Genomic DNA, 57,671 nt, shown 5'->3' with positions numbered 1-57,671 from the left:
AAACACAGCCGCGAAGCGACGCTGGAGCGGCTCAGAAACCTGCCGCACGGCTCGTGGAGCTACAGCCTCGATCTCGATGGCTACGACGAACCGGTCCATCTCGCGGCAAAGCTCAGCATCGGGTCTGACGGCGTCGTCGTCGACTTCGACGGCACGTCCGGCATGAGCAAGTTCGGCATCAACGTTCCCCTTGTCTATGCCAAGGCCTATGCTTGCTACGGCATCAAATGCGTCGTCGCGCCTGACATTCCCAACAATGCGGCCTCCCTCGCGCCGTTCGAAGTCACCGCTCCCGAGGGCTGCATTCTCAACGCCAAACGCCCGGCCCCGGTCGCCGTCCGTCACGTCCTCGGTCACTTCGTGCCCGATCTGGTGCTCGGCGCCCTGCATCAGGCGCTGCCCGGCCAGGTGCCGGCGGAAGGCGCCAGCGCGCTCTGGAATCTGCACATGAGCGTCCGCCCGCTTGCCGGCAACGACGCCAGGGGTGCCGAAATCCTGATGTTCAATTCGGGCGGTTCCGGCGCGCGCACATCGCTCGACGGCCTGAACGCGACAGCCTTCCCGAGCGGCGTGCACACCATGCCGATCGAGGCGACGGAAAACGTCGGCCCGGTCATCGTCTGGCGTAAGGAGCTGCGCGAAGGTTCGGGCGGCGCCGGCGCGCAGCGCGGCGGTCTCGGCCAGATGATCGAGATCGAAGCGGCCGAAGGCTTCAGCTTCCGCTTCTCGGCGATGTTCGACCGCATCGGCCATCCCGCGCGCGGCCGCGACGGCGGGCTTGAAGGTGCTGCCGGCGGCGTGGCGCTCGACGACGGCACCGTCTTGAAGGGCAAGGGACTGCAGTTCGTTCCGGAGGGACGTCGCCTGGTTCTCTCGCTGCCCGGCGGCGGAGGCTATGGGGAGCCGGGCCTTCGCCCGGCCGAGGCCGTCGAGCACGATCTGAAGCACGGTTACATCACTCCGGAACAGGCCGGGCTCTATGCCAAGACGGGAGACAAGGCATGAACATGATCAAGTTTGAAAGCACGCGGGTCGCCTCTATCAAGTCGTCGCCCTCCATGGCCGTATCGATGGCCGCCAAGGCGATGAGAGCCAAGGGCGAGAACGTCATCGACCTCTCGCTCGGCGAGCCCGACTTCGAAACACCGGATCATGTCGTCGAGGCTGCCGTTGAAGCGATGCGCAAGGGCCTGACGCGGTACACGGCCCCGAACGGCCTGCCCGAGCTTCGCCAGGCGATCGTCGCAAAATTCAAAAGAGAGAACGGCCTCGATTATGCTGAGGACGAGATCTCCATCGGCAACGGCGCCAAGCAGATCCTGTTCAACGCCTTCCTCGGAACGCTGGAACCCGGCGACGAAGTCATCGTGCCCGCGCCCTACTGGGTCTCCTACACGGATATCGTCATCCTGCATGGCGGCACTCCGAAGATCGTCCAGTGCGGCGTCGAGGACGCGTTCAAGATCACGCCGGAGCGGCTGGAAGCGGCGATTACGCCGCGCACGCGCTGGTTCCTGTTCAATTCGCCGTCCAATCCGACCGGTGCAATCTATACGGCCGACGAACTCAAGGCGCTCGGCGAGGTGCTGGCGCGCCATCCGCGCGTCGCCATCATGTCCGACGAGATCTACGAGCATATCGTCTGCGCCGACGTGCCCTTCACCTCGTTTGCGATCGCCTGCCCCGACCTGAAGGACCGCACGCTTCTCATCAACGGCGTGTCCAAGGCCTATGCCATGACCGGCTGGCGCCTCGGCTACGCGGCCGGGCCGAAGGAGCTGACGAAGGTGCTGAACAAGCTTCAGTCGCAGAGCACCACCTGCCCCTCGTCGATCACGCAGTATGCCGCAGCGGCGGCGCTCAACGGCCCGCAGGACTTCGTCACGACAGCAGTTGCGGAGTACAGGGCGCGCGGCGAGCTCGTCGCCCGCGGCTTCTTGGCCATTCCGGGCCTGGAGGTTCGCGCACCCGAAGGCGCCTTCTACCTGTTTCCGAAATGCACCGGCTATATCGGCAGGACCGCGCCTGACGGCAGCCGGATTGCCAACGACACGGAACTCGCCTCCTATCTCCTGAAAGAGGGCAAGGTGGCGACCGTTCCGGGTGCTGCCTTCGGCGTCGAGCCCTATATCCGTCTTTCCTTCGCCACCTCGCGCGACAATCTTTCCATTGCGATCGAGCGCACGGCCGACGCACTCGCCAAACTGCGATAGGAGGACGTTATTCCATGACCGACTACAACCGCACACTTTTGACCGGCGCCGCAGGTGCGCTCGGAACACAGCTTCGTCAATCCGGAACCAGGCTCGGAAAGATCGTCCGTCTTTCCGCGCGTTCGCCGATCAAGGACCTCGCGTCTCACGAAGAGGATTTTCCTGCCGACCTTACCGATTTCGAAGCGGTGTCGCGCGCGGTCGAAGGCTGCGATGCGATCATCCACATGGGCGGACAGGGGCTCGAGGCGGCGTGGAAGACCATCCTCGACGCCAATATCGCCGGCAGCTACAACATCTATGAAGCGGCCCGCCGGCACGGCGTGAAACGCATCGTCTATGCGAGCTCGGTTCACGCGATCGGCTTCTACGAGCGAAACGAGACCATCGACGGCAACGTGCCGACACGCCCCGACAGCCTCTACGGCGTATCGAAGACCTTCGTCGAAAACCTCGCGCGTTATTACTTCGACAAGTTCGGAATTGAGACGGTCAGCCTGCGCATCGGTTCGTCCTTCCCGGAGCCGACCGACCGGCGCCACCTCATCACCTGGCTTTCCTACCGCGACTGCCGCCAGCTCGTCGAAAAAAGCCTGTCGGCGGAGCGCGTCGGCTTCATGGTTGCCTACGGCATGTCGAACAACAGCCAGGCCTTCTGGGACAACCGCACCGCAGCTTCGCTCGGCTATCGCCCGCAAGACAGCGCCGACGACTACGCCGAAAAGGTCTTTGCCAAGACGAAGCAGGGCAATCCGAACGATCCCGCCGTCCGATTCCAGGGTGGAAGCTTCGCCGCGGCCGGTCACTATGAAGACGAGAAGAAGTGAGACGCCGCCATGCCAGCTTCCAAATCGTCGTATGACGTGATCATCGTGGGCGGTGCCGTCGTCGGTAGTTCGACGGCGTATTTCCTCGCCACCAATCCGGAATTCAAAGGGTCGGTTCTCGTCATCGAGAAGGACTGGACCTACCGGCGAGCGGCGACCGCTCTTTCGTCCAGTTCCATCCGCCATCAATTCTCGAATGCGATCAACGTCAAGGTTTCGCAGTTCGGGACCGAGTTCATTCGAAATTTTAAGGAAAATGTCCGGGTCGACGACGACACGCCGGAGATCGGCTTCCATGAGGTCGGATATCTTTTTCTCGCCGGCGACGAACGAGGCGAACAGGTCCTGCGCCGCAATCATGAGACCCAGGTCGCCTGCGGTGCCGAGGTGACGCTGCTCGATCCGGAGGGTCTCGGCCGTCGCTTCCCCTGGCTGAACCTCGAAGGTCTTGTGCTCGGCAGCACGGGCGAGCGCGGCGAGGGGTGGTTCGACAGCGTCGGGCTGCTGCAGGGTTTCCGCAAGAAAGCCCGTTCCCTCGGCGTCGAATATATCGAGGACGAGGTCGTGGCGGTGAACCGCGAGGGCGACCGCATTGTCTCCGTGATCACCAGAAGCGGCCAGACAATCGGCTGCGGCACGATGGTGAACACGTCAGGTACCAACGGCAGGAACGTTGCGCGGATGGCCGGGCTCGACATTCCCATCGAGCCGCGTCGGCGGTCGCTCTTCGTCGTTGATTGCCGGACGCCGTTGGAAGGCAAGGTCGGCCTGACCATCGATCCGACTGGTGTGTTCTTCCGGCCCGAAGGCAAGTTCTACCTCGTGGCCACCTATCCCAAGCACGATCCGGAGGTCGATCCCAATGATTTCGATGTCATGCATGCCGAATTCGACGACGAAATCTGGCCGACGCTTGCCAACCGGGTCCCCGCATTCGAGGCGATCAAGGTCGTCAATTCCTGGGCCGGGCACTATGATTACTGCGTGCTGGACCACAATGTGGTGCTGGGTCCCCACACCGAGGTCGGCAATTTCCTCTTTGCCAACGGCTTCAGCGGTCATGGGTTGCAGCAGTCGCCTGCCATGGGCCGGGGTCTGAGCGAACTCATTACCTACGGGTCCTTCAAGACCCTGGACTTGTCGCCCTTCGGATACGAGCGGGTGGCCGCAAACCGCCCGTTCCTGGAAGACGCGGTGATCTAACAACAAGGCGGGGAATCCCATGAACAGCGAAATGACCAAACGAAGCGGCGGCCAGGTGCTGGTCGATGCGCTGCGCATCCATGGTGTGGACCGCGTCTTCGGCGTGCCGGGGGAAAGCTATCTTGCGGTGCTCGACGCGTTTCACGACGCCGAAAAGGCGATCGAGTTCGTCATCTGCCGCCAGGAGGGCGGTGCTGCCTACATGGCGGAAGCCTACGGCAAGCTGACGGGCAAGCCGGGGATCTGCTTCGTCACCCGCGGGCCGGGAGCGACCAACGCCTCGGTCGGCATCCATACCGCCTTCCAGGACTCGACGCCGATGATCCTGTTCATCGGCCAGGTGGCGCGCGATCAGATGGAACGGGAAGCCTTCCAGGAGATCGACTATCGCCGGATGTTCGGGCAGATGGCCAAGTGGGTCGTCGAGATCGAAGACGCGGCGCGCATCCCTGAACTGATCAGCCAGGCCTTCCACCGCGCCGTCAACGGCCGGCCGGGTCCTGTGGTGATCGCCCTGCCGGAAGACATGCTGACGGATATGGTCGAAGTTGCCGACACCCCCGCCTATAGACGCGTCGAGATCTATGCCGGCGAACCGCAGCTGGAAGAATTGCAGTCGCTTCTTGCGAAGGCGAAGCGTCCGCTCGCCATTGTCGGCGGTGGCGGCTGGACACAACAGGCCGTCGACGACCTGAAGACCTTTGCGGAGGCTTTCGACCTTCCCGTCGCAGCCTCGTTCCGCTGTCAGGACATGTTCGACAATACTCACCGCAATTATGCCGGCGATCTCGGCCTCGCCGCCGGTCCGAAGCTTATCCGGCATGTCAAGGATTGCGATCTCCTGATCTCGATCGGCGCGCGGCTCGGCGAGATGACGACCGGCGCCTATACCCTGATCGACATCCCGGTTCCGAAGCAGACCCTGGTGCACATTCATTCGGGGGCAGAGGAACTCGGCCGCGTCTATCACGCGGCTCTCGCCATCAATGCCAGCCCCGCCGGCTTCCTGTCGCAGGCCGCAAAGCTCAAGCCCGCATCGGCGCCGGCCTGGACGGAATGGACGAGATCCGCTCATGCGGATTATTTGGAAAACTTGAAGCATCCGCAGACGCCCGGCGACGTCCAGATGGGCGACGTCATGGAGTGGCTGCGCAAGCATCTGAAGTCCGATGCGATCCTGACCATGGGTGCCGGCAACTATACGGCATGGGCCCATCGCTTTTACCAGTACCGGACGTTCCGTTCCCAGCTCGGGCCCACCAACGGTTCGATGGGTTACGGCGTTCCAGCCGCGGTCGCCGCCAAGATCACCGCACCGGAACGCACCGTCGTTGCCTTTGCCGGTGACGGATGTTTCCTGATGAATGGCCAGGAGCTGGCGACTGCGATGCAGTACGATGCACGCGTCATTTTCCTCGTCATCAACAACGGCATGTACGGAACGATCCGCATGCACCAGGAGCGCAACTATCCGGGCCGCGTCTCCGGCACCCGGTTGACGAATCCCGATTTTGCTGCGCTCGCCAGGTCCTATGGGCTGCATGGAGAGACGGTCGAAAAGACCGAAGATTTCATGGGGGCGTTCGAACGAAGCGAGGCGTCGGGCAAGCCGGGGCTGATCGAAGTGCGGATCGATCCGGAAGCGCTGACGGTCAAGCAGACGCTTTCGCAGATCCGCGATCAGGCGATCGCTCAAGGCAGATGAGTTGGCAGGCCGTTTGATGCAACTATGGCCCGCATTGCCGTGCGGGCTCTTTCACTGCGAGGCGCCGCAGAATGATTTCGGCAGCCTCGAAGCTGACCGTGCCCTATTCCACCGTCTCGCTGCTTGCCGGCTCGTCGAGCAATGCGCGGTAGCGGTTCAGGCTCTCTTCCAGATGCGCCGCGATGGCGTTCTTCGCTCCTTTGGCGTCGCCCTGGGTGATCGCTGAGAGGATCGCCGCGTGCTCCTTGTTGATCTTCTTCAGATACCCCTGATAGGCGCGTGACGACTGACGGTGCTTGAGGACGAGTTCGAAGTTGATGCTCTCCATCACCGCTTCCAGAAAACTAGGAAAATGCGGGTTTCGCGTCGCCCGCGCGATCGCCAGATGGAAGTCGAAATCGGCACGCGCCTCGACTTCGGCGTCATCCGTCTCGAGCGTTTCGAGGTGGTCGTAGGCGCGGGCGATGCCGGCGAGCGCCTCAGGCGTGCGCCGTGTCGCGGCAAGGGCTGCGGCTTGCATTTCGACGCCCAGCCGCAGTTCGAGGATCTGCATGGCGGAGCGGATGTCTTCGACCCGGCTGATCTCGAAATTCAGGGTCTTGGCGTCCTTTTCGCTGACGAAAACGCCGGCCCCCTGGCGGGCGGTGACCCTGCCGCCGACCTTCAGCGACGTCAGCGCCTCGCGCACCACCGTTCGCGACACGCCGAACTCCTCGCAAAGCTGGGCGCTCGATGGTATTTTTTCTCCCGGCGCATATAATCCGGAGTCGATGCGCTCGCTGAGCTTGGCAACGACGATTTCTGCTAGGTTTCCGCGTTGCGTGATGATCGACAACTTATGCTCCGATTCTATGTTCCGGGCTAATTTAGCACATATCACATATCATGCCACCTGCCTGAGCCCGGGTTTTAACTTAACAGATCCCGGATGACTTCCAGAGGATGGGGGATCGTCCTGCGGTCTATTTCCTTGACCTGCGACCGGCAGGAATAGCCGGTCGCCATGACGACGGTCCCGTCCTCGCCGGCGGCGATCTGTTCTGCCCAGTTCATCGCATAGAGCTTTTCTGAGATTTCCCGGTTGCGGGCTTCGTGGCCGAACGTTCCCGCCATACCGCAACAGCCCGCATCAGCCACCTGCAGCTCGATGCCGAGGGTGCGGAAGACCGCTTTCCACTGCGCAACAGCCGAGGGCATGTTGGTGCGTTCGGTACAGTGCGGCAGAAGCCGGACCGTCGCGCCGACCTGCCGCCGGATCGCCTCCGCCAGGTTCTTGCCGTTTGCGGCGAGCCATTCCTGCGGCAGCAGCACGGATGCGTGGGATGGCCCTTTCGGCAGGGTCTTGTACTCGCTGCGATAGGCAAGCGTCATGGACGGGTCCAGCCCGACCAGCGGCACGCCGGTTTTCGCCAGACGATCCAGCGAGCGTGAGGTCGCGACGGCCGCCTTTTCGAAGCGGTCGAGATAACCGTGGACATGCAGCGCTTTTCCGTTGGTGAGCGGCGGCGCGATGAACGGCGCAAGGCCGAGCTTGCGGGCGACCTCGACGGCGGCGGCGACCACTTTGGGATCGAAATGCGCAGTGAAGGCATCGGGAATGAAGACGACGGCGCGGGCGCGCTCCTCGGCAGACATCGCCATGATCTGCTCCGCGTCGGCGACGGGGATACCGAGGCCGGCCAGCAATGCCGGCGGCATCTTCGGCAGCGCTGTCAGGCCGACAAGCTTCATCGCCGAGCGGCCGGCAGCCGTTCCGGCAAGCAGATTGTAGAGGGGCCGAATCCGCGCCATCAGCGGCAGCGTCGCCTCGATGCCGGCGACCAGCGGATCTTTCAGCGGCCTGAGGTAGCGGCCGTAATAGAGGTTCAGGAACTTCGACCGGAACGCGGGAACGCTGACCTTGACAGGACATTGGCCGGCGCAGGCCTTGCAGGCAAGGCACGTATCCATGGCCGCCCGCACTTCATGGGAGAAGTCGGAGCGGTTGGCCGGGTTCAGCGAGTTGAATGCGCGCCTGGCAAGCCCGATCGCCTTGTTCGAATTGCGGAGCCGAACCGCTTCCTCACGGGGATCGACACCCTGCTCGACGAGGAGCCGCAGCCATTCCCGCATCAGGGCGGCGCGCCCCTTCGGCGAGTAGACCCGGTTGCGGGTCGCCTTGTAGGACGGGCACATTGGGCTGGTCTCGTCGAAATCGAAACAGGCGCCGTTGCCGTTGCAATAGGCCGCATTGTCGAAGGCCGCGCGGATCTCGTTGCCGATGATGCGGTCGACGCTTCCCCGCAAAGGAACCTCGTCGATCTTCATCAGCGCGCCGTCGTCCGGTGTGGCGATCTTGCCCGGATTGAGGCGGTTCTCCGGATCGAACGCCTTCTTGATCTGCTGGAGGCTGGGATAGAGATCGCCGAAGAATTCCGGCACATATTCCGACCGCACACCCTTGCCGTGCTCGCCCCAGAGAACGCCGCCATGCTTGCGGGTAAGCGCCACCACCGCATCGGTGATTTCCCGGATGAGCGGCACATGGTCGTCGCGCGTCAGGTCGAGGGCCGGTCTCACATGAAGCACGCCCGCATCGACGTGGCCGAACATGCCGTAAGAGACGCCCGCGGCGTCGAGGAGAGCGCGGAATTCGCTTATATAGGCGGCAAGATTATCGGGAGGAACGGCGGTGTCCTCGACGAAGGCCACCGGCCGCACCGGGCCTTCGACATTTCCGAGAAGACCGACGGCGCGCTTGCGCATCGTCCATATCGCTTCGACCTCAGCACTTTCCCGGGCGATCGTAAGGCCGGTATTGCGAACGACATCGGCGCCAGCAAGCGCCGATGTCACCGCCACAAGCCTCTGCTCGAGTTCGACCGGGTCGTCGGCCAGCACCTCGGCAATATTGATGCCGTTGGCCGGGCCGCGCTGGTCATCTGGGAAAAACCGGGCGATGCCGTTCCACACGATGTCGCCCTTGGCAAGGCCGAGCACCCTCTCGTCGATCGTCTCCACCGACGCGACGTTCAGCGCGGTCAGCGCCCTTGCGTCTTCGAGGGCCGTGTTGAAGTCGTCGTAGCGGATATTGACCAGCGCCGAATATTTCGGAATCGGCAGAAGATTGAGCTCGATCTCGGCGATCATCGCCAGCGTGCCTTCCGAGCCGCACATGATCGCGTTGAGATCGAAGCGTCCGTCGTCGCGGCGGATATGCGCGAGATCGTAACCCGTCATGTAGCGGTTGAGGCGCGGAAAGATTTCCTCGATGCGCGCACGCTCGTCACGCGCGATCCTGTCGACCGTCCGATGGATCTCCCCGACGCGATCGCCGCGAGACTTGATCTTGGCAAGAGACACGTCGTCGAGGGCGCGCGACCACCAGTCCGTCGCATCGGTCAGGACGATCCGGAGGCCGAGCACATGGTTGCTCGTCTTGCCGTAGAGGCAGGAGCCCTGGCCGCAGGCATCGGTCGAGACCATGCCGCCGATCGTCGCCCGGTTGGAGGTCGAAAGCTCCGGCGCGAAGAACAGGCCATGGTCCTTGAGGGCGCGATTGAGCTGGTCCTTGACGACGCCGGCTTCGACGCGGGCGATCCGCCGCACCGGATCGATCTCCAGGATCCGGTTCATATGCCGTGAGCAGTCGACGACGAGGCCGTCCGTCAGCGACTGACCATTGGTGCCGGTGCCGCCGCCGCGCGCGACGACGCGCAGGCCGCGGAACGCGTCTTCGGAGAGGACCCGCATCACGGTCTGCATATCGTCGATATCTCTGGGAAAGAGAATCCCTGCCGGCTCCATCTGGTAGATCGAGTTGTCCGTCGAAAGAACGGTACGCGAGGCGGCGCTGGTTTCGATGTCGCCGGCAAAGCCCGCCTCCGGCAGCCGCTCGAAGAAGCCGGCTCCGGGAAGGAGTAAAGATTCTTTGGTCTTGATACGAGGGATCATTTTTTATCGCTGCCGAAATCGCCCAAGCCTTGCAAAACTTGGCATATAAGTGATAACATACAAATGTGTTGACGCAACTGAATTAGAGGTGAGACGTGAAGGATCAAACAGCAGTAATCGTCGGCGGGGCCTCCGGCCTCGGATTGACCGCAGCCAAGCTTATGGTCTCTCGCGGAGCCAGCAAGATCGGCCTGATCGACCGCAATGCGGAACTGCTGGCTTCGTCTGCGGAAACGCTTCGCTCGCTCGGTGCCGATGTGGCGACATCGGTCGCCGACATTGCCCGGGCGGAGACGGCGCACAAGGGTTTCAATGAGATCGTCGCGAAGCTCGGCCGGGTCCATGCGCTCGTCAACAGCGCGGCCATCTATCCCCGCCGGCCGATTCTCGAGATTACCGACGAGGAATGGGATCTCGAGAACGCCATTAACGTCAAGGGAACCTACCACATGATGGTGGCGGCGGTTCTCCATATGCGCCAGCACGTCAATGCTCCTGAAGTCACCGGACGAATCGTCAATGTGACGTCTGTCGACGCCTTCAAGGCCCATCCCCAGAACGCCCATTATGCCGCGACCAAGGCCGCGGTCGTCAGCCTCACCAAATCTTTCGCGGCAGAATGCGCGAAAGACCAGATCCTCGTCAACTCCGTCGCGCCCGCGGGCTTTGCCACCGACCGCGCCAAGGAACTCGGTTTCCTGCCCGAGCTTGCCAAGGCAAGCGCTCTCGGACGGGCGGCAGAACCGGTCGAAATGGCGGAATGGATCGTCATGATGGCCTCCAGCCGCAACACTTACGCGACTGGCGAAAACGTCGTCATCAGCGGGGGCTATATCTATGTTTGACACTTATCGCGTCGCGGTGGTGACCGGCGCCACCAGCGGTATCGGCAAGGCGACGGTGCTGGAGCTCAGGCGGCGGGGGCTGACGGTCTATGCCGTCGGCCGCAGCGAGGCGCCGCTTCAGGAACTCGCCGCCACCGATGGTGTGATTCCGATCAAGGCCGATGTGCGCGATACGGATACGATCGTCAGGGCGCTTGCAGGCATCGAGGTCGACATCCTCGTCAACAATGCCGGCATCCTGTCGACGCGCGCGCTGTTCCATGAGATCGATCCGGCCGAGATCGATGCAATGATCGACGTCAATTTGAAAGCGCCGATGCATCTGACCCGCGCATTGCTGCCGGGCATGGTGGAACGCAAACGCGGCCATCTTCTCTATGTCGGTTCGAGCGGCGGCCAGGCGCCCTACCCGAACATGGGCGCCTACGGCCCTTCGAAGGCCGGCCTCAGCCTGTTCTGCGACAATCTTCGATGCGACCTGCTCGGAAGCTCGGTCAGGGTCACCGAAGTCGTTCCGGGCCGGGTTCAGACCGATCTCTACCGGACGGCGATGGCCGGAAACCAGGCGCGCGCGCTGCTCTATGACGGCTACCGTCCGATCCAGCCCGAGAACATCGCCTCGATCGTCATCAACGCCATCGAGCTTCCCGTCTTCGTCGACGTCGCTCGCATCGAAGTCTTCCCGACCGACCAGGCGACCGGCGGCGGGACCATGGTGAAGTTTCAAGACGAGGCAAATGAACCCCGTGCGTGAGTGCACCAAGCTGAGGAACCTCGCCGGGATCTACCCCGTGTCGACAACAGGTTCAGGCCCGGACGTCGAGCAGGCCCATCATGCCGAGATCCTCATGTTCGAGGATATGGCAATGATACATGCGTTGCCCCGGCATATCCTGGCGGATGAGGAAGCGTACCGTCTGGCCGGAGACGACGTTGACGGTGTCCTTCCAGGACCGGTAGGGTGCTTTTGCAATCTTGCCGTCCCTCTCGTATTCGAGAATCTGGAACTGCGTCCCATGCACATGGAACGGATGGTCCATGCCCGCCTCGTTGACGATTTCCCAACGCTCGACGTCGCCGGTTTTCATCACCTCGTCGATACGATTCATGTCGAAGCTGGCGCCGTTGATCTGGAACGCCATGCTCATGCCGCTCATCGATTCGGTCAGCACGAAGCGGCGGGTTTTGAGCGGCGTCGGCAGCGGCGCGATCTCGCGCAACTTCGCCGGCAGTGCCGGCATGGCAGATGCCGCACTGTCGGAGACATTGACCGTGAGCAAGGTCATGCCGGCCTCCTCGGGCTTTCCCGGCCCCATCCAGCCGCGGTCATAGTCGAGCGTGGTGAGTTTGGCCGGTCCCGGCTGATCGAAGGCGACGACGAGTTCGATCCGCTCGGCGGGCGCAAGCAGGAACTCGTCGCGTAAGACCGGCGCCTCGAGCAGGCCGCCATCGGTGCCGATCATCACCATCGAGGCATTCTCGAAGTTCAGGCGCAAGAAACGTGCATTGGTTGCGTTGAACAGCCGCAGGCGACGCTTCTCGCCCTTGGCCACGGGCAGCACCGGGTTCTTCTGTCCGTTGACCAGCAGATGGTCGCCGACGCGGCCGTTCATATGGTCCATCATGCCGTTTTCCGGGATCGAGCCATCGGCAGCAAGGCGGAGATCGGTCAACATCAGGATCGTATCCCCGTATTCGGCGGGGATCGGGTCGTTCTTAGGCTTGACCAGGAAGATACCGGCAAGGCCGCGATAGACCTGCTCGGCGGTATGCCCATGCGGATGCGGATGGAACCAGTAGGGCGCGGCACTACCCTGCGGCAGATCGAAAGCATATCGCTGCGACGCCCCTGCGGCCACGGGAACCATGGGGTTGCCGTCCTGATCGGCCGGCACCGGCATGCCATGCCAGTGAACGGTTGTCGGCTGGTCGGGAATGCCGTTCCGGAAGTCGATCTCGATCCGGTCGCCTTCACGGGCCTCGATGACCGGATTGCCGCCATTATAGAGAAGGACCGGCGTGTCGAGCCCCTCGGCAAAGCGGAGGGTTGCCGGTTCGGCGGCAAGACTGGTGCGGAACAGGCTGGCCTTGCCCGACTGGTTGGCCAGCCGCGGCAATTCGCGCAGCGGCTGCCCTTCGGGGAGCGCAGGCATGCCTTCCGCCCTCGGACTGCCGGCGTCGCCCATGTCCATGCCGCCCATGTCCATGCCGCCCATGTTCATGCCGGCCATGTCCATGTTTCCGGCGCTGTTGCTCTTCTCGATCGCGACGAGAGCCGTCACGGAACTTGTGACTGCAAGGCCCGCAATGCCGGTTAGAAAGGTGCGTCTATGCATCGAGTGATTTCCTTTTTGATCGCGCAGCAACGATCGGCCGGCGGGGCCGTTCACAGTTGCCTTGCTTTCCGTGGGGTGATTGCCGAAGCGTAATCCGACGGTGCGGTCAGCTTGCTGAGGGATAGCCGGCCTGTGCAAGCGCCTGACGGACATCCGCTGGATTGGCGCTGGTCTCGACCTTGATCATGCGTGTCACAGGATCGGCATCGACCTTGGCGTCGGCATCGACCGATTGGATCACCTTCGAGACGGACCGCGCGCAGCCGCCGCAGGTCATGTTTTCGATTTTGAATTCCATAAGAAATCTCCTTTGTTTGGTCTCATGGCGCTCAAGGTGAGGCTTCCAACCATGGGAAGGTCAAGGGGGCTTGAAACGGAAAATTTTGCTATTGACCTTCCCATGGTTGGAAGCTCCATCTTTCGCTCGAATGTAAGTTTCGAAATAGAAAGGAGGCGGCTGTGAATGCTCCGCTTCGAAAAACAGATCCATCCACGTTCATATCGCTTTCCATTGAGGGCATGACCTGCGCCTCCTGCGTGGGCACCGTCGAGCGCGCCCTGAGGGCTGTGCCCGGCGTCGACGCCGTATCGGTCAACATCGCTACCGAGAAGGCGAGCATCAGCACCCATGCACCCCTTGACCGCAACGTGTTGGTGAAGGCCGTCGAGGACGTGGGCTATTCGGTCGGCGCTGCTCCCTCTGTCGCCGTCGAACTAACAGTCGAAGGCATGACCTGCGCATCCTGTGTCGGCGATGTCGAACGCGCGCTGAAGGCCGTTCCCGGTGTCAGTGAAGCCACCGTCAATCTTGCCGCCGAACGGGCGACGATCAAGGGATCGGCCGATGCTGCCACCCTGATTGCCGCCATCCAGGGCGTCGGCTACGAGGCCAAGCCGATCGACGCGGACCGGACGGACGAAGATGCAGCCCGTGCCGAGAAAAAGGATGCGGAGCGGCGCGAGCTTACCCGCGATTTCATCATCGCCGCCGTGCTCACGCTGCCGGTCTTCATCACCGAGATGGGCTCGCACCTGATCCCTGCCATCCATGGGCTGATCCAGGCCACGATCGGCATGCAGTGGAGCTGGTATCTCCAGTTCGCGCTGACCTCGATCGTCCTCTTCGGCCCCGGCATGCGCTTTTTCGAGAAGGGGCTGCCGGCGATGTGGCGGCGGGCTCCTGACATGAACAGCCTCGTCGCCATTGGTTCTCTCGCCGCCTATCTCTATTCGCTCGTCGCCACCTTCGCACCTTCGTTGCTGCCGCCCGGCACGATCAACGTCTATTATGAGGCGGCCGCAGTCATCATCACGCTGATCCTGCTCGGCCGCCTGCTCGAGGCCCGCGCCAAGGGGCGCACCTCCGAGGCCATCAAGCGCCTGGCCGGGCTTCAGGTGCGCAGCGCTCGGGTGTTGCGCGACGGCACGATCGTCGAACTGCCGATCGGCTCGGTCCTTGCCGGCGATATCGTCGAGGTTCGTCCCGGTGAACGCGTTTCCGTCGATGGCGAGGTGGTCGAGGGCGCGAGTTACGTCGATGAATCGATGATCACCGGCGAGCCGGTTCCGGTCGCCAAGGCCGCGGGCAGCGCCGTGGTCGGCGGCACCGTCAACCAGAAGGGCGCCTTCTCGTTCCGGGCCACCGCGGTGGGCGGCGACACGGTTCTGTCGCAGATCATCCGCATGGTCGAAGAGGCGCAGGCCTCCAAGATGCCGATCCAGGCCATCGTCGACAAGGTGACCATGTGGTTCGTGCCCGTTGTCATCCTCGTCGCCGCGCTGACCTTCGCGATCTGGTATGTGTTCGGCCCCTCGCCGCAACTGACCTATGCCCTGATCAACGCCGTGGCGGTGCTGGTCATCGCCTGCCCCTGCGCCATGGGGTTGGCGACACCGACCTCTATCATGGTCGGCACCGGCCGAGGTGCGGAACTGGGCGTCCTGTTCCGCAAGGGCGAGGCGCTGCAATTGCTCAGGGACGCCGATATCGTCGCGCTCGACAAGACCGGCACGCTGACCGAAGGCAAGCCCATGCTGACCGATCTCGAACCGGCGGAGGGCTTCGACCGCGCACAGATCCTGGGTCTGATTGCCGCCGTCGAGGCCAGATCCGAACATCCGATCGCACGGGCGATCGTCGGTGCCGCCGCGGCCGAAGGGATCGCGCCGCCCGTCGTGTCGGATTTTCAATCGGTGACGGGCTTCGGGGTGAAGGCCAGAGTCGAAGGCAAGCGCATCGAGGTCGGCGCCGACCGCTACATGGCCGAACTTGGTCTTGATGTGGCCGGTTTCGCGGCTGTCGCCGAACGCCTCGGTGATGAGGGCAAGTCGCCTCTCTATACCGCGATCGACGGCAAGCTGGCAGCAGTCGTTGCGGTGGCCGATCCGATCAAGGACACCACGCCTGCAGCGATCAAGGCCTTGCACGGGCTTGGCCTCAAGGTCGCGATGATCACCGGCGACAATGCCCGCACCGCCCGCGCCGTCGCAGCCCGGCTCGGCATCGACGAGATTGTCGCCGAAGTATTGCCGGACGGCAAGGTCGACGCCGTCCGCCGCCTCAAGAGACAATATGGCAGACTTGCCTTTGTCGGTGACGGCATCAATGATGCCCCAGCGCTCGCGGAAGCGGATGTCGGGCTTGCCATCGGCACCGGCACGGATGTCGCCATCGAAGCGGCCGACGTGGTGCTGATGTCTGGCAGTCTGCAGGGCGTGCCGAACGCGATCGCGCTGTCCAAGGCGACGATCGGCAACATCAGGCAGAACCTGTTCTGGGCCTTTGCCTACAATACCGCCCTGATCCCGGTCGCCGCCGGCATCCTGTATCCGGCTTTCGGCATCCTGCTCTCGCCGGTCTTGGCCGCAGGCGCCATGGCGCTGTCGAGCGTCTTCGTGCTCGGCAATGCGCTGAGGCTTCGCAGGTTCAAGGCCACCCACTGACACGATCAGGCAGAGCCGGTCCTTCCGGGATCGGCCTCCCCATATAAGGAAAGACCAATGAATATCGGACAAGCCGCCAAAGCATCGGGCGTTTCGGCCAAGATGATCCGCTACTATGAACAGACCGGCCTGATTTCGGCCGCCGATCGCAAGGCTTCGGGATATCGCGACTATTCGGAAGACGATGTACATATGCTGCGTTTCATCCGCAGCGCGCGCGATGTCGGCTTCCAGGTGGCCGAAATCCAAAAGCTTCTGGACCTCTGGACGAACCGGGAGCGTCAAAGCACCGATGTCAAGAAGATCGCGCTTGATCATATCGCCCTGCTTCGGCTCAAGATCCAGGAATTGCAACAGATGGCTCAGACCCTAGAGACCCTGGTGTCCAAATGTGCGGGGGATCAGCGGCCGAGCTGCCCCATTCTTGAGGGCTTGGAGAACCGTGGCGCGGCCGAGCCCATCGCCAGCCGAAAACGGAATTCGAGAATTCTGCTGCCTCACAAGGCGAAGCACACAACAAAAGGCTAAACTTCGGCGGCCGCCAGCAGTTCCTTGCACGCTGGAGCCACGCTATGAGAAGCCGTGATTTACTTGTCCTGTTCCACGGAGCAGCTTACTGCGCAACGCGGGCGGCGTATGCATCGATATTCGGAGCATGCCCTGTCGGCGAAGGTCGAGTGTAGCCGCACATCCCTTCGAACGGTGCAATGTAAGCCGCACCTATGGGCGTTTCCAAAGTCACACTTTTTGCTTGGAGAATTGGTCGAACTCTCGGTAAGACGCCCTTTTTGAAAGAGGGCAACATGCGAAAATTATTATTGATTCTCTTCAGCTCAGTCATCGTCGCGGGAACAGCGCACGCTCAAGCGAGAGTCCAGGCCACCCACAGCAACCATTTGATCGAGAGCTATCGCGCCTATATCGGCAAGGCTGATCTTTACAATTCAAATGGGGCCAGACTTACCCAGCCGTGGCAGATCATCCGACAAGACAGGGCGAATTTCCATCAGTACCATGTGCGCGATCCTGGCGATCAATCGGACTCGTTCTTTGCCGATGCGGCAAATCGCCAAGCTCTGGAACAAATGCTTCGGAACGGAACGATGACGCGCGAGGCCGCCAATATGATCATACATGGCAATGTATGGGTTGAAGTTGACATCTACGGTGATCAGGGAACCGGTCGATGGATCGACGTTACCGTATCTGATTGATATTTCCTGCAGCGTGTAGCCGCGTCGACGCATGGCCGTATTTTGCAGCAGCCTGCTGCAAAATACGGATCGTTGCCTTGAGGCCTTGAGGCCTGGTATCGAGGCTGCGCTTGCTGATTAGAATGCCGTGCGTCCTTTTGAACGCACAAAGGACGCCTTAACACTTTCAATCCCCGCATCTGGCTCGACAAGAGCCAAAAGTTCGGCATCGAGGGCCACGGTTTCATACGCGTCGATCTTGGTTGCCCGCGGGCAACCGTCGGCGAACCCATCTGGCGTATCACCTGCTGGATGCGGCGGCGGCTGTAAGCGAGATAAGCAACCGAACTCTTTCACGCCGTTGCGATGTTGTGTGTATCGCCCGACTGCGACGAACCAACCGATCCGAAACGGATGGTGGGTCTGTTCATGGACGGTTTGCGCTATCGCGCCAGCCGGGAACCTGGCGGTCAACCCGGACAGCCGCGGGCCGAAGCGATCCCCCGCGTCCTACGGTTCGCGTATTGCGTTATCGAGGCCGCGCAGCAACGGATACAGGAAATAGGAGATCACCGTGCGGTTGCCGACCTTGATTTCCGTGGACACGGTCATGCCGGGAAGCAGCCGCACCGGCACATCCGATGCATTCAGCCGGGTATCGGCAAGCAGGATCCGCGCCTTGAAGAAAGGGGCGGCCGGCTGGTTGGGGGTGGCGGTCTGCTCCTGCTGGCCGGTGAGGAACGTATCCTCGCTGATGGTTCTCACCTTGCCCGTCGCGGTGCCATATTTCTGGAAGGGGTAGGCATCGAGCTTGACACGCGCTTCCTTGCCGACGGCCACCCGGCCGATATCGCGCGTATTGATCGAGACTTCCGCCTCCAGCGGCACGTTGATGGGCACCAGCGTGACCACTGGCTCCGCCTCGCGCACCACCGAGCCGACCGAGCGTTGCGCCAGATCGAGCACGACGGCATCGGCAGGTGCGGTCAGCGCCACCATGTTGCGGCGCAGCTCCATCTTTTTCAGCTCCTCGTCGGCCATGTCGCGCTGGCCGCGCAGCTCAACCAGCTGCTCCATCGCCGCCCGGCGGAAATCCTCGATGAAGGCTTGGCGGTCGGCTTGCAGCTTCGCATAGGCGTGGGCGGCCTCGTCGGCTCGGCCGCGGACGGCGGTCAGGTCGGACTCGACGTCGAGGCGGGCGTCGCGGGAACCGAGCAGCGTGATCAGCGAGCCGCTCTGTCTGTCATAAAGCCGCTCCCGCGCTGCCTCGATCCGCGAGAGCCCATCGCGCCTGTCGTTGAGCACCGCCTCCTGGTTCTTGCTCGCCGCAAGAGCGGCAGACTGGCCGGCGATCTGCTGCTCGAAATTCTGCAGTTGCGCCGTGTAGAACGCCCGCCGCTGGGTGAAGAGCTGCGCCTGCAGCAACTGGTCGGGCGTATCTCCCGCCATCTTCGTATAGTCGGCGCCGGCAAGCTCGGCCTCGATGCGCTTCACCTGGGCGTCGAGGGCAGAAAATTTCGCCTGCTGCTGGTCGACATCGGCCTGGCTGAAGGTGGCGTCGAGGGTGGCCAGCGTCTGGCCGGCATGCACTACCTCGCCGGCCTTCACCTCGATCGTGCGGATGATCGAGGTTTCGAGCGGCTGGACGACGATGGTGGGCTGGGTGGTGACGAGCTTGCCGGGCGCAATCACCACTTCGTCGATCGACGAGACCGAGGCCCAGGTGATCGCCGCGGCAAGCAGCGCCGTCACGCAATAGAGCGTCATGCGGGCAACGCGCGGCGGAGCGCGTTCTTCCAGCTCGACGGCGTCGGACTGGAATTCCGCGATCGCCGGCGGCAGCGGCGGGCGGGCGGCAAGTTCTCTGCCCTTGTCCGGGCGCTTGTCGGATGGCCCCTTGTCCGAGGGGACTGGCAGGTTCTCACCGGATTTTCTGACATGCGCGTTCATGCGACCTGCCTCATTTGCTGGGCCCAGAGGTGGCGGTAGGTCATGCAGCGCGACACGAGCTGATCGTGCCGGCCGATATCGGCGACCTTGCCGCGATCGACGACGAGAATGGCGTCGGCATCGACAAGCGTCGAAAGCCGGTGCGAGACGATGACGACGGTACGGCCGGCGGCGATGCGGCTCAGATTGTCGCGGATGATCGCCTCGCTGTCAGGGTCGAGCGCGCTCGTCGCCTCGTCGAAGATCAACAGCTTCGGATCGGTGATCAGCGCCCGGGCAATTGCCAGTCGCTGCTTCTGGCCGCCGGAAAGGTTGGCGGCATTTTCCTCCAGCATGGTGTCGAAGCCGCGCGGCAGCCGCTCGATGAACTCCTCGGCGCCGGCGATCCGGGCGACTTCCATGATCTCCTCGATGCTGGCATCAGGTTTTGCGGCAGCGATATTGTCGCGAACCGAGCCGCGAAACAGGAAATTGTCCTGCAGCACGACGCCGATGCTGGTTCTCAGATGCACGAGGTCGATCTCGCGGCTGTCATAGCCATCCATGCGCACCAGCCCTTCCTGGCTCTGGTAGAGTCCCTGGATGAGCCGGGTGATCGTCGTCTTGCCCGAGCCGCTCTTGCCGACCACGCCGAAGACGCAGCCTGCCGGAATGGCGAAGGAGACGTTGTCGAGTGCCGGGGCGCTATCCGGGCCGTAGCGGAAAGTGACCCTGTCGAACTCGATGCGTCCGTGCAGATGCGGCCTGACACCACGGCCGCGGCCTGCCTGTTCCGGCCGCTGGTTCATGATCTCGCCGAGCATGCGCACCGAGAGCGCCACTTCCTGATATTCGTGCACCATCGTGACGATCTGCACCAGCGGTCCGGAGACGCGGCCGGCGAGCATGTTGAAGGCAACAAGCGCGCCGATCGTCATCGCGCCGCTGAACACGTCGAGCGCGCCGAGGCCGATGATCGCAACGCTCATCAGCTTCTCCAGCAGCCCCGTCATCGACTGGGCGATCGTCGAGATCTTCTCGACCCGGAAGCGCACGGAGATCGACTGCGCCGAATAATCGTCCCATACCTTGCGCTGGCGCGGCTCCAGCGCCAGCGATTTGACCGTGCGCATGCCGTGCACGGTTTCCACCAGCAGCGCCTGCCGGTCGCCTTCGGCCTGGTAGAGCGCCTGGAGGCGGCGCTGGAACGGCCCGACGAGCAGCATCACGACGAGCCCGACGAGAGCTGCAAAACCGAGCACCACGAGCGTCAGCTTCAGGCTGTAAAGAAGCAGGATCGGCACGAAGACCAGCAGTGAGACGCCGTCCAGCAGCGTCAGGAAGAGCCGGCCGGTCAGGAATTCGCGGATGCGCCCCGTCTGCTGCATGTGCTTGACGAGAACCCCGGCGGAGGCATGCTCGAAGAGCGCGATCGGCAGGTTGAGCAGATGGCCGAAAGTGCGTGTCGCGACCCGGATGTCGATCCTGTTGGTCGCGTAGAGCAGCAGATAGCGGCGCAGGAAAGTGAATGTCGCGTCGAAAACGAGCGCGATCGCGATGCCCACCGTCAGAACCGTCAGCGTCGCATAGCTCTGGTGGACGAGCACCTTGTCGATGACCAGCTGAAAGAAGATCGGCGTCGTCAGCCCGAGGCCGTAGAGAACGAAGGCGGCGAGGGCCACATCCCGGAAGAAGCTTCGCTGCTTGATGATCTCAGGCACGAACCACCGGAAGCCGAACGGCCGGTCCTCGTCCGACATGCGATAGTTGCGCTTGAGGAGAACCACCGATCCCGGCCAGGCCTTGGAGAATTGCTCCTCGCTGAGGAGCATGACTTCGGGGCGCGTGGCCAGCGGGTCGAGAATGCGGATCCTCTCTTCCTCCCCGCTCCCCTGCATTCCGGCGATGACGACCCAGTTGCCGTTGGCGAGTTCGCCCAGCACGGGGAATGCTTCGCCCAACTGGGACAGGGACCGCCAATCCAGGTTGAGGTGCCTGGCCCGCAGGCCGGCATCCTTGGCCATCCGCAGCAATCGCCGCACGGCGACGGGATCGTTGCCGACCGCGTAATCGTGCTGCAATCGCTCAGGCGAAAGATCGACGCCGTGATGACGCGCGACGAACGCAAGACAGTGCAGGTTGGTATGCAGAAAACCACTCATGGCCCACCCGAAACGATACGAGACCGAGGCTTGGATTCACAGAGTTGGAGCGTTCCTTGTGCGTCCGAATGGACGCACAACGCTCCACACCCTGTTTATCAGTTGAAGTTCGGCGAGGCGTTCGAAGCGCCCGCCTGCGCCGACTGGATATCGGTTGCGGCTGCGGCCGACATGTCGCCGATGCGGCGAACCGCACCCGCCTCGACCAACCCCCCAAGCGCCTTCTGCATGAGATCGACCGCATTGGCGAAAGCATCGACGGGCATGATGATACGCTGGCGGAAGATCGGCTTCGGATTGTTGTTGGCGTCACGATCGGTGGCCGAAAGCGACATCAGGTCGATGCGCACGATCGTTCCGGTAACGGTGATTTCACTGATACCGTCTGCATAAAGTTCGTCGCTCATTGTTCTCTCCTCCGGTTGATAATCAAACGTCTTCACATCAGGGTGTCTTACGTCCGTGAGGACGCCCTTGAATGGACAGGGATATGTCCGTGCTGCCATGCCGGAAACGGATCGCGAAGGCCGACGGCGCTCTGCGGATCGAAACCCGTCTCCTCCCCGGTCAGGCAATCGTCGAGCGCAAAGCGGATCGCTTTCTCGTCGAAGCCGGAACCGATGAAGACGAGCTCCTGGCGGCGGTCGCCCCAGATATTGTCCCAATGCCGGTCAATGAGCTGGCGGAACTGCGGAAAGTGCGGCCATTGCACCCGCGGCACCGAGGCCCACCAGTACCCCCTGGTCTCGATGCGGCACTGGGTGCCGGCAATCGACAGAAGGCCGATCTCATCCGGCCGCGTCGCCAGCCAGAAATGACCTTTAGCGCGAATGAGGCCTGCCCATTTCCGGTCGAGGAAATCCCTGAGCCTCAGGGGATCGAAGGGCCGGCGGTTGCGATAGACGAAGCTAGTTATGCCGTATTCCTCGGTCTCCGGCACATGATCGCCCCAGCCGAAGAGTTCCTTGTGCCAGAGCGGATGGCGGGCGGCCTTCGCCTCGCTGAAGAGGCCGGTATCCAGGATCGCCCCAAGCGGCACCTGGCCGAAGACCGCCTCGACGACCTGGGCACTCGGATTGAGCGCTGCGACGACCCGGCGAACCTCGGCGAGGTCGGCGCAAGGCACGTCTCCCGCCTTGTTGATGATGATGACATCGGAAAATTCGATCTGCTCGACGAGCAGCTCCACGAGCTTGCGCTCATCGTCGCCGTCCCGCCTTTCGCCGCGATCGGCGAGAAACTCGGCGCTCTGGTAATCGGCGAGAAGATTGACCGCATCGACGACGCAAACCATCGTATCGAGACGCGCCACGTCGCAGAGGGCGGCCCCGCGCTCGTCGCGGAACGAAAAGGTGGCTGCAACAGGCAGCGGTTCGGCAATGCCGGTGCCCTCGATCAGCAGATAGTCGAAGCGGCCGGCGGCTGCCAGGCGACGCACTTCGCTCAGGAGATCGTCGCGCAGGGTGCAGCAGATGCACCCGTTGGTGAGCTCTACCAGCGTCTCGTCGGTGCGCGAGAGGCCCGCTTCCCCTTCGCGCACGAGATCCGCATCGATGTTGACCTCGCTCATATCGTTGACGATGACGGCAACCCGGCGGCCCTCCCGATTGCTCAGCACATGATTGAGCACAGTCGTCTTGCCGGCGCCGAGAAACCCGGCGAGAACCGTAACCGGCAATCTGTTGTCTGCACGCATCATCAAGACTCCTACTCTTTACAGCATGCCTAGCCTTAGATCCTCGCGCCCTTTACGCCGCGAGCTGCGGTTTGAACGTCACATCCACATAGTAGTTCGTGCTGTTATAGCTGGCTGTCGGGAACAGCCCGCCGGCTCCGTAGGCATAGACGCCGTTGCTGCCGCCGGGCGCCTTGAGATCGCCGTTCGCCACGTCGCTGGCAAAATAATTGCCGGTCGCCGAATAGTTGCCGTTGCTCGAGTAAGAAACGACGTAGGTCGTATCTGCCTGGATCGCGATCTGCTGGGTGAGTTGCGCAGTCTGCCAGCCGCTGGCCGTTTCGTTGTTGAAGGTGACGCTGCCGATGAGCGTGCCCGAGGCGGTCCAGAGATAGCCGTTATGCGGGCCGGTATTGTCGGCCCCCTTGTAGAAGCGAATGCCCGTGATCCAGCCTGACGTATCGGCCTGGAATTTCATGCCGAGATTGACTTGCTGGTTGTCGTTGACGGAGACGATGGCAGGCGTCGCATCGGCGGCAAAGAGGTTCTGCTCCGGCCCTCCTGTCTGGCCGCCGTTGATGGTGAGCGCAACCTGCGCCGAGGCCGTGCCGCCCTTGCCATCCGATATCGCGTAGCTGAAGCTCGCCGATCCCGAATAGCCTGCCGTCGGCGTGAAGGTCACCGTCTGGGCCTGGGCATCGTAGGTGGCCGAGCCGTTGACCGCGCCGCTGACGCCGGTGATGACAAGCGGATCGCCATCGGCATCGGTGTCGTTTGAAAGCAGCGCCGAGGCCTGGATGGTGAGCGGCGTGCCGGTATTGGTCGAGAAGCCGCTGTCATTGGCGGCGACCGGAACCGCATTCTGCGCGCCGCCCTGCTGATAGATCACGTCGACCCAGTAATTGCTCGCATTGTAGGAAGTGGTCGGGAACAGGCTGCCCGAGCTATAGGCATAAAGGCCGTTGCCGCCGCTCGTCGTACTCGATGGCGCCGTCAGCGCACCGTTGGTATGATCCGTCGTGAAGTAGTTCGCCGTTGCCGAGTAGAAGCCGTTCGAATGGTAGCTCGCCACATAGGTGGCGCCGGCGGTCACATTGATCGGCTGGGTAAAGGAAACCGTCTGCCAGCCGCTCGCCGTCTCGTTGATGAAGGTCGCCTGGGCCAGAAGCTGGCCGCTGGCCGTCCACAGCGAGCCGACATGCGTGCCGCTATCCCCGGCGCTCCTGTAATAGGTGAGCCCGGTAATCTGGCCGCTGGCGGAAGCGATGAACTTGACGCCGAGTTCGACCGAGTTCGCGTCATTGGCAGCCGTAACCCCCGACGTGTCGGCGCCGGTAAACAGACTCGACGTCGTGCCTCCGCCGGGCGGCGTGCTGACAGTGAGGCTGACCGTGGCCGAGGCCGTTCCGCCGTATCCGTCCGAGATCGAATAGGAGAAGCTTGCCGCACCCGTATAACCCGCCGTCGGGGTGAAAGTGACCGACTTGGTCTGGCTGTTGAAGGTCACCGTTCCGTTGACCGCACCATTGACGCTGGTGATGCTGAGCGCATCGCCATCACCATCGGCGTCGTTTGCCAGCAGGCTGGCCGCGGCAATCGACAGCGCCGTGCTGGAATAGGTCGTGTAGCCATTGTCGTTGGCGGCGACCGGCACCGCATTGCTCGTCTGGTTGTAGACGACATCCACCCAATAGTTCGAGGACTGATAGCTGGTGGTCGGGAAACCGGAGCCATCGGCAAAGACGCCGTTGCTACCGGCAAGCGCTGTCAGCGAGCCGTTGGTATGGGCTGACGTGAAATAGCCTGCCGTCGCAACGTAACTGCCCGTCGTGTGATAGGAGGCGACATAGGTCGTGCCGGCGAGGATATGCACCGGGTTCGAGAACGTCGCGGTCTGCCAGCCGCTCAGCGATCCGCTGCCGGCAAAGGTGACGGTCGCAACCAGCGTGCCGTCGGCCGTCCACAGCGATCCGGTGTGGACGGCGGTATCGCCTGATGCCTTGTAGAAGCGGATGCCGGTGACCATGCCGCTCGACGAAGCGGAGAACCGCATGCCAAGTTCCAGCGACTGGCCTTCGTTGAAGCTTGCGCCCGTCGGCCCCTCGCTCGATTTGAACAGCGTTTCCCCCGCGGGGCCCGGGTCCACCGTCAGGCTGACATTGCCTTGATCCGTGCCGCCGCGCCCGTCCGACAGCGTATAGGTGAAGCTTGCCGGCCCCGAATAATTGTTGGTCGGCGTGAAGACGATGGTGCCGTTCTGCTTGTTGAGCGTCACCGTGCCGTTGACGGCATTCCCGACGGCCGAAATCGTCATCGCATCGCCATTGGCGTCCGTATCGTTGCCGATGAGCGAGGCGATCGAGATGACGACGCTGTCGTTGCGGGTCAGCGCCAGCCCAGTATCGTCGGTCGCGACCGGCGCGCTGTTGGCGCCGGCATCGAAGACCACGTCGACCCAGTAATTGGTGCCGGTGCCGAGATTTTGGCCGGGGAAGATGCCGGCATTGTCGCCATAGGCGTAGACGCTGCCGCCATCGACCGCCTTCAGCTGGCCGCTGGCATAGGTGCCGCTGAAATAGTTCTCGGTGGCCGAGTAGAAGCCGTTGGTGTGGTAGGAGGCCACATAGGTCGTGCCGGCGGCAATCTGGATCGGGCTGGAGAACATCACCGTCTGCCAGCCGGAGAGCGACTCGCCGACGGACACGCCTGTTGCCAGCAGCGTTCCGTTGGCGCTCCAGAGGCTGACGACATGGTCGCCGATATTGTAGAAGCCCTTGTAGAAGCGAATGCCCTCCACGGAGCCTGCCGTCGTTGCCTGGAAGCGCAGTCCGAGCTCGACGGAATCGCGATCGATCGCCACTTCGGTTGCTGGCTTTTCCGCAAGCGTCCACAGGCCCTGCGTGCCCGGCAGGGTGACCGTGACCTGCTTGCCGGCCGATGGCGCTTCCATATTGACGCTGTCGTCGACGGCGCGCGACATGATCGTGTAGGTTCCGCTCGCCTGGACGACCCAGCTATAGCTCCAGCTCTCGCGGCCTGACGCCTTGAACCAATGCTGGCCGCCATCGGTCGAGACTTCCACACCGGCAATGATGCCGCCGCCGAAATCCTGCGCCGTGCCGGTGATCGTCACGTGTTGGCCTTCGAGGAAGCTTGCGCCGACGACGGGTGAGCTGATCGAAGAGGTTGGCTTCAGCGTATCGGTCGATTGTGTCGCAAGGATCAGGCTCGCATCGAGCGTCGTCGGCTGGATGCCCATATCGGCGAACATGTTGACCATCGCCTGCTGGACGTTGCGATCGGTCGACGTGGCCGGGCCCTGGTGGTTGTCACTCAGTCCCCAGGACCAGAAGACGGTGCCGGCGCCGAAGACCAGTGCGCCGCTTGCCGCCCGATACATGGTCAGGCTGTGGGTCGCCACCGCATCGCCGACCGTCGCGCCGTAGTCGCGCAGATATGTGCTCACCGAGACCGAAGAGAGCGACAGGTTGATCAGTCCAGCCGGACGGAATCCGTTCTCGACATCGGAATCCCATTCGTAGCCGAGCAGGTTCTGCACGAGATTATAGGTTTCGCCTTCATTCAACTCCGACACGTCGGTATTGCGCCAGAAGCGCAGGTTCGAATAGTCGTAGGGGATGGAGATCGTATCCTGGCGGTAGCTGTCCACCTGGAACATCGTGCCCGTCAGCGCATTTTCCGGCTGTTGCCCCGGATCGGCATAACGCGGGTCGCGCCAGGTGCCGGTGCCGACAGTGCTCGGATCGGTGCTCGTGCCCCAGGTTTCCTTGTAGCAGACCATGGTGCGGTAGGCCTGGCCGCTGCCGTCGATACTGCTTTCCCAGCGGACCTTCCAATAGCACTCATTGCCGCTCCAGAAGGCGAGGTTCACTCCGGCATCGCGCGCCGCCTCGACATTGGCGCGCTGCTCGGCAGACCAGTATTCGTCATGGCCGACCGAGAGATAGGCATCGTGATTGAGCAGCAGCGTGCCGTTGCGCGCCGCATCGACACCCGAGATATAGGACACGTCGTAGCCGTTTTGCTCCAGCCAGGAGATGGCCGAGGATTCGACACCGAAGATATAATCGTGCGAACCGCCGATCGGGCTCGTATTGGTGATGATCGGTCTGTTGTAGCTGACGGCCGAGGCGCGGCCGATGGCCTGCAGGCCGCAGCTGCAGTTCGGCGGCAGGTAGCCGATCATGTTGGCGGGATCGACGGGTACTTCGCCGTAATAGAGGCTGGCGCCGCCCCAGGCATTATAGGCCTGCCAGGTCGTGTCCGACGTCTGGAAGACGATATTGCTGGTCGAGGCGTCGTCGCGCACGACGAAGGGGATGATGCTGGCATCCTCGGTGCCATCCTCGCGCACCAGCTTGGCGAAATAAACGCCGGAGACCGCGTCCGTTGGAATCTGCCAGCTCGCCGAGACCGACCAGTTGCCGCAATCGATAAGACCGAGCGACATGTCGACGATCGGATGCGGCTGGATCTGCGCCGTGGTCAGCTGCTGCTCGATCGAGTCGACCTTGCGCGCGCCGAGCCCGCCATAATAACCCATACGGTAGATATCGATGCGGTAGTGGGTGGAGTCTGTAGCGATCTTGAAATCCACCGTCTGGCCGATATTCGTGCTGATTTCGGTGGCAAAGCCTTGGATGGTGCCGCCGCCGTCGCCCTCCAGCCCCCACTCGCTGATCGGGTTGCCCTGCTTCAGGTTTTCGAGTGCGATCTTGTTGGGCGTCGGCGCAGCCGCCGCCACCGGTGCGGCGAGTGCCGTTACGGCTGCAGTCGTCTCAGCAGAAGCGTCCAGGCTGGGCTCCACCGAGAGGGATGCTACCGAGGCCTGAAGGCCCAATGAAGTCGCGGCGATACTGCTGGAAGAGATGACCGGCGCCGCCGTCTTGGTGCTGCCGTTATCGGCATCGCCGGTAACACCCGTAAGCGCGGGAGCGGCAGGCAGCGTCGCAGCCTCCTCGACCGGATCCGGGCCAAGCACCGTGCGCTGCGATGTCGAGGAAGGCGTCTGGAAAACCGTCGTAGCCGCCGCTGTCTTCGTCGAATTGTCCTGTACACCGCTATCACCTCCAGGCGCCGGCATCGCCGTCGACGATGCAGGAGACGGCTGCGTGTCACCTGATGACATCAGGGAGGATGTGACCGTACCGGTAAAGGAGGATTGGACAGTTACGCTGCCCTGATTGGCAAAGCTTGGAGAGCCATCGCTGCTCGTCGAAGACACGACCGTTGCTGATCCAAGAACCGCGCTCCATGCAGCGGGTGCACGACAGATACTCAACGCTCCACCAAATGTACTCAGATACTCACGATTACCGACATGAATTCTCCGCATCAGCGGCGTCCCCTTCCGCATCGGCCAGCCCCTCGGCAGCCATGGCAAGACGTCCATACTGGCACCTTTGCCAAGAGAATGTACGACAGCAATCTGGGGTAGGAGGGAGGTGCTCCCTACGCCGATATGATGACCCTCGACGCACGCCAGCCGACAAAGTCGCAAAGCTGGCTGCGGTGGCAGCTAGAGCGCGTTCGCTAACCTCACGAAGGTCCGGTTGGCGCGAGTGCGGCGGGCCGTGATGTCGACCCGTTTCGGGCATCTGACCCTTCCCTCAATTTAGCGAACTCTTGCCTGAGCAGAGTCACGACGATTCTTACTTTGGGTAGATCGACCAGGCGCTTGTGACAGATGACTGCGAGTGGTGGGCTGGAGGCAGGCGGGGCCTCGAGATTGAGTTCCACGAGTTCGCCCGGTCGCTCAAGCCGATGGGGGGTCTTCAGGAGAACCATCGCACCAACGCCGGCCTGGCAGGCCGCGACTTGCACGCTATAGTCGTCGGACGTGAAGACAGGGCGGAATTCCGGAATCTTGGCCGCGAGTTCTGGATTGGGGCTCAACATCTCATATTCGTCCGCCCACGCAATCCAGTTGACGTCTTTAAAGTCATAGTTCTTCGGAAGGCTTCGAGCATAATCTCTGCTTGCATATACACCCGCCGGAATCTTTACCTCATCGAGTGTGATCAGATCGGGATCGTCGAAGGAATTTTTCCTAAGCCTAAGCGCGATATCCACCTCGCCACGCGATAGGTTCAGACGTTCCATGCTGGACATAACTTTAAGGGTAATCTCTGGGTGCTCCTTCCTAAGCTTATCCGCGAACGGCGCGAGTAAATCGAATGCAAATGAGGGCGCCGCGGTGATGCTCACGGACCCGCTCGCTGGCGAGCTCTTCGTGTCGAGCGAACGATTGGCTTCTGTCGCCCATTGCGCCATCCCCTGCGCGGCGGGAAGCAGCCTCCTTCCAGTGTTTGTCAGGGAGATTCCCTGGTTTCCCCGGATGAAGAGCGCCTCACCAAGCTCGTACTCCAGATCCGCAATCTTCCGACTCAAAGTGGGCTGGCTTACCCTGAGACGTCGTGCAGCCGCGCTCATGCTTCCGGAATCGCAAATAGCCAGAAAGATCCTGACGTCGTCCCATTGTAGTTCCATTTCATTCCCCGCTGGTCACGCGTAGTCATCCATTTATGGATGGCAGTAAGGATATTATGGAATTGTTATTCTTTTTTGTCGATGCCAAAAACCCCTGCATACATATCGCAACCCTTCAAGGGTTCGGTCCCGCCGGTTTCGGCGAGGAACTTTCAAATGCAGGAGACGAATATGGGTAAATTGGAAGGAAAGATCGCTGTCATCACTGGCGGCAGTGATGGAATGGGGCTCGCGACCGCCAAGCTGTTCGCACGCGAAGGCGCCAGGGTCGTCATCACTGGGCGTGATCAGGAAAGGCTCGATGTTGCGGCGCAGACCATCGGAAATGGCGCCGACGCGATCCGCTGCGACATTTCCAAGATGGCTGACATCCAGGCGCTTCGCGAATTTGTCGAGAGACGGTACGGCCGTATCGATACCATCTTCGCGAATGCCGGCGCGGCGCGGCCGAACATGTTTGAATACATGTCGGAGGAAGAATTCGACTTCACGATCGCCTGTACGTTCAAGGGAACCTACTTCACGATCCAGAAGCTCCTGCCGCTCATGACTTCCGGCGGCTCGATCGTCCTCAACACCACGACCCTGACCACCAAGGGCATGCCCTATGTCAGCGTCTATTCGGCGGGCAAAGCTGCCATTCGCTCGTTGGCGCGCTCGCTCACGGTGGAACTCATCGACAAGGGCATACGGGTGAACGCCATGGCGCCCGGCTACATCGATACCGACCAGGCGCGCAAATCGGGTGTGAGCGAGGACATGATCGAGCAGACCAAGACCCAAGTGCATGCCCAAATTCCCATGCACCGCAGCGGCACCGTCGACGAGATCGCGAAAGCCGTCCTGTTCCTGGCCTCCGATGACTCGTCCTATCTGACAGGCAGCGAACTCTGCGTCGACGGCGGCTGGAACCAGGTCTGACAGTTCGTGCGACCTCCAAGCATAGCAAACTCATCCGCTCCATTCGAGGCGGATGAGTTTGCGGAATGGATTTGACCATCGCTCATTGGAATAGGCGGGTGATCCCATGTCTGAAGATTCTCTACTAAAACCTCGCGGGAAGACTACTCTTTGGGTTCTGCGTGGCCTCATTGGCTTTGTTTTCATTGCTACCGGTACGATGAAACTGCCAGCAACGCCGATGATGATTGAAGATTTCAACCATCTGGGCCTGGGCCTCTGGTTCATGTATGTCACCGGGGCTTTGGAGGTTGTCGGCGGGGCGGGTGTGCTGGTGCCGCGTTTCTCTCCGTGGGCCGCCCTACTGCTGCTGGCGCCGATCGATATCGCAGCCTTCGTACTGCAGTTGACGGTCTTTCATCACGACTGGATTCATCCAATCGTCTTCGGCCTGATCCTTTTCGGGATCATATATCTTCAAAAGAGCGCTCTCCGCTTGAAGGTGACCTGATCGGACCAGCCGATCCATGACTCTCGATGACTCGTCCTATCTGACAGGCAGCGAACTCTGTGCGTCGGCGATGTGAAGATCACCAAGATCGCCCCGGAAGGCGAGGGCTGCGCGCCTTGGGAATGATCACCGCCAGCGGCCGGCCGCGCCCTGCGATGGCCAACAAAACCAGCACGTCAACCCACAAACACGGAGATCAGACCATGGCAAAACACGTCGTCGCGTCCGCCGAGCGCACAATTGACGCCCCCGCGGACGACGTCTACCGATACCTCGCAGACATGCACCTTCACGCTCGGTTCCTGCCGCCCCCCTTCTACGACTTCCAAATTGAAAAAGGCGGCGTGGGGGCGGGCAGCGTCGTCAGCTTCAAAATCAAATCCGCTGGCGGCGTCCGGGAGCTCCGGATGGAGGTCACTGAGCCGGAGCCCGGTCGAACCCTGGTCCAGACTGACGCCGGCAGCTCCGGTCTCGTCAGGAAATATACGGTGACGCCCCACGGCGAGCAGGCGCTGGTGAAGATCACCTCCAGGTTTGACGGCGAGACGGGCATCGCCGGCTTCGTCGAGAGCATCGTTGCGCCGCGCAGGTTGCATCGCATCTACGTCAAGGAACTTTCCCGCCTCAACGCCTATGCCCGTGAGCAGTGCGACGACTTGACCTGACTAGCGCATGATGCCGAAAAGTGTGAGCGGTTTTCGGACGACATCATGCTCTAACTCTTTAATTTAGAACAGGATGACGGGTCTCCCGTTCACGGCAACCGTTGTTCAGTGGGAAACCAACGCGACGCCCGTGCTACCAGGCCGGAAACGGATCTTCGAGGGTGGTCCAGTCGCGCGGATCGGCGCTCGCGAGGCATCCGTCCAGTGCGGTCCGCACACCGGCCTCGTCCATGTCAACGCCGATAAAAACCAATTCCTGCCGACGGTCGCCCCAGGCGCTGTCCCATCGGCTCTCGAGATGCTGACGAAACTGCTGATGGTTCGGCCAATCCTGGCGCGGAACGGCCGCCCACCAAAGCCCCATGGGTTCGCAGCGCCGCTGGATCCCGGCAGCCGACATCAGCCCCACATGGCGCGGGCGCGTGGCAAGCCAGAAATGGCCCTTGGCGCGCAGCACTCCCGGCCAGGGCTCGTCCAGGAATGCCCGAAACCGCTTGGGGTCGAAGGGACGCCTAGTGCGATAGACAAAGCTCGAGACCCCGTATTCCTCCGTTTCCGGAACATGCTCTTCCGGGCTGTACAATTCCTTGTGCCACAGGGGATGCGCAGAGGCCTTTGCTTCATCGAAGAGACCGGTATTCAGGACGGTTGAAAGAGAGATCTTGCCGAAATCCGTCTCCACCTGGAGCGCATCCGGGTTGAGAGACGTGATGATCCTGCTCACTTCTGCGCGGACCTCTTCAGACGCGTCCGAGATCTTGTTGATCACGACAACATCGGCAAACTCGATCTGATCCACCAGCAGGTCGATGAGCGTGCGCCGGTCCTCACCGTCGCGCTGCAGGCCGCGGTCGGCAAGCAGATCGGCGCTGCTGTAGTCGGCCAACAGGTTTGCCGCGTCGACCACGGTGACCATGGTGTCGAGCCTGGCAAAATCGGCAAGCGAAACATTATTCTCGTCGCGGAAGGAAAATGTTGCGGCAATGGGGCGAGGTTCGGCAATGCCGGTGCCTTCGATCAACAGATAGTCGTATCGCCGCTCTTCGGCCAGTCGCCGCACTTCCGTCAGCAGGTCGTTGCGCAGGGTACAGCATATGCAGCCATTGCTGAGCTCGATCAATGTCTCCGTGGTATGCGACAGGTTGCAGCCGCCGTCTCGAATGAGACTGGCGTCGATGTTCACTTCGCTCATGTCGTTGACGATGACAGCCACCCGCAGGCCCTGACGGTTATTCAGGACGTGGCTGAGGAGCGTCGTCTTGCCGGCGCCGAGGAAGCCGGCGAGCACGGTCACGGGAAGCCGCTCGATCCTGTTCATCGGCATTCCTTCAATGCGGGCGGTCGCGGCGGCCCTCGACGCGACCTGCATTTGCATCGTATCAGGCTCATTCGAAACCCGTTCGTAACCTCGTCAAATGCTTCACGCGGCAAGCTGCGGTCGGAAGACCACATCGGCATAGTAATTCGCTGAATTGAAAGTGCTGGTCGGGAAGAGGCCTGTGGTGGCGGAGCCGCCATAGGCATAGAGGCCGTTGCCGCTGGCTGGTGCCGTCAGCGGGCCGCTGGTGACGGCGGCGGTGAAGAAGCTGCCGGTCGCCACATAGGCGCCTGTTGTGTGATAGGAGGCGACATAGGTTGTGTTGGCGGCAATGGTGAAGGGTGTTGTGAAGTTCGCCGTCTGCCAGCCGCTCGCCGTGGTGTTGCTGAAGGTGGCGGTGGCGAGCTTGGTGCCGGTGGAGCTCCACAGGTCGACGACGTTCTGGCCGTTGTCGTTGGCGCTGCGATAGAACCTGATGCCGGTAATGTCGCCGGCGGCGCTCGAGGTGAACTTGACGCCGAGTTCGAGTTGCTGGCCGTCGTTGAGGTTCGTCTGGGTCGGCGTGCTGGAGGCGGAGAACAGGCTGTAGGTCGCTGGCGCCGTCCCGGCAGCGATAGTGAAAGTCTCGTTGGCCGAGAGACCGCCGATATCGGTTGCCGTGACCTTGACACCATAGTTGCCTGCTGTCGTCGGCGTGCCGGAGAAGGTGCGCGTCGAGGCGTTGAAGGTCAGCCAGGCAGGAAGCGCCGTGCCGTCGGCAGCCGTTGCCGCGTAGGTCAGCGTTTCGCCGCTGTCGACATCGGTGAAGGTTGTCGTCGGCAGCGTGTAGGAGAAGGCGGAGCCAAGGGTGGCATTCTGCGTCGCCGTCTGGACGGCGAGCACCGGTGCGTCATTGGCGCCATGGATGGTGATGGTGAGATTTGCCGTGGAGGTGGCGCCGGCAGTATCGCGCATCGTGTAGCTGAAGACTTCATTCAGCGTGTTGGTCGACAGGCGCAACGCCTGCACGGCGGAATTGGCCTCGTTGATCGTATAGGTATAGGTGCCCGATGCATTGAGAACGAGGCTGCCATAAGTGCCGTTCAGGGCCGAGCCAAGCGTGCCTGAGGTCGCGCCGAAGCTGACGGCGCTCACCGTCTTGGTGTCGCCAGCATCGGGATCGGTGTCGTTGGTCAGCACGTTGCCGCTCGCAACCACACCACCCGAACCATTGGCGACACCACCCTTTTCGGTCGCATCCCCCGCATCCGCAACCGCCGTCGGCGTCGTGTTGCCGGGAACCGACACGGCAATGTTGAAGGTCTCGTTGGCGGCAAGGCCGCCTAGGTCGGTTGCCGTGACCTTGACACCATAGGTCCCCCCTGACGTCGGCGTGCCGGAGAAGGTGCGCGTCGAGGCGTTGAAGGTCAGCCAGGCAGGTAGTGCGCTGCCGTCGGAAGACGTTGCCGCGTAAGCCAGCGTTTCACCGCTGTCGACATCGGTGAAGGTTGTCGTCGGCAGCGTGTAGGAGAAGGCGGAGCCGACGGCGGCGTTCTGCGTCGCCGTTTGGACGGCGAGCACCGGTGCGTCATTGGCGCCATGGATGGTGATGGTCAGATTTGCCGTGGAGGTGGCGCCGGCGGTATCGCGCATCGTGTAGCTGAAGACTTCATTCAGCGTGTTGGTCGACAGGCGCAACGCCTGCACGGCGGAATTGGTCTCGTTGATCGTATAGGTATAGGTGCCCGATGCATTGAGAACGAGGCTGCCATAAGTGCCGTTCAGGGCCGAGCCAAGCGTGCCTGAGGTCGCGCCGAAGCTGACGGCGCTCACCGTCTTGGTGTCGCCAGCATCGGGATCGGTGTCGTTGGTCAGCACGTTGCCGCTCGCAACCACACCACCCGAACCATTGGCGACACCACCCTTTTCGGTCGCATCCCCCGCATCGGCAACCGCCGTCGGCGCCGTGTTGTTCGCATTCGAGGGATTGAACATCACATCGACCCAGTAGTTCGTCTGGTCGAAGCTGGTCGTCGGGAACGCGCTGTTGCCATACCTATAGACACCGTTGCCGCTTGCCGGCGCCGTCAGCGGACCACTCGTCACATTGGCGGTGAAGTAGTTGGCGGTCGTCGAATAGTTGCCGACATTCGTATGATAAGATGCCGTATAGGTCTGCCCGGCTGTCAGCGTCACCGGGCTCGTGAAAGTCGCGGTCTGCCAGCCGCTGGCAGTCTCGTTGGTGAAGGTCAGGGTCGCAAGCCGCGTACCCGTGCTTGACCAGAGCGACCCGGTATGTGTGCCCGTATCCAGGCTACTCTTGTAAAACCGAATGCCGCTGACCGTGCCCGCCACGGAGGACTGGAATTTTACACCGAGCTCGACGGCTGCAGCATCGTCAGTGTTGACGACCGCCGGCGTCGCGCCACCGAAGAGTGATGTAAAAGTCGGTCCGGTGACGGTGACAGTGCGCCCCGCCGAGGGTGTCTCGAGATTGATGCTGTCGTCCACCGCCCGCGACCGGATCGTATAGGTCCCGGCAATCGCCGGCGTCCATGAGTAGGTCCAGTTCTCGTCGCCCGTTGCCGGATGCCAGCTCGCACCGTTGTCGGTCGAAACCTCGACGCTGGCGATGACGCCGCCGCCCGTATCGGCAGCGGTGCCTGAAATCGTCACCGTCGTATTAGCGGCCACCGTGCCGGGTACCGTGATGGTGGAGGTCGGAGCAACAGTATCGGTGGAACCGGTCGCGGCGGTAAGCCCGGATTGCAGCGTTCCCGGCTGAATGCCCATGTCGGCAAGCAAATTGACCATTGCCTGCTGCACGCGAGGATCGGTGGGAGTTGCCTCATTATCGTGATTATCGCTCAGGCCCCATGTCCAATAGACCGTACCGGCGCCGAACACCAGCGCGCCGCTGGGCGCGCGATAGAGGGTGAGGTTGTGGGTCGCAGTCGCATTGCCGGTCGTGTTCCCGTAGTCGAGCAAGTAGGTGCTGACGGGCATCGTCGTCGACGAGAGCTTCACGAGCCCGGCCGGATCGAAGCCATTGTCAGGCGCTTCATCCCACTCGTAACCGAGATAATTCTTGGTGAGCGTTGCCGTCTGGCCAGGCTGGAGATTGGCAACGCTCGTGTTGCGCCAGAAGCGCAGGTTGGCGTCGTCATAGCCAACCGTGATCGCGCTGAGATTGGCGCCGACATCATCGACCTTGAACAACTGCCCTGTCAGCGAGTTTTCCGGGTTTCCGCCGCCAATAGCCGGCGGGCTGAGGCGCGGGTCGCGGAAGGTGCCCGTCCATTCGTTGGAAGGATCGAGGCTGACACCCGCGGGGCCCCATGTCTCCTTGTAGGTGATGAGCGTGCGATAAGGCGTGCCGTCGGCGCTATAGGCATTACCCCAGCGGGTGCGCCAATAGACCTCGTTGCCGCTCCAGAACATAAGGTTGACGCCGGCATCGCGCGCGGCTTCGACATTGGTTCGCTGCTGCCCGGACCAGTATTCGTCGTGCCCGGCATCGATATAGGTCTTGTGATTGAGCAACAGGCTGCCATAGCGGTCGACGTCGAGGCCCGACATATAGGAAACGTCATAACCGTTCTGTTCCAGCCAATAGATGCCTGCATATTCGGCGCCGAACAGATAGTCCTGCGGGCCGGCATAGGTGCCGACCCCGTCGCGGGTCGCAATCGGCCTGTTGTAGCTGACCGCATAGGCGCGGCCCGCCCCCTGCCCTGTCGCCGGGCCGTTGCCGCCATAAAGGTTTGCGCCACCCCAGCCGTTGTAAGCTTGCCAGGTCTCGTCTGCGGTCTGGAAGACGACGTCGCTGTGACTGGCGTCGTCGCGCACGATGAACGGGATCTGATTTTCGCCGAAGGTGCCGTCCTGACGCACGAGCTTGGCGATATAGACGCCTGAGACGGCATCGCTAGGTACGGCCCAGGACGCCGAGACGGCCCAGTTGCCGGCGTCCACCGTGCCTGTTGTGGCATTGCGCAGCGGATTGGGCTGCGTCTGCAATCCGGTATGCTGTATGGTCGTGACCTTGCGGGCGCCCATGCCGCCATAATAGCCGAGCCGATAAATATCGATTCGATAGTTGGTGGAATTGGTATTGATCTTGAAGCTGACCGTGTTGCCGTTGTCGACGCTGATGTCGGTCGCAAACCCCTCGATGTTGGTGCTGCCGGCACCGCTGAGGCCCCACTCGCTCTCCGGATTGCCCTGCTTCTGGTTTTCCAGCACGATCGCGTTGCTCGCCACCGCTGCGGCGGCGGCCAGATCTTGCGTTGCCAACGACCGCTGCGCAGAAGGTTGAGGTGGCTTCGTCACCGAGCCGGAAAGGACGGCGATACCCTTGGTGCCGGTTCCCGTTCCCATCTCTCCGCCGCCGGGCAATGATCCGTTTGACATCGCCGAGTTCGTCAGGTCTACGCTTGCGCGCCAGCCCGCGAACGAATTTACGTCACGATCGAGAAGAGGGTCGCTGACCGAGGCGCCGATGGCCTTCTTGATCGTCGACACATAGTCCGGCCCGTCGGTAAATTTGGTCCCCGGCAACTGACCGTCCTGTTGAAGCAGGCCGCTGCCATGGGCCCAATCGAGTATCCGCGTGGGGGACGTGTAGTAGCCGCAACCGCACACACCAAAGGGCATGCCAACCGCCAGCGCATTCGGCCCAGCATGCTGCGCGGTCGACTGCGCTGACGGCGCCGATTCGAGAATGACGACCTTGCCCGAGTGCACACGCTCGGCCGCCACGGCGGGAGAACCATGCTCAGAAGCTGTCGGTGCAGGGCTTTGCGGTAGATACGGAGCCAGAGGATCGTCGCCTATGAGGTTCGTTCCGGCGTAAGTGCGATAAAGGGACGATTGGCCCCCGAATGCAACGCTGTTCGCATCCGGTGTGAAATGTACAAAACCCGGCGTATGGCCGGCCGCGACAGACGGGGCTGTATGACCGCTTCGCGCTCCCAGTTCGCGATTGGTTGTGAAAGCGTCAGGCAAGGGCGGCGCTGCTGTGCTGTTGTCGGCCCGACCGTCCGTGTCGCCGTTCACGTCCGTTGCCTGGCCAACATCATGCTCGTTGAGCGCTGCGTCCTTATCGGCACCGTCGACAAGGGTGCCTTGCTTGTTTCCGTCTGCGGTTGGCACCGCTGCCGCGAGTTGAGCACTATCCCCGTGCTTTTCGGCCGGCTTGCGCGGCCTTTCCCTTCCGCCGAAGGTAAACCATTGGGGAACCAACGAATCCACCAGGAGTGAGCGCGCAGTCCAGCGACGAGCGTTGCGATACATGGGAGGCACCTCTCGCGAGATTATCAGGATCGAAGCTATGAGGATCGCTCAATATGGAGCACTGAAGTATAGTCCAAAAATAAGCGAGTATATCATACGCCTTTTGCTCTACTCGTGGCATCCTTTTGGAACGGACTGCCGAATAGGCCAGGAGACGGGCGAGACAATCAGTCGCGCACGGGACGATTCGGGCGATGGCAAAGGCCGTTGGGATGGCGGCATCTTCAATCGGGCAAGGGCCGATCCCGCGCCGTGCCCCGCTCGCTGTCTTTCGCGGCGAACACGCCTATTCCTGCGTGCATAACCATTGATTTTCCAGGATAATGCCCCTTTGCCGCGCAGGGACATATGCTTCAGGTCGACGTGGGGTGAAGCACTCACCCCCACCTCATCAATAGTGATGAGGCAAAGCAAACGGCCTCCACCTTCCTCAAGGCTTCGCCAGACTGCACACTGGTGAGGCGGGTTCGGACCTGGTCCGGCGTTCGAACAGCGTTCAAAGTATTGGGCCAGCGTTGGTTTAAGGATGGTTTGCAGGCGAGATATGTACATGAATTCATCGCACCGCACGCTCCACCACTTCTTTCGTGCGACAGCTGTCATCGCAGCACTCGTGTTTCTTGCTGGAGCTGTGCCAGCTCTCGCCGATGGCACTACCTTGGCTCCCCAAACGAAAATCCGCCTGACGATCGTCCAATGGATCCAGTCCAAAGGCCAGTTTGAGCGATGGGATGCGATTGGCGGCGAATATACGGTTTCGGATGCAGGGACAGTCTCCCTGCCCTTTCTGGGGCCGGTGTCGGTTGGAAATATGACGGACCTGACCAACGAGATTGCCAAGCGCCTCCAGGCAAAGATGGGTTTGGCGCAGACACCTGCGGTGACCATCGACATTCTCGACTATCCGGCCATTTATGTCGTCGGGGATGTAATGGCCCCAGGAGAATACAGGTTTCGCTCCGGCCTCAGCGTCCTCCAATCCCTGGCCATGAGCGGCGGCCCGTTGCGGGCGGGGCCACAGCAGCAATCGCAGTCAATCACGCTTGTCGGGGAATTGCGGGAAATCGACCATTCGCTGCTGCGCAGCGCCGCAAAGCTCTCGCGGCTGCAAGCCGAGATGTCCGGCGCGAAGGAGATAACCTTCGATCATCCGCCTGCCATCGATCAGCAGTATGCCGCGAGTATCTATGACGAGGAGCGGGTCATTTTTCAGGCGCGCGCAAGCGCGCTCGACAGGCAGTCGACGGCGCTCGTCGAATTGCGCGATCTCCTGAAGGCGGAAATCGATACGCTGGAAGAGAAGCTGAAGGGCTCGGATGACAACATCCACTCGGTCGAGGAGCAACTGACGAGCGTGAAGACGCTTGTCGAGAAGGGCCTCACCATCACCTCACGCCAGATGGATCTGGAACGGTTGCTCACGACCTATCGCTCCGACCGGCTCGACCTTGTCACGGCCATTATGCGGGGTCGGCAGGCGATCAACGAAACGACGCGCAACCTCGAGGGACTTTCCGACACTCGCCGGAGCGAGATCGCGTCCGAAGTGCAGGCGGAAAAGGCCAAGGTCGATCAGTTCAAATTGAAGCGTGACACCACGCAGCAACTGCTCCTCGAAGATCTGTCGACGGGCACCGACGTGAAAAATCGCATTGCGGAACTCCCGCTGACATTCATCGTGAGCCGTCGGGACAAGGGACAGGTCACTCAGTTCCAGGCCTCTGAAACCACGGAGTTGGCGCCGGGCGACGTGGTCAGGGTCACCCGGCCCGGCATGGCGGATGGGCCGTCCGAAGACGCCGCTGCCCTGCCTGTCGAGACAGAGGCGCATATCAGTCAGGCAAGCCGGTGATACACGAGAACCATGTGCTGCAATCGAGCCTGCGGCGGGCAATTGAACGCCGGCACGGGATAAACGGCTAAGGGCATCCGATGACTTTGCGCATGACCCCACCCAACAGCCAGACCTATACCCAGATCCTCAAATCGACGATGCTGATGGGCGGCTCTTCGCTCGTCAACGTCGCGCTCAGCATCATCAGAAATAAAGCCATGGCTGTTCTGCTCGGGCCGGAAGGCGTGGGACTCATGGGTCTTTACGGGTCGATCCTCGATATTGCGCAGGCGATCGCCGGGCTTGGCGTGGGCAGCAGCGGCGTGCGCCAGATTGCCGAAGCTGCAGGCACCGATGACGCAGAAACGATCGCACGATCGGCAACAGTGCTGAGACGCATATCGATGGTTCTCGGATTGCTTGGTGCGCTCCTTCTCGCCGCGTTGGCATTGCCGGTCTCAAATTTCACTTTCGGCGACTACCAGCATGCCGGCGGCATTGCATTGCTGTCGCTGGCAATCTTCTTTCGACTGATCTCCGCAGGCCAGACTGCATTGATCCAGGGCCTGCGGGGCATTGCAGATCTTGCCCGTATCAACGTTCTTGCCGGGCTTTTTGGCACGGCTGTCAGCATCCCGCTGATCTATCTGTTCGGCTTGCGGGCGATTGCGCCGTCCCTGGTGGTGATTGCGGCGGCCTCCATCCTTCCGAGCTGGTGGTACAGCCGACGGATCTGCCCGCATCCCTTGCCAATGCCCACGCGCCAGTTCGCTCGGGAAGTGTCGGCGCTGCTCAGGCTCGGTTTCGTCTTCATGGCAAGCGGGCTTCTGACCTTCGGCGCGGCCTATGCCATCCGCCTCATCGTGCTGAAGGAGGGCGGCGTCACGGCGGCTGGATTGTACCAGGCGGCCTGGGGCCTTGGCGGTCTCTATGCCGGCTTCATCCTGCAGGCGATGGGAACGGATTTTTATCCGCGCCTGACCGCGGCAGCCGACAACGACACCGAATGCAACCGGCTGGTCAATGAACAGGCCGAGATCAGCATGCTGCTCGCCGGTCCCGGTCTGCTCGGCACGCTGACGCTGGCGCCGCTGATGATGAGCCTGTTCTATTCGGCGGAATTTCAAGGCGCAGTCGATCTTCTGCGCTGGATCTGCCTTGGAATGATGCTGCGAATTATTTCCTGGCCGATGGGTTTCATTGTAGTGGCCAAGCGTACCCAGGCGATTTTCTTCTGGACGGAGGTTGCGGCGGCCGTCGTGCATGTGGGGCTTGCCTGGCTGTTCGTATCGCTGCTCGGTACGCAAGGAGCCGGCATGGCGTTTTTTGGCCTCTATGTCTGGCACAGCATCCTGATCTATGTGATCGTGCGGAAGCTGACCGGTTTTCGCTGGTCCGCTGCCAACCGCAGACATGCGCTGCTTTTCCTGCCCGCATCCGGACTGGTATTGCTGATGTTTTCGATCTTGCCGCTATGGCCGGCGACGGTGATAGGCTTCGTCGCCGTCGTTCTCTGCGGGCTCTATTCGCTGCGCATACTGATCGACCTGCTTCCGCCGGAGTCCGTGCCGGCAATCATCCGTGGATGGATCACCAAAGCAGCATAACGAACAATGCGCGCATCCGGGGATGCGCGCATTGTTCGTTATGCAAATTCTACGTCAGGCAATGCCGGTTCAGGCGACAGCGACATCCATGACACGTTGCACGCCGCCGGCTCCGGCAGTCGCTTCCGCAAGGGCTGCGCGAAGTGCCTCGACAACCCGGTCCATGTCGGACACCGTCATCTGGGCATAAAGCGGCAGGATGATCGTTTGCTGCTGTGCAGATACGCTTCGCATCAGGCTCGTGGCAGCGCGGTGGGAGTTCTCAGCGCAATAGGCGCCCTCCAGATGAATGTTCATCACGCCACGCCGGGTCGATATGCCCTGATCGAGCATGGCCTGCATGACGGCCCGCTGGTCGACCGTATCGGGCAATCTCACGCAGAAACTCTGCCAGTTGCTGCGAGCCCAGCGCGGCTCGGCCGGCGGAGAAAGCCCGGCAATCGTCGACAGACGTTCGCAATATTGCTCGGCAAGCAGCCTGCGCTGCGCAACCAGTTCCGGCAACCGCCGCAACTGCTCGCGTCCGACGGCCGCCTGGAGATCGGTCATGCGGTAATTGTAACCCAATTCGTCATAGTCTTCGAAGATGACCTGTTTCGAGCCGTGGCGCACGGCATCGGTGACGCTCATGCCATGCTGGCGCCAGAGCCGGAACTTTCGGTCATATTCCGGATTGGCCGTGGTCAGCATGCCGCCATCGCCTGTCGTGACCACCTTTCTGGGGTGGAAGGAGAAGCAGGCAATATCGCCATGCGCTTTGCCGATCTTTTCCCAGCGGCCGTCCCAAAGGATTTCGCTTCCCGTCGCACAGGCCGCATCCTCGATGACCGGTATTTGATGGCGTTTGCCGATCTCGACGATGGCGCGGAGATCGCAAGGCATGCCGAGTTGATGGACGCAGAGAATGGCTTTGGTGCGAGGCGTAATTGCCCTTTCGATCAGGCTGGCATCGATATTGTAGCCACCTTCTTCGATATCGACGAACACAGGCACCGCATCGCAGTATCGAACCGCGTTTGCGGTCGCGATGAAAGAATGGCTGACCGTCACGACTTCATCACCGGCGGATATGCCGACCGCCTTCAGGGCCAGATGCAGCGCGGTGGTGCAGTTGGACATGGCGCAGGCATGCGCGGCGCCCACAAAGGCCGCGAATTCACGCTCGAAAGCCGCGACTTCCGGCCCCTGCGTCACCCATCCCGATAGAATAACGCGGCGCGCAGCCTCAGCCTCTTCCTCTCCGAGGACGGGTTTGGCGACCGGAATTGTGGCCGGATGTGTGGATTGAGACGAGCTCATGCTGCCTGCCCCCCTGCTTCGGTCTGCTTTTGCCACCAGGCAACGAGATCGCGAAGCCCTTGCTCCATGGAGATCTCCGCCTTGAAGCCGAGGAGCCGTTCGGCCTTGCTGATATCGGCAAGACGACGGGTTACGCCGTTGACCGTGCGGGCCTCCTTGTGCTGCGGTTCGAGCGAGGAACCCATAATGTCGCTCAGCATCTTGGCGAGTTCCAGCAGGCTTATTTCCTTGCCGCTCGCGACGTTGAACACTTCGTCCGTGACATCGCTTTTGGCTGCCAGAATGTTTGCGCGGGCGATATCGCGTGCATCGACGAAGTCCATCGTCTGGCTGCCGTCCCCATAGATGAGGGGCGGCATTCCGGCCACCAGGCGCTCCATCCAACGGATCAGAACTTCCGTATAGGCGCCGTAAACATCCATGCGCGGCCCATAGACGTTGAAATAACGCAGCGCGACGTAACGCAGGCCGTACATTTCCGCAAAGCTGCGCAGCAGCCCTTCGTTGAAGGTTTTCGCGGCGCCGTAGATCGTCCTGTTATTGTAGGGATGGTGCGCTTCGGTCGTCGGGAAGCTCTCGGCCAAACCCAGCACGGAGGCCGAGGAGGCCGCGACGACCTTCGAAACGCCTGCCTTGACGGCGGCTTCGAGAACATTGAACGTGCCCTCGGCCAGAACATCGAAGGCGAGCCGCGGCTCTTCGGCGCATTGCGTGATGCGGATCGCCGCCTGATGAAAGACGATGTCGACGCCCTCGAAGATTTTTGCCAGAAGCGCCCTGTCGCGGATATCTCCCTCGATGATGTTGACGGACCCATTGGCTATTGCCGTGCTGAGGTTGTCCCGGCGCCCGCGCACGAAATTGTCGAGGATGATGATCTCACGCGGTTTTTCCAATGCGACAAGATCGGCAATATGCGACCCGATCAGACCGGCGCCGCCGGTAATGAGCACTCGTTGATTTCTCATGATCTTCCCTCACGCGACATGTTCGTCATCGGATCATTCTCCGAACGCCAACGTATGAATTTCGCCGGTACGCCGGCGGCGACCGAGAACGGCTCGACGTCGGAAACGACAATTGCCCCCGCTCCGACGATCGCCCCCTTCCCGATGGTCACGCCGGGAAGAATGGTCGCATTCGTTCCGATATCGGCCTCCGCACAGATGCGGACCGGCTTGATTTCAAGATCCGTGCGAATGATCGGCACGTCGATTGGCAACGCGGTGTGGGTCGAGCCAAGCACCTTGGCGCCAGGCCCCCAGCCGACGGAATCCTCGATCACCAGATTGCGCGCGTCGAAATAGGCCATCGGCCCGATCCAGACATTGTCGCCGATCACGCAGGTGCCGTCGTAGCGCCCCTGGATATAGGCTTGAGCGCCGATGAACACGCCATTGCCGATCTCGAACGTCTCCGGATGTTTGAAGCCGGCGCCGCCTGCAACCTGCAATCCCGTGCCGCAGCTCCGCGTGATCGCTTGCCAGATGGCCTTGCGCATCATCGTGTCGACGACCCCGTCGCCCGTTGCGAAGCGACCATAGAGTTCGATCAGGCCAGCGCGCCCGTATGACTGCCTGAGTTCTTCGGCCAACCCAGCCTGGTAGGCCGGGTCCGCCGGTCTTTCATGGCGGCCGTGGACTGCCTGCACGACCCGGGCCTCGCCTGGATTAGCTGGCATAGGCGTATTCCAGCGCGGCGGCCACCTGATCGACGTGCCAAGCCGGCATCTCGGGATAGATCGGCAGTGAGAGGACTTCCCGTGCGGCGGCTTCCGAGGTGGGGAAATCCCCGGCCTGGTAGCCAAGGTCGGCATGGGCCTTCTGCAGATGAACGGGGATCGGATAGTGCAGCCCCGACTGAATGCCCTCGGCGGTCAGTGCGCGTTGAAGCGCGTCGCGATCGCGGCTTCTGATGGCATAGACATGATAGACGTGGCGCCGATCGGGGATTTCGACAGGCGTCCTCAAATTCGCCGAGCCGCCAAGCAGCAGCGAGTAGCGGCGTCCATGGGCGCGCCGCGCTTCGGTCCAGGCTTCGAGATGCCTGAGCTTGATGCGCAGGATCGCGCCCTGAATGGCATCCATGCGGTAGTTGAAGCCCTTCAGCAGATGGTGATAGCGCTGTTCCTGGCCCCAGTCGCGCAGCATGCGCATCGTTTTGGCCTGATCGTCGCTGTTGGTGACGACGATACCCCCCTCGCCGCAGGCGCCGAGATTTTTGCCGGGGTAGAAGCTGAAGCAGCCTGATGTGCCGATGCTGCCGGCGCGCGCGCCTTTGTATTGCGCCCCGTGCGCCTGGCAGGCATCCTCGATGATCGGTATCCGGTGGTGGTCGGCAATTGCCTTGATCGCGTCCATATCGGCCATCTGCCCGTAGAGATGGACGGGAATGATGGCCTTGGTGCGGGGGGTGATCTTCGCCTCGAGTTGAGCCGGGTCCATCGTGAGCGTTATGGGCTCGACATCGACGAAAACAGGTCGCGCACCTGCGTAACAGATCGCCGATACGGTCGCGACGAAGGTAAATGGCACGGTGATGACTTCATCGCCGGGGCCGACGCCTGCCGCGAGAAGCGACAGATGCAGGGCGCTCGTTCCGGTGTTGACCGCTATCGCATGTTTGACGTTGCAATACTCGGCGAATTCCTGCTCGAGGCGGGCAACCTCTTCGCCGAGTATGTATTGCCCTGAGGCCAGGACGCCGAGCACGGCGGCGTCGATTTCGCTCTTGATCGATTGATATTGTGCCTTGAGGTCCAGGAACGGGATCATGCAATGCGCCTCGCCTCTTCGAGCTCGATGATGCGCCCGCGCTGAGCGAGCGACCGGCTTGCGGCTTCAAGGATACGCACGACACGCAACCCGGCGTGGCCGTCTGCAATGGGGCGCGAATTCTGTTCGATGCACTCGACGAACTGATCCAGCTCGCGTTTCAGTGCCTCGGTCATATCGAGCTTGGGCGCCCACATATCGCCGCTGCGGTAGCCGACCATCATCTGATGCACCTTCTCGCCATACGCATCGGAATTCGGGCACATGGTGATGCCCTTGTCGTAGACCTTGATCTTTTCGCTGGGCTCCAGATCGTCATAGACGATCATCTTGTTGCTGCAGCCGATCAGCGTGCGGCGGACCTTGACCGGTGCCAGCCAATTAACGTGCACGTGGGCGATAAGCTTGCTTTCGAAGAAGAGCGTGAGATAGGCGATGTTCTCCGGCTCGCCGAGCACATGGCTCATGCCCGTCGCTGAGACGGCCACCGGCCTTTCCTGCACGACATGGTCCAGGATGGAGAGATCGTGCACCGCAAGGTCCCAGATAACGCTGACATCGTGCTGGAAGAGCCCCAGATTGACCCGGACGGAGTCGTAATAATACATATCGCCCAGGCCGCTTTCGACCAGTTCGCGCATCTTGCGGACGGCGCCGGTATGGACGAAGGTATGATCCACCGCCAGCACGAGGCGCCGGCGCGCGGCCTCTTCGACCATCCGCGCGGCCTCCTCCGTCGTCGATGCCATCGGCTTTTCGACGAAGACATGCTTGCCGGCCATCATCGCCTGCATTGCGAGCTTGAAATGGGTCGAGACGGGCGTTGCGATGGCGATCGCATCCACTCTCGGATCGCGCAGAACTTCCTCGAAATTGTCGGTGATCGTTATCGCGGGATACCGGCTTTTAACAGCCGCCAATCGTTCGACATTCAAATCGCAAACGGAAACCAGGTGCGCGCCGGCCGCTTCCGAGATGTTACGAACCAGGTTCGGCCCCCAATACCCATATCCGACAACTGCAATGCCGATCATCGCATTCCTCCCAACGCTTGCATGTTGACTGGCCGGTCATGAACGTGACCGGTAATTCTCGCCGGAACGCCGGCTACAATGGCGCCGTCAGGCACATCCTTGGTTACGACAGCGCCGGCGCCGACCTGTGCGGCCTCGCCGATGATCACGCCGGGCAGGATGGTGGCGTTGCTGCCGATCGACGCATGGCGCTTGACCACAGTGGGGATGACGACCCAGTCTGCCTCCGTCTGCAAACTGCCGTCCGAGTTGACGGCGCGGGGGTAAGTATCGTTGGTGAACATGACCCCGTGGCCGATGAAAACGCCGTCTTCCAGCGTCACGCCTTCGCAGAGGAAGGAATGACTGGATATTTTGCAGTCTTTTCCGACGAGGACGTTTTTCTGGATTTCAACGAAGGTGCCGATGCGCGTTCCTGCGCCGATCGTGCAGCCGTAGAGATTGACCAGATCTTGATGGTGGATAACGCAGCCGTCACCCAGCTTGACGTTCGATGCAATCATTCCACCTCGCCCCCTACTCAACAGGCCCAGATCTGGCTGAAACCGTCGATCGCATGAAGGTGCTCAAGGTTTCATTTCGTCAAGGCAACTATAACTCTCGCATTCAAAGTGAATTGTTTTCTCCATCTTAGTAAAGAAACAAAACGTTGAAGCTTATTCACCAAAAGGCGTAGCTGCTTACTATGATCGGATGATGATTGCCCTGGATCGCCTATGGCGATCGATCGGCAGCGGCTGCAGGTCGTGCGATGATCGATCCTGATCCGCTCCATAGAGGACGCGCATTGTTTCCATGGGTTTAGCGAATTAAATTGAATATATATAGCAAATCCGGCCGGTGTCATGAAACTGACTTAGACATAGACTTATCATTTCTGAAATTTAACCATTTTCACCTTTTCACGGAACTTAAGTGCTGCGAGGTAACCACTATTAATTAGTGTTACTGCACCGAAACTGTGGTATTAAATTAGCACTTTTGCTGATTAAGCTCCCGTATTTATAGGGGAGTTCAATAATCGACTTTTGGGTAAGACGTGTACCAGTTTGGGAGGATGGGGCTTTGGATTCAATAAACCACAGGCGGGAAGACGTGTCTCTTCCCCTAGAGATGGAAGATGGTGAGACGGCGATTGCGCGACCGTCAAGTTCAAAGCTGTCGCTTGTCATTCTCGACAAGCGGGAACTTGATCGACACTGCCTTGCGCAATGTATGGCCGCCCACACGAAAGATTTCCTCATTCTGGCGTTTGGATCAATTGAGGAGTGGAAGCAAAAGCGCGAAGAATATCCTCCGCTGTCGGCGATCCTCTTGAACGTCGGTGGCAAGATGGTCGACGACCCTGCCGTTTCGGAGCAGATCAAGAGCCTGTCGTCGGAATTCGTGTCGACACCGGTCATCATATTGTCTGACAGTGACGATTTCGCGCAAATCGTAAAGGCGATCGATTGCGGAGCCAAGGGTTACATACCCGCCACCGTCAGCATCAGCGTCTGCATGGAGCTGATCGCGCTATCGGTAGCAGGAGGACTTTTCGTACCCGCAAGCGCCCTGTTCGCCATGCGTCACCTGCTGCAGTCTAGCAACTCGACAACGCATCCGCTGGCCGGAATCTTCACGGATCGTCAGGCCGAAGTCGTAGCGGCCCTGCGGCGCGGAAAGGCGAACAAGATCATTGCCTATGAGCTCAATCTGCGGGAAAGCACCGTCAAGGTGCATGTTCGCAACATCATGAAAAAGGTCAAGGCAACCAACAGGACGGAAGTTGTGTTCAAGCTCAACGACCTGTTCCAAAATAGTATTCCGGCATGAGCGCGAATAAGGCGTCGTGCCGATGCCATTGTTGGTGTCCGTATCTTTGAACTACGCTGTTGCTTAAATCATCCGGTGGCGCGAAGGCCCACCGGATGATTTGCTTCCGAAGCGCGTTCTCACGTTTCCCGCGATCTTGGCAAGAATAGCGATCGAGCGGTCAACCGCCGACTGTTGTTTCCGTATTTGCGGATGAATTCACCCTGAAACTCGTCGCCCGATGGAATTCAGGGCGCACCAGTATTTGGGCCCGATTGTCTGCTTGCAGACCAACTTGATCCAGGGCAATGAATTTCGCACTTCGGGAGAAATCTCGAGCGCGAAGCGCTGAATAGCCTCGGCTGTAGCGACATCAAAATTATTGAATGCCATGCCGGCAAGCCGAAGCGCCTCTTTCCCGAGATCCCTGGCAAGAAAACGTCTTAGTTTCTCATCTCTCCTGAGGCTATCCGCGCCCTGGCGAAAAAGGATATCGAAAGCCTGATTTCTTTGCTGGAGGTCGGGAAGGATACTTTGTCCATAATATTGGAGCGACATGTTCGAGGCATGTCTGCGGTATACTGCTTGGTCTTCGTTGATGTAGCCCACGCCGGCATGCGATGCGAGCCGCAGCCACATCTCCATATCACCGGCGTGCGGCAATTCCTTATGATAGCCGCCGACCTGCTTCTGCAGCGTCGTTCTGACGACGGCCGTCGGTGTCGGGACCAGGTTTCTTGCCCCGCTCATCCGGATGAATTGCGGACCGGACAAGACCTGCATGGAAGGCACACTGTTGTCGCCGAGAGGATCGACGCGTTTGATGATGCCGTCTGGCTCGGCTACGAGCGCGTTGCCGAACGTAAAGCCGACATTCGGATGATTGCGCATCAGCTCCGAAGAGCGACTGAGCGCGCCCGGCAAGAGATAATCATCGGCAGAGAGAAGCAGGAATAGGTCGCCGTCCGCCCACTCGATTCCCTCATTATAGGTGGCGATGTGACCCTTGTTTGCCGCGTGCCGCCGATAGGTGACGCGGTTGTCCCGCGATGCCAGAGCCTTTCCGACGTCCGGCGTATTGTCCGGCGAGCAGTCATCGAGAATAAGCACGCGCACATCGACGCCCGCTTGGGAAAGAACACTTTCAACACATTCCTGGAGGAAATGCGCATAGTTGTAGCACGGAATGACGACATCAACGCGTTGCAAACTTGTTCCTCCGCAGGCAATCGTTTCGTTATCAGGCGTTGTCGCGTCCCGGCGTCGAGGCACGCGCCCGCATAGCCGATTTCGTGCAGGACCACGCAGCTCTCAACAAGGTGGATCGGGCAAGCAGCCGGGAGCCTGTACGCTTCAAGCCACTCCGAACGCGGTCCCAACGGGTAAGCGCAAAACGGGTGCGGGACCGAAACACATCGTAGAAGGCGACGTTCGGACTCAAGCTTCCCGATTTCCAAGGCTTCACGTTGGTCACGAAATGAACGATCGCGGGCTTTTGCTCGAGCGCGATGCGGGCGATCGCCTGCGTTGGCTCGAACTGAAAATTCCAGGCGCGGTCGAGGACCTTCCACTTTCCGTCGCAGGCAACGTTAAGAGCGTCCTGATCAGAATATTCCGTCGTCGGAAAACGGTCGAGATAGTCCAGCGATTGTTCCGATATTCGCTGGTTTCGCCATTTTGCAAGGTCGATAAGTAATATGCCGGCGTTGAAATAACGTTTGACCCGAAGGCCGCCTGTTACACCGGGTCCGTTGCGCACGACATTGTCCAGCCAGTAATCCGGTACGGCGCCGATCACTGCTTCGCCGAGATCGATATTCCACAGCGGTTCAAGCGCCGTCAGGACCAGGATGTCGCCATCCAGATACAGAGCCCGGTTGCAGGTCTGCGGCAGGAATTGCGGCAGAAGGATCCTTGCGAAGGTCATCTTCGAAACGCCAGGGCGAGTGGAAAATCCGCTTGCGAAAGACAATGTGTCGATGGGATGCCACTGAATGACTGCAGAATTTGCAGGCAGAGATTCAACGATCAGTCGCTTTGTTTCTTCGCCTATTGCCTGATGAATGACATGGATATCCAAGGGCCATGCGCTTTGGTTGTTCTCGGCGATCGATCGAAGGGCCGTCGCCAAGGGAACGGCGTAGGCCGCATCGACTGCAAAGACGATGGGGCCTAACCGTTGTTTTGATTTCGCAGGGGCGGTTCCTGTTGGTATGCCATGCACATTCATGTTTCCGGTACCACCCCATCGAAAGAACACCAGTTCGCCTTGTCATGATCGACGTTGCTGCTCACGGCCGGATTGATGCGGCTTCCTGAACAGCAAGGCCGGCGGCCGGGTTGGGCAGATGGGTGTAGGCCGTTCGCCAGGATTGGACGCCGGTCGCGCTCTTGGCGCCGCCGGAAAGCTTCCACTCGAAATAGGCGATCGTTTTCTCGAGCCCTTGGGCCAGGCTCACCGTCGGCTGCCAGCCCAGTTCCTGCTTTGCCCGGCTGATATCGGGTTTGCGCTGCGTCGGATCGTCGATCGGCAAGGGCTTGTAAACGATGCTTGATTTCGATCCCGTCATCGCGATGACCATTTCGGCCAGTTCGCGAACCTGGAATTCTCCCGGGTTGCCGAGATTGATCGGACCCGTAACCCCGGCCGGGGTCGCCATCAGGCGGATGAAGCCCTCGATCAGATCGTCCACGTAGCAGAAGGAGCGCGTTTGCGTGCCGTTGCCGAAGATGGTGATCGGCTCGTTTTGAAGCGCCTGAACGATGAAATTGGAGACGACGCGGCCGTCATTGGTCTGCATTCGCGGCCCGTAGGTATTGAAGATCCGAGCTACCCTGATTTCCACCCCATATTGACGATGATAGTCGAAGAACAGCGTCTCGGCGCAGCGCTTGCCTTCGTCGTAACATGCCCGCGGACCTATGGGATTGACGCTGCCTCTATACTCCTCGGGTTGAGGGTGGACTGCCGGATCGCCGTAAACTTCGCTGGTGGATGCCTGGAAAATCTTCGCCTTGGTGCGTTTTGCCAGGCCGAGCATATTGATGGCCCCGTGCACATTGGTCTTCACGGTCTGCACGGGGTCGTGCTGATAGTGGACCGGAGATGCGGGACAGGCGAGGTTATAGATCTCGTCGACCTCCACATAGAGCGGGAAGGTGATGTCGTGGCGGAGGATCTCAAAGCGAGGATCGTCAAGAAGATGCAGCACGTTGTCGCGCGATCCGGTGTAGTAATTGTCGACGCAGAGGACGTCGTTGCCCTCTCGTAAAAGCCTTTCGCACAGGAATGATCCCAGAAATCCGGTGCCGCCGGTTACCATAATCCGCTTTTGTCCGTGCATTGGTGTGCTCCGTTGTTGATGGTGCCTCGTGGAAGTGAGGATGGTCAGCAGGCTCCCTTGCCCTTTAAGACCGCAGGAATTGTGCTGAGAACGATGTGCAGGTCGAACCACAGGGACCGGTTGTCGATGTAGAACTCGTCGAGTTGCTGCTGCAGCTCGATATCCGCATTGCTTCGTTCGGATATCTGCCAGAGACCCGTCAGTCCCGGCGTGACCGAACGCCGCTTGGCACGGAATTCGCCATCCATTGCCGAAAGGTGATATTCCGGAAAAGGTCTTGGTCCGACGAAGGCCATCTCCCCTGCAATGATGTTCACCAATTGCGGGAGTTCGTCGATGCTCGACGAGCGCAGCATATGTCCTACGATTGGAAGGATGCGTGGATCCTCCTTGAGCTTGAAGTGGCTCAACCACTCGGCACGCATGCTGGGGTTGTCTCGGAAGAGTGCTTCAAGGCGCTGTTCTGCATCCTGGTACATGGTTCTCAATTTCAGGACACGCACCGGCTTGCCGGACAGTCCTTCTCTGGCTTGCCGGAAGAAGACGGGACCTGGATCGATGACATAGATTGCTGCCGCTGCAATCGCGATAAACGGCGCGACCACGATCGTTGCAGGGATGGCGATTGCGAGATTGAGGATCCGGCGAACCAGTTCCGAGTTGACCGAACTGCGACCGGCGGCGAGGCGAATACCGATCTCTCCGCCGATATCGGCAGGTCGCAATCCGCTTACCTTGAGGTTCGGCGTGTCGGACAGCAGAATGACTTCGGCGAATTTCCGGCGCATCGCTGCCAAGTCGGGCACGAGCGAGTCTGTATCGCCCGCAATCACGGCAATGGATGAGCCGCCATCGGGCAATGCCTCCAAACTGTCGGGCGAGAATGGCTCCGGCCTGATGCCATACTGCCAGTGGTCCTTGAAATGTGCCACGAGCGCGGTAGCAAGGTTCTTCCCCCCTATGACAACTGCGCGTTCCCCCCAGATTCCCAGTCTCCGGCACAGGCCTCGTGCAAGCCAATGCACAAGGGGCTGAACAATCAGCCCGAGACCGAGGAACCCGATAACGGCAAGCAGCAGTCGTGCACCTTCCGGCAGGATAATCGCTCCGAACGCCGCCAGGACAGCCACCTTGACGGCGGCTATGGTGCGCCGCCGCAGATGTTCGTGGTGATGCAGCCGATATCCAGGATAGAGGCCGGCCGATGCGTAAAGTACGATCGCAGCCAGTGCCGAGATCGTGAACGCACGCTCCATGATCGTGCCCTCCCAGCCATTGGGAAGGAAGGACAGGAGGATAAAATAGGCAATCAGGTAGCCTGCAATATCGCCGGCGACCAGGAAGGACGAGGTCGCAAGCCGAGGAAACCGGCGCCCCAGTGCAACGGTCCTGTTCAGCCCGGCCCGTACAAAGGGTTCGGCGGTCTTGGCTGCTATGGGCGGCACGGAACCTGCCGGAATCGCTCGCGCCGTCACGTCATTTGACGTGGATGCCTTCGACGGACCCGGTGTCATCGTAGACGGCGCAAATGAGAACATGATGCTTCGACTCCTTTACTGCATTTGTCCCGACGCACCCGATCCGGAAACTGCGTCTTCGATCGGAAACTTCCGAAGTCCCAGTTTCTGGATCGCTGTCAGTGAGATGAAGGTCGGCACGACGAGCGCATAACGCCGCCACAGCCGTCGCGGCTCGCACAAAAGACGAAACGCCCATTCAAAGCCGCTTCTTTGAATGATCCTTGGAGCCTGCCGCTTGAGGCCGGCGTGGAAATCGAATGCGGCTCCGACGCCGATGAGCATCGATGCGTCCAGACGATCGCGCATGCGCGCCATCCAGAGTTCCTGTTTGGGGCTGCTCAGCCCGACCCAGATGATATCGGCGCCCGACCGATTGAGCAGCGCGGCAATATCCGTTTCTTCAGGCGTCGACAGGTTGCGAAAAGGCGGCGCGTAGGAGCCGACGATCCGTGCTTGCGGAAATCTGGCCAGAAGGCGCGCCTGCAGTTGTTCGAGCGTTTCGGCTGTCGCGCCATACAGGAAGTGGCGCAAGCCCTTGGAACTGCCGGCATCGAAAACGGATAACATGAGATCCGGTCCATAGACCCTGTCGCTTTCCACATGACCCGCATGCTTCAATGCCCATACCAGCGGCATGCCGTCGGGGGTCACGAGAAACGCACGGTTATGTATCGACCTGAGTTCGGGATCATCTTGACAGCGGACGACGCCGTGCGCGTCGCGAACGCAGACATATTCCTTCCTGCCGTCTTCGATGGCTTTCTGAATAAATCCGGTCGCGCTTTTGAGATTGACTGCCGATATGCGAACTCCAAGAACATTCGTCCATTTCAAGGAGCCCTTTGGAGAAAGAGCTGAAATTTGGCTGCTGTCTGCTGGTTGTTCTCTCATGACCTGCGCTTTCGCGACCGAAACTGTCATCAGAATATCCCGGCAGGCCGGTTGCCTCCATACTTGCGGCTCCAGCTATTGGACGTAGAAGAGACTTCATATTTACGTCTTATGCTGGGATGGCGTACAATATTCGAAGTAAGACTATGTACCCCTATGACCTGCCGCTTTGCTCTTTTTTGATGGCAGCTGTCGCGAAACAGCGCTGAGCCGCAGAAGATATTCGCTTTCACGCCGTGTCTTTCGCCGAGGACGTCGCCAGATTTCTGAGGCTCAAAAGGCGTTCACCTTGACGCGATCGATCATTCGACGGATCGGCACGTACCGACCGCGTCACAGCGCCACCACGCATAGCTGTATGGGGTTATGCCTGCGAGCCTGTCACAGGATGCGAGCTGGGCAGGAGTTGGAATTTCGTTTTGAAATGGGCTTGCCGCGCTCATCTCATCGCTTTCGTGGCCGTGGCAGTTGCCAGCAGCGCTGCACGTATGATTGAAGGGCGGACAAGTCGCCATAGGTGCGGACTTTATCGACAGAGAAAGCTGCTCGTCGCGGCGGCATTTGTTACTCGGACGGTACAACGACGCTTCCGGTATCCGCCCCAGCCTTCTGAAGATCCCCTAGACTGCCAAACTCTCCCGAACGCATGATCTTCGGAGCTATCCGGAAGCTCTTGTTGTTCAAGTTGCCGCTGTAGCGATTGCGCGCGAACTGCGCGTATCCGGGCCCGTGGTCTGGAGCGTTGACATAGGCGACAGGGCCGCTGTCACTATCAACCGATACGACATTTTCCTCGATACGATTGGGGCGCGCCCATGGCGGGCGCCACCCCCTGCCGGTGCCATCGTCAACGCGAAAAGCCGCGCCGGAACCATCGGTGATGACGTTTCCCGTCACCAGGTTGCTCCAACCGCCGTTGATACCGATCGCGGCGACATTGCCCGAGAGCGTATTGCCCTCGATACGCACTCCGCTCGCCTTACCATCCGTATAGATCGCCCAGCTGATGGGAGACGGCCATTCGCTGGTATTCTCATATCCGGGGGGCCAGAACGTCCCATCCGCCCTGTTCATCAGATGACCGGTTCCGGTCACGAGATTGGAGCGGATGGTGCTGTTCAGCGGGTCGCCCTGCTCGCCCATCATCTTGATGGCGCCACCATCTGCCGTCTGCTGATTGGCGTTATGGATCACGTTGTGCTCGATGACGGCGTTATAGACGGCGTCGTTGGAACCCCACAGCGAACCGCCTGATATCCCGAACTGCGCCGTGTTTTCGATCAGGTTGTCGGCAATCGTGACATTGTCAGCCGCCTGGAACCATATTCCGGCGGTTTCGATGTAAACCTTTCCGATATCATGGATATGGTTTGAAAGGATCCTGGCGCCGTTCGACTTAAGGAACGTGCCATAATTTGTGCCGACGTAAATCCCGTTGCCAGCCACATCCGCAATCACATTGCCGGCAATCAGCGCATCCTTGCTCTCCGTCACATGGACTCCGACGCCGACATTTTCGATGCTGTTGCCGAGGATCTTGACGCCATCGGCGTGTTCGATGCGTATGGCGCCAAATCCCCTGGTTTCCGTATAGAACTTGCCGCTGCCTTCAGGCGCTCCATCTCTTAACTCGAGCCCCGATACGATCATCCCATTGGCCCCATCCAGCTTGAAGAATGTCGGCAGAACGCCGGCAGCGACCACGGAATTGGGGAACGACTGATCGACAGGGATGTACTGAACCTGACCTGCGGCAGGGTCGTACCACCACTCTCCGGGAGCATCGAGAAGGGCCTTGGCTCCGGTCAGGAAATAGCGGCTGCCTTCTGCGGTAAAGAAATAGCCTGTGCCGTTGGTATGGACAGTCCGGCCGGCGCCATCGATGGATACAACTGGGAGCGTATCATTGCCCCACTGGCTTCCGGGTTGGAACCCTCCAACGATGTCTACGACCAATCCACTCGGATCATCCACTGCCGGAAGGTCGCCGGTATGGAAACAAAAACGCGTGTTTCCTTCCGACATGTCGACGGCAGGCTCGCACTTTGCGGCAAACAACCATCCCTTGCGCGGATCACCATCAGCGGGAGCGTTGGGAAATCGAGCCCTGGTTTGGCGTACCCCGTTGACGAAAAGGTCGCCGACCCCTTCATCCGGCGGCAATTTCAGCGCCGCCGCCCAGCGACCATCGGTCTGCTGCGACCAGTTGCTCACGCGCAGCCCCCCGTGCAAAATCGGCGTTTCATTGCATCTTGCCGTGAGGATCAGCCCCGCATCGCGCGAGTCGAAGACGATCGGCTGCGTAAGGTAGTAATCGCCTCTACCCAGCGCGATCGTGTTGGTGCCGCCCTTCTCACGGGCAGCATCCCGGGCTCTTTCAATGCTGGCGAAAGGGCCGTCGCCGCCCTGCGGATTTGCGCTCGGAAGAAGGCCGCTCCAGCTGTCTTTGCCTTCGGGAGAAACGTAAAATATCGTTCGCGCCCCGGTGCTGCTGCTCAATACGTCGCTTAAGGAAGTCCCATCCAACTTGGCTGACGACGTCGCGGAAGCTTCCGCGCAAGTCGCCTCCCTGACGAGCATCTGTAAGCGCTCGGGCGCGTCTATCGCCGTCCCGAGCGGAGCCGGATTGCCGGACTGGGGAAAGAGCATGAGAGGCAAAATGACCAGGATCAGTCCAGAATGCTGGCTCATGATATCTGCAACCCGCTTGTCAGGCCATGCGAGGGCGCCTGCCGAGACTGCGAATGGCTGGTCGAAACGACGGGTGCGTACAGCGAAAACATGATGATGGCCGCGGTAAACAGGATGAAGATCGCGTCATTCTGAACGAAAAAAATACTCTCGGTCAGATTCATCACCAAAATCATGATCGTCAGGACATTGAGCCAGAGCCACCCGTACTGCGTATCGTGACAGTGAAGGCTCGCGCCCTGGCGGATCGCGTGGGGAAGCATCAGAACAAAGGGGACCATTCCCACTATTCCGAAGCTTAACAAAATATCGCGATATCCATTATGTGCGTGGGGCGCCGCCCATCCGATCTTCAACCACATATGCGTCGCTTCCGGGTTCACGGTTGTCCAGAAAGCTTGGTAGCCATAGCCAAGCAACCAACGATCGGATATTTCGCGATCAACCAGCTCCCACAAAGGCACCCGACCGGTCAAAGTCGCGTCCTTGCCGAGCGCTTCAAGGGCCGGAACCAGGAATTCGTGAAGCGAAATCAGAATGCCGAGAGACAGCTGAACGAAAAACAGGACGATGACGACGCGGCCGATGCTGCTGCTTCTTTGCAGGAGAGTATAAAAGCCGATCAGGCAATACGCCACTGAGGTTGCAATGATCGCCGTCATCGATCCGGAGCTTGCAAGGCAGACCATACCCGCAGCCCACAAGATGAACGCGGTTCGCCGCAGACCGAGCGTCCCGTCG

At 60.9% G+C, this 57,671-nt stretch carries 42 protein-coding genes (2 of these 42 cut by a window edge); 16 read left to right on the top strand and 26 right to left on the bottom strand.

Going from position 1 to position 57,671, the window contains the following annotated elements; genetic code table 11:
* The 5 genes in view from RHEC894_RS29420 to RHEC894_RS29400 are tightly spaced (at most 19 nt apart) and all read left to right on the top strand, a layout consistent with a single transcriptional unit that may run on beyond the window.
* A protein-coding gene (locus RHEC894_RS29420) for a hydantoinase B/oxoprolinase family protein (protein WP_085740221.1) crosses the window boundary here: on the top strand, window positions 1-1,005 show its 3' portion. It extends 651 nt beyond the left edge of the window; the window shows 1,005 of its 1,656 coding nt (coding positions 652-1,656); its start codon lies off the left edge, out of view; its stop codon occupies window positions 1,003-1,005.
* Window positions 1,002-2,213 (top strand): pyridoxal phosphate-dependent aminotransferase, encoded by a 1,212-nt coding sequence (locus RHEC894_RS29415; RefSeq protein WP_010067212.1) that lies wholly within the window; start codon window positions 1,002-1,004, stop codon window positions 2,211-2,213. The genes RHEC894_RS29420 and RHEC894_RS29415 overlap by 4 nt, the downstream gene beginning before the upstream one ends.
* 14 nt (window positions 2,214-2,227) lie before the next feature.
* Window positions 2,228-3,040 (top strand): NAD(P)-dependent oxidoreductase, encoded by an 813-nt coding sequence (locus RHEC894_RS29410; RefSeq protein ID WP_085740220.1) that lies wholly within the window; start codon window positions 2,228-2,230, stop codon window positions 3,038-3,040.
* Window positions 3,041-3,049: 9 nt separating this feature from the next.
* On the top strand, window positions 3,050-4,243 hold the full coding sequence (locus RHEC894_RS29405; protein ID WP_085740219.1) for an FAD-binding oxidoreductase: 1,194 nt from the start codon (window positions 3,050-3,052) through the stop codon (window positions 4,241-4,243).
* A gap of 19 nt (window positions 4,244-4,262) precedes the next feature.
* Window positions 4,263-5,948, top strand: coding sequence for a thiamine pyrophosphate-binding protein (locus RHEC894_RS29400; protein WP_085740218.1), 1,686 nt, complete (start codon window positions 4,263-4,265; stop codon window positions 5,946-5,948).
* 103 nt (window positions 5,949-6,051) lie between these two features.
* Here the strand turns inward: RHEC894_RS29400 and RHEC894_RS29395 are convergent, their stop codons facing one another.
* The gene (locus RHEC894_RS29395) at window positions 6,052-6,783 is read right to left on the bottom strand and encodes a FadR/GntR family transcriptional regulator (RefSeq protein ID WP_085740217.1); all 732 of its coding nucleotides are present in this window, start codon (window positions 6,781-6,783) and stop codon (window positions 6,052-6,054) included.
* Window positions 6,784-6,857: 74 nt separating this feature from the next.
* The gene (locus RHEC894_RS29390) at window positions 6,858-9,881 is read right to left on the bottom strand and encodes an FAD-binding and (Fe-S)-binding domain-containing protein (RefSeq protein ID WP_085740216.1); all 3,024 of its coding nucleotides are present in this window, start codon (window positions 9,879-9,881) and stop codon (window positions 6,858-6,860) included.
* Window positions 9,882-9,976: 95 nt separating this feature from the next.
* Here RHEC894_RS29390 and RHEC894_RS29385 point away from each other — a divergent pair, with 95 nt between their 5' ends.
* Together RHEC894_RS29385 and RHEC894_RS29380 are read left to right on the top strand one after the other, a co-directional pair.
* Window positions 9,977-10,726 (top strand): SDR family oxidoreductase, encoded by a 750-nt coding sequence (locus RHEC894_RS29385; RefSeq protein WP_085740215.1) that lies wholly within the window; start codon window positions 9,977-9,979, stop codon window positions 10,724-10,726.
* Window positions 10,719-11,480: an SDR family oxidoreductase gene (locus RHEC894_RS29380; RefSeq protein WP_085740214.1), complete on the top strand. Its 762-nt coding sequence runs from the start codon at window positions 10,719-10,721 to the stop codon at window positions 11,478-11,480. The genes RHEC894_RS29385 and RHEC894_RS29380 overlap by 8 nt, the downstream gene beginning before the upstream one ends.
* A 52-nt stretch (window positions 11,481-11,532) precedes the next feature.
* On the opposite strand, the gene RHEC894_RS29375 is transcribed toward RHEC894_RS29380, so the two are convergent.
* Window positions 11,533-13,062: a multicopper oxidase family protein gene (locus RHEC894_RS29375; protein WP_085740213.1), complete on the bottom strand. Its 1,530-nt coding sequence runs from the start codon at window positions 13,060-13,062 to the stop codon at window positions 11,533-11,535.
* 106 nt (window positions 13,063-13,168) lie between these two features.
* Window positions 13,169-13,360, bottom strand: a complete 192-nt coding sequence (locus tag RHEC894_RS29370) for a heavy-metal-associated domain-containing protein (RefSeq protein ID WP_085740212.1) — start codon at window positions 13,358-13,360, stop codon at window positions 13,169-13,171.
* Between the two features lie 161 nt (window positions 13,361-13,521).
* On the opposite strand from RHEC894_RS29370, the gene RHEC894_RS29365 reads away from it, so the two are divergent.
* The 3 genes from RHEC894_RS29365 (at window position 13,522) to RHEC894_RS29355 (ending at window position 17,219) form a co-directional block, all read left to right on the top strand.
* Window positions 13,522-16,005 (top strand): heavy metal translocating P-type ATPase, encoded by a 2,484-nt coding sequence (locus RHEC894_RS29365; RefSeq protein ID WP_085740211.1) that lies wholly within the window; start codon window positions 13,522-13,524, stop codon window positions 16,003-16,005.
* Between the two features lie 57 nt (window positions 16,006-16,062).
* Window positions 16,063-16,533 (top strand): Cu(I)-responsive transcriptional regulator, encoded by a 471-nt coding sequence (gene cueR, locus RHEC894_RS29360; protein WP_085740210.1) that lies wholly within the window; start codon window positions 16,063-16,065, stop codon window positions 16,531-16,533.
* A gap of 275 nt (window positions 16,534-16,808) precedes the next feature.
* Window positions 16,809-17,219 (top strand): hypothetical protein, encoded by a 411-nt coding sequence (locus RHEC894_RS29355; protein WP_085740629.1) that lies wholly within the window; start codon window positions 16,809-16,811, stop codon window positions 17,217-17,219.
* A 117-nt stretch (window positions 17,220-17,336) separates the two neighbouring features.
* Here the strand turns inward: RHEC894_RS29355 and RHEC894_RS32780 are convergent, their stop codons facing one another.
* The 7 genes from RHEC894_RS32780 to RHEC894_RS29325 all read right to left on the bottom strand — a co-directional run bounded on the left by RHEC894_RS32780 (window position 17,337) and on the right by RHEC894_RS29325 (window position 29,474).
* A complete protein-coding gene (locus tag RHEC894_RS32780) occupies window positions 17,337-17,672 on the bottom strand; it encodes a hypothetical protein (protein ID WP_125461006.1) in 336 nt (111 codons plus the stop codon).
* 36 nt (window positions 17,673-17,708) lie between these two features.
* Window positions 17,709-19,148: an HlyD family type I secretion periplasmic adaptor subunit gene (locus tag RHEC894_RS29350; protein WP_085740209.1), complete on the bottom strand. Its 1,440-nt coding sequence runs from the start codon at window positions 19,146-19,148 to the stop codon at window positions 17,709-17,711.
* Window positions 19,145-21,289, bottom strand: coding sequence for a peptidase domain-containing ABC transporter (locus RHEC894_RS29345; RefSeq protein ID WP_085740208.1), 2,145 nt, complete (start codon window positions 21,287-21,289; stop codon window positions 19,145-19,147). The genes RHEC894_RS29350 and RHEC894_RS29345 overlap by 4 nt, the downstream gene beginning before the upstream one ends.
* Before the next feature lie 98 nt (window positions 21,290-21,387).
* The gene (locus tag RHEC894_RS29340) at window positions 21,388-21,696 is read right to left on the bottom strand and encodes a hypothetical protein (RefSeq protein WP_085740207.1); all 309 of its coding nucleotides are present in this window, start codon (window positions 21,694-21,696) and stop codon (window positions 21,388-21,390) included.
* A 47-nt stretch (window positions 21,697-21,743) separates the two neighbouring features.
* Window positions 21,744-22,988 (bottom strand): GTP-binding protein, encoded by a 1,245-nt coding sequence (locus RHEC894_RS29335; RefSeq protein WP_085740206.1) that lies wholly within the window; start codon window positions 22,986-22,988, stop codon window positions 21,744-21,746.
* A 49-nt stretch (window positions 22,989-23,037) separates the two neighbouring features.
* Window positions 23,038-28,377 (bottom strand): DUF4082 domain-containing protein, encoded by a 5,340-nt coding sequence (locus tag RHEC894_RS29330; protein WP_085740205.1) that lies wholly within the window; start codon window positions 28,375-28,377, stop codon window positions 23,038-23,040.
* A gap of 146 nt (window positions 28,378-28,523) precedes the next feature.
* Window positions 28,524-29,474, bottom strand: a complete 951-nt coding sequence (locus RHEC894_RS29325; RefSeq protein ID WP_085740204.1) for a LysR family transcriptional regulator — start codon at window positions 29,472-29,474, stop codon at window positions 28,524-28,526.
* A gap of 171 nt (window positions 29,475-29,645) precedes the next feature.
* On the opposite strand from RHEC894_RS29325, the gene RHEC894_RS29320 reads away from it, so the two are divergent.
* The 3 genes from RHEC894_RS29320 (at window position 29,646) to RHEC894_RS29310 (ending at window position 31,550) form a co-directional block, all read left to right on the top strand.
* Window positions 29,646-30,395 carry an SDR family oxidoreductase gene (locus RHEC894_RS29320; RefSeq protein WP_085740628.1) on the top strand — a complete coding sequence of 250 codons (750 nt, stop codon included), beginning with the start codon at window positions 29,646-29,648 and terminating at the stop codon, window positions 30,393-30,395.
* A gap of 106 nt (window positions 30,396-30,501) precedes the next feature.
* Window positions 30,502-30,885 carry a DoxX family protein gene (locus RHEC894_RS29315; protein WP_085740203.1) on the top strand — a complete coding sequence of 128 codons (384 nt, stop codon included), beginning with the start codon at window positions 30,502-30,504 and terminating at the stop codon, window positions 30,883-30,885.
* Between the two features lie 203 nt (window positions 30,886-31,088).
* Complete coding sequence (locus tag RHEC894_RS29310) at window positions 31,089-31,550, top strand: SRPBCC family protein (RefSeq protein WP_245339592.1); 462 nt, start codon at window positions 31,089-31,091, stop codon at window positions 31,548-31,550.
* A 133-nt stretch (window positions 31,551-31,683) separates the two neighbouring features.
* Here the strand turns inward: RHEC894_RS29310 and RHEC894_RS29305 are convergent, their stop codons facing one another.
* Both RHEC894_RS29305 and RHEC894_RS29300 read right to left on the bottom strand, forming a co-directional pair.
* A complete protein-coding gene (locus tag RHEC894_RS29305; RefSeq protein ID WP_085740627.1) occupies window positions 31,684-32,868 on the bottom strand; it encodes a GTP-binding protein in 1,185 nt (394 codons plus the stop codon).
* A gap of 102 nt (window positions 32,869-32,970) precedes the next feature.
* Window positions 32,971-38,142: a DUF4082 domain-containing protein gene (locus RHEC894_RS29300; protein ID WP_085740201.1), complete on the bottom strand. Its 5,172-nt coding sequence runs from the start codon at window positions 38,140-38,142 to the stop codon at window positions 32,971-32,973.
* Window positions 38,143-38,692: 550 nt separating this feature from the next.
* Between RHEC894_RS29300 and RHEC894_RS29295 the strand changes: the two genes are divergently transcribed.
* Entirely contained in the window at window positions 38,693-39,994 is a 1,302-nt protein-coding gene (locus tag RHEC894_RS29295) for a polysaccharide biosynthesis/export family protein (protein WP_206427953.1), read from the top strand.
* An 80-nt stretch (window positions 39,995-40,074) separates the two neighbouring features.
* Window positions 40,075-41,583: an O-antigen translocase gene (locus tag RHEC894_RS29290; protein ID WP_085740199.1), complete on the top strand. Its 1,509-nt coding sequence runs from the start codon at window positions 40,075-40,077 to the stop codon at window positions 41,581-41,583.
* 69 nt (window positions 41,584-41,652) lie between these two features.
* Here RHEC894_RS29290 and RHEC894_RS29285 read toward each other — a convergent pair whose 3' ends face one another.
* From RHEC894_RS29285 to RHEC894_RS29260, 6 genes are read right to left on the bottom strand one after another with little or no spacing between them, the layout of a single operon-like run.
* Window positions 41,653-42,882, bottom strand: coding sequence for a DegT/DnrJ/EryC1/StrS family aminotransferase (locus RHEC894_RS29285; protein WP_085740198.1), 1,230 nt, complete (start codon window positions 42,880-42,882; stop codon window positions 41,653-41,655).
* Window positions 42,879-43,850 (bottom strand): NAD-dependent epimerase/dehydratase family protein, encoded by a 972-nt coding sequence (locus tag RHEC894_RS29280; RefSeq protein WP_085740197.1) that lies wholly within the window; start codon window positions 43,848-43,850, stop codon window positions 42,879-42,881. The genes RHEC894_RS29285 and RHEC894_RS29280 overlap by 4 nt, the downstream gene beginning before the upstream one ends.
* Window positions 43,847-44,563 carry an acyltransferase gene (locus tag RHEC894_RS29275; protein WP_085740196.1) on the bottom strand — a complete coding sequence of 239 codons (717 nt, stop codon included), beginning with the start codon at window positions 44,561-44,563 and terminating at the stop codon, window positions 43,847-43,849. Before RHEC894_RS29275 ends, RHEC894_RS29280 begins: the two co-directional genes overlap by 4 nt.
* Complete coding sequence (locus RHEC894_RS29270; protein WP_085740195.1) at window positions 44,553-45,656, bottom strand: DegT/DnrJ/EryC1/StrS family aminotransferase; 1,104 nt, start codon at window positions 45,654-45,656, stop codon at window positions 44,553-44,555. Before RHEC894_RS29270 ends, RHEC894_RS29275 begins: the two co-directional genes overlap by 11 nt.
* Window positions 45,653-46,690, bottom strand: a complete 1,038-nt coding sequence (locus RHEC894_RS29265) for a Gfo/Idh/MocA family oxidoreductase (RefSeq protein WP_085740194.1) — start codon at window positions 46,688-46,690, stop codon at window positions 45,653-45,655. The genes RHEC894_RS29270 and RHEC894_RS29265 overlap by 4 nt, the downstream gene beginning before the upstream one ends.
* On the bottom strand, window positions 46,687-47,193 hold the full coding sequence (locus RHEC894_RS29260) for an acyltransferase (RefSeq protein WP_010065621.1): 507 nt from the start codon (window positions 47,191-47,193) through the stop codon (window positions 46,687-46,689). The genes RHEC894_RS29265 and RHEC894_RS29260 overlap by 4 nt, the downstream gene beginning before the upstream one ends.
* Before the next feature lie 562 nt (window positions 47,194-47,755).
* On the opposite strand from RHEC894_RS29260, the gene RHEC894_RS29255 reads away from it, so the two are divergent.
* Window positions 47,756-48,505 carry a response regulator transcription factor gene (locus RHEC894_RS29255; RefSeq protein WP_125461005.1) on the top strand — a complete coding sequence of 250 codons (750 nt, stop codon included), beginning with the start codon at window positions 47,756-47,758 and terminating at the stop codon, window positions 48,503-48,505.
* A gap of 198 nt (window positions 48,506-48,703) precedes the next feature.
* Here the strand turns inward: RHEC894_RS29255 and RHEC894_RS29250 are convergent, their stop codons facing one another.
* From RHEC894_RS29250 to RHEC894_RS29220, 7 genes are all read right to left on the bottom strand, one after another.
* Complete coding sequence (locus tag RHEC894_RS29250) at window positions 48,704-49,693, bottom strand: glycosyltransferase (RefSeq protein ID WP_085740193.1); 990 nt, start codon at window positions 49,691-49,693, stop codon at window positions 48,704-48,706.
* A gap of 31 nt (window positions 49,694-49,724) precedes the next feature.
* Window positions 49,725-50,714 carry a glycosyltransferase family 8 protein gene (locus tag RHEC894_RS29245; RefSeq protein ID WP_085740192.1) on the bottom strand — a complete coding sequence of 330 codons (990 nt, stop codon included), beginning with the start codon at window positions 50,712-50,714 and terminating at the stop codon, window positions 49,725-49,727.
* A gap of 61 nt (window positions 50,715-50,775) precedes the next feature.
* Window positions 50,776-51,828 carry a UDP-glucuronic acid decarboxylase family protein gene (locus RHEC894_RS29240; RefSeq protein ID WP_085740191.1) on the bottom strand — a complete coding sequence of 351 codons (1,053 nt, stop codon included), beginning with the start codon at window positions 51,826-51,828 and terminating at the stop codon, window positions 50,776-50,778.
* A 44-nt stretch (window positions 51,829-51,872) separates the two neighbouring features.
* Window positions 51,873-53,366 (bottom strand): sugar transferase, encoded by a 1,494-nt coding sequence (locus RHEC894_RS29235; protein WP_085740190.1) that lies wholly within the window; start codon window positions 53,364-53,366, stop codon window positions 51,873-51,875.
* Between the two features lie 15 nt (window positions 53,367-53,381).
* Complete coding sequence (locus RHEC894_RS29230) at window positions 53,382-54,239, bottom strand: WecB/TagA/CpsF family glycosyltransferase (RefSeq protein WP_085740626.1); 858 nt, start codon at window positions 54,237-54,239, stop codon at window positions 53,382-53,384.
* 564 nt (window positions 54,240-54,803) lie between these two features.
* A complete protein-coding gene (locus RHEC894_RS29225) occupies window positions 54,804-56,930 on the bottom strand; it encodes a right-handed parallel beta-helix repeat-containing protein (RefSeq protein ID WP_085740189.1) in 2,127 nt (708 codons plus the stop codon).
* Window positions 56,927-57,671, bottom strand: the 3' portion of a protein-coding gene (locus RHEC894_RS29220) for an O-antigen ligase family protein (RefSeq protein ID WP_085740188.1). 575 nt of this gene lie beyond the right edge of the window; the window shows 745 of its 1,320 coding nt (coding positions 576-1,320); the start codon falls outside the window, past its right edge; the stop codon is at window positions 56,927-56,929. Before RHEC894_RS29220 ends, RHEC894_RS29225 begins: the two co-directional genes overlap by 4 nt.

Origin of the sequence: Rhizobium sp. CIAT894 (genome assembly GCF_000172795.2) — a bacterium.
Lineage (GTDB): Bacteria > Pseudomonadota > Alphaproteobacteria > Rhizobiales > Rhizobiaceae > Rhizobium.
Note: the sequence above shows the minus strand (reverse complement) of the source record. Positions and strands in the feature narration are given on the sequence as shown.

Excerpts from the sequence above, each read along its gene's own strand:
- RHEC894_RS29355 (WP_085740629.1), top strand. The coding sequence starts at position 16,809 with ATGCGAAAATTATTATTGATTCTCTTCAGCTCAGTCATCGTCGCGGGA.
- RHEC894_RS29230 (WP_085740626.1), bottom strand. The coding sequence starts at position 54,239 with ATGAGAGAACAACCAGCAGACAGCAGCCAAATTTCAGCTCTTTCTCCA.
- RHEC894_RS29240 (WP_085740191.1), bottom strand. The coding sequence starts at position 51,828 with ATGCACGGACAAAAGCGGATTATGGTAACCGGCGGCACCGGATTTCTG.
- RHEC894_RS29375 (WP_085740213.1), bottom strand. The coding sequence starts at position 13,062 with ATGCATAGACGCACCTTTCTAACCGGCATTGCGGGCCTTGCAGTCACA.
- RHEC894_RS29295 (WP_206427953.1), top strand. The coding sequence starts at position 38,693 with ATGAATTCATCGCACCGCACGCTCCACCACTTCTTTCGTGCGACAGCT.
- RHEC894_RS29235 (WP_085740190.1), bottom strand. The coding sequence starts at position 53,366 with ATGTTCTCATTTGCGCCGTCTACGATGACACCGGGTCCGTCGAAGGCA.
- RHEC894_RS29290 (WP_085740199.1), top strand. The coding sequence starts at position 40,075 with ATGACTTTGCGCATGACCCCACCCAACAGCCAGACCTATACCCAGATC.
- RHEC894_RS29270 (WP_085740195.1), bottom strand. The coding sequence starts at position 45,656 with ATGATCCCGTTCCTGGACCTCAAGGCACAATATCAATCGATCAAGAGC.
- RHEC894_RS29340 (WP_085740207.1), bottom strand. The coding sequence starts at position 21,696 with ATGAGCGACGAACTTTATGCAGACGGTATCAGTGAAATCACCGTTACC.
- RHEC894_RS29320 (WP_085740628.1), top strand. The coding sequence starts at position 29,646 with ATGGGTAAATTGGAAGGAAAGATCGCTGTCATCACTGGCGGCAGTGAT.
- RHEC894_RS29280 (WP_085740197.1), bottom strand. The coding sequence starts at position 43,850 with ATGAGAAATCAACGAGTGCTCATTACCGGCGGCGCCGGTCTGATCGGG.
- RHEC894_RS29400 (WP_085740218.1), top strand. The coding sequence starts at position 4,263 with ATGAACAGCGAAATGACCAAACGAAGCGGCGGCCAGGTGCTGGTCGAT.
- RHEC894_RS29310 (WP_245339592.1), top strand. The coding sequence starts at position 31,089 with ATGGCAAAACACGTCGTCGCGTCCGCCGAGCGCACAATTGACGCCCCC.
- RHEC894_RS29260 (WP_010065621.1), bottom strand. The coding sequence starts at position 47,193 with ATGATTGCATCGAACGTCAAGCTGGGTGACGGCTGCGTTATCCACCAT.
- RHEC894_RS29285 (WP_085740198.1), bottom strand. The coding sequence starts at position 42,882 with ATGAGCTCGTCTCAATCCACACATCCGGCCACAATTCCGGTCGCCAAA.
- RHEC894_RS29350 (WP_085740209.1), bottom strand. The coding sequence starts at position 19,148 with ATGAACGCGCATGTCAGAAAATCCGGTGAGAACCTGCCAGTCCCCTCG.
- RHEC894_RS29390 (WP_085740216.1), bottom strand. The coding sequence starts at position 9,881 with ATGATCCCTCGTATCAAGACCAAAGAATCTTTACTCCTTCCCGGAGCC.
- RHEC894_RS29410 (WP_085740220.1), top strand. The coding sequence starts at position 2,228 with ATGACCGACTACAACCGCACACTTTTGACCGGCGCCGCAGGTGCGCTC.
- RHEC894_RS29405 (WP_085740219.1), top strand. The coding sequence starts at position 3,050 with ATGCCAGCTTCCAAATCGTCGTATGACGTGATCATCGTGGGCGGTGCC.
- RHEC894_RS29415 (WP_010067212.1), top strand. The coding sequence starts at position 1,002 with ATGAACATGATCAAGTTTGAAAGCACGCGGGTCGCCTCTATCAAGTCG.
- cueR (WP_085740210.1), top strand. The coding sequence starts at position 16,063 with ATGAATATCGGACAAGCCGCCAAAGCATCGGGCGTTTCGGCCAAGATG.
- RHEC894_RS29265 (WP_085740194.1), bottom strand. The coding sequence starts at position 46,690 with ATGATCGGCATTGCAGTTGTCGGATATGGGTATTGGGGGCCGAACCTG.
- RHEC894_RS29370 (WP_085740212.1), bottom strand. The coding sequence starts at position 13,360 with ATGGAATTCAAAATCGAAAACATGACCTGCGGCGGCTGCGCGCGGTCC.
- RHEC894_RS29335 (WP_085740206.1), bottom strand. The coding sequence starts at position 22,988 with ATGATGCGTGCAGACAACAGATTGCCGGTTACGGTTCTCGCCGGGTTT.
- RHEC894_RS29300 (WP_085740201.1), bottom strand. The coding sequence starts at position 38,142 with ATGTATCGCAACGCTCGTCGCTGGACTGCGCGCTCACTCCTGGTGGAT.
- RHEC894_RS29380 (WP_085740214.1), top strand. The coding sequence starts at position 10,719 with ATGTTTGACACTTATCGCGTCGCGGTGGTGACCGGCGCCACCAGCGGT.
- RHEC894_RS29305 (WP_085740627.1), bottom strand. The coding sequence starts at position 32,868 with ATGAACAGGATCGAGCGGCTTCCCGTGACCGTGCTCGCCGGCTTCCTC.
- RHEC894_RS29275 (WP_085740196.1), bottom strand. The coding sequence starts at position 44,563 with ATGCCAGCTAATCCAGGCGAGGCCCGGGTCGTGCAGGCAGTCCACGGC.
- RHEC894_RS29225 (WP_085740189.1), bottom strand. The coding sequence starts at position 56,930 with ATGAGCCAGCATTCTGGACTGATCCTGGTCATTTTGCCTCTCATGCTC.
- RHEC894_RS29245 (WP_085740192.1), bottom strand. The coding sequence starts at position 50,714 with ATGAATGTGCATGGCATACCAACAGGAACCGCCCCTGCGAAATCAAAA.
- RHEC894_RS29345 (WP_085740208.1), bottom strand. The coding sequence starts at position 21,289 with ATGAGTGGTTTTCTGCATACCAACCTGCACTGTCTTGCGTTCGTCGCG.
- RHEC894_RS29325 (WP_085740204.1), bottom strand. The coding sequence starts at position 29,474 with ATGGAACTACAATGGGACGACGTCAGGATCTTTCTGGCTATTTGCGAT.
- RHEC894_RS29315 (WP_085740203.1), top strand. The coding sequence starts at position 30,502 with ATGTCTGAAGATTCTCTACTAAAACCTCGCGGGAAGACTACTCTTTGG.
- RHEC894_RS29330 (WP_085740205.1), bottom strand. The coding sequence starts at position 28,377 with ATGGACGTCTTGCCATGGCTGCCGAGGGGCTGGCCGATGCGGAAGGGG.